Source organism: Pseudomonas orientalis (genome assembly GCF_022807995.1).
In the GTDB taxonomy this organism is placed as follows: domain Bacteria; phylum Pseudomonadota; class Gammaproteobacteria; order Pseudomonadales; family Pseudomonadaceae; genus Aquipseudomonas; species Aquipseudomonas orientalis_B.
Genome location: NZ_CP094351.1, coordinates 5522095 through 5578047, shown reverse-complemented (window position 1 = coordinate 5578047; position 55953 = coordinate 5522095). Strand labels below are relative to the sequence as shown.

The window sequence follows — 55953 nt, the reverse complement described above, 5'->3', positions numbered from 1 at the left end:
CCTAGCGGCGGTAAGAGCAGAGGGCTAGTATGAGCCGCACCCACGTCAGCCAGGAGGTAAACCATGTCGGCCAAACAGAAGCCTGTAAATACCCCGTTGCACTTACTCCAACAATTGTCGGGCAGCCTGCTCGAACATCTGGAAAGCGCTTGTTCCCAGGCCTTGGCCGATGCAGAAAAACTGCTCGCCAAACTGGAAAAACAACGTGGTAAAGCGCAAGAAAAGCTGCACAAATCTCGCACCAAACTGCAAGACGCCGCCACTGCCGGCAAGGCCAAGGCACAAGCCAAGGCCAAAGACGCGGTTAAAGAACTTGAGGACCTGCTGGACGCCCTCAAAGATCGCCAAGCCGAAACCCGCAGCTACATTTCCCAACTCAAAAAAGACGCTCAGGAAAGCCTGAAACTGGCTCAGGGCGTTGGGCGTGTGAAGGAAGCTGTAACCAAGGCGCTCGGTGCTCGTACTCCGGCAAAAGCGGTCGCAGCCAGCGCGGCCAAGAAGCCAGCGAGCAAGGCTGTTGCAGCGAAGGCACCGGCTAAAACTGCTGCTGCAAAACCAGCCGCCAAGCCAGCTGCTAAAACCGCTTCTGCAAAACCAGCCGCGAAGCCAGCTGCTAAAACCGCTGCTGCAAAACCAGCCGCCAAGCCAGCTGCTAAAACCGCTGCTGCAAAACCAGCCGCGAAGCCAGCTGCTAAAACCGCTGCTGCAAAACCAGCCGCCAAGCCAGCCGCTAAAACTGCTGCTGCAAAACCAGCCGCCAAGCCAGCTGCTAAAACCGCTGCTGCAAAACCAGCCGCCAAGCCAGCTGCCAAAACCGCTGCTGCAAAACCAGCCGTGAAGCCAGCTGCTAAAACCGCTGCTGCAAAACCAGCCGCCAAGCCAGCTGCTAAAACCGCTGCTGCAAAACCAGTCGCCAAGCCAGCTGCCAAAACCGCTGCTGCAAAACCAGCCGCCAAGCCAGTTGCCAAAACCGCCGCTGCAAAACCAGCCGTGAAGCCAGCAGCTAAAACCGCTGCTGCAAAACCAGCCGCCAAGCCAGCTGCAAAACCTGCAGCTGCAAAGCCCGCTGCCAAGCCTGCTGCTGCAAAACCAGCCCCTGCAAAGCCAGCAACTCCTGCGACACCGACCGCCACCCCGGCAGCGTCCTCCGCTCCAACCGCATCCGTCAGCAGCACCGCTGCACCGGCAGCGCCAAGCGTCACCCCAACCAGCGCTTCCTAAGCGCGGGTGACCACGACGCGCAGCTGCTGCAGCGCGTTGTGGTCAAGGTTGGCGGCTTCGGTCGCCAGGCCTTCAAGCCATTCATCTCGACCTGTCACCTCGTTGGTCGGCCATGTCTGCGCCAGCGCTTCGAGGCGCGTCAGCAAAGCTCGCTCGGCCTCCAGCTCCAGGCCCTTGACCTGTTCTCGTAACTCGGCCAATTGCGCATCCTGCTGTGCCATCGCCCGCCATTGCATACGCACCTCTCGCAAGGGTTCGATGACGCGCATGCGCCACGGCCGCGCAAGCTGTTGCAGCGCCGCAATACGCTCGGGCATCCGTGCCACACCCCGTTGCTCCAGCCACGCACCACACAGCAGTAGGCATACATCTGCCCCCTGCTCCTGCAATCGCAGGCAAGCAGCCTCCACACCGGGGCGGGCATAAGTCGAAAGGGCAAAGCTCCACAGGTCAGCGCACATACTCACACCCAAGCCAGCGGTCAACGAAGCTGGTAGACTCCGCCGCCATTATGATCCGACTTCAAAGCCTAACATTACAGCGTGGCCCGCAACGTCTTCTTGAAGATGCCGAGCTGACCCTGCACGCCGGTCACAAAGCCGGCCTGATCGGTGCCAATGGCGCCGGCAAATCTACGTTGTTTGCCCTGTTGCTGGGTGAGCTGACCCCGGACTCCGGGGACTGCCTGCTGCCGGCCGACTGGCGCATCGCGCATATGCGCCAGGAGATCGACACCCTGGACCGCATCGCCATCGACTACGTACTCGATGGCGACCTGCGCCTGCGCCAGGTACAACACGACCTCGCCGCGGCAGAAGCAGCCCAGGACGGTGCCGCCCAGGCCCGCCTGCATGCGGAGCTGGACAGCGCCGATGGCTACACCGCCGACGCTCGCGCCCGCAAGATGCTTGCCGGCCTGGGCTTTACCAACGAGCAGATGGATCGCCCGGTCGCCGACTTCTCCGGCGGCTGGCGCATGCGCCTGAACCTGGCCCAGGCGCTGATGTGTCCCTCGGACCTGTTGCTGCTCGACGAACCGACCAACCACTTGGACCTCGATGCGATCCTGTGGCTGGAAGACTTCCTCAAGAACTACCAGGGCACCTTGTTGCTGATTTCCCACGACCGGGATTTTCTCGACGCCGTGGTCGACAATATCGCCCATGTCGAACAGAAGAAAATCACGCTCTATCGGGGCGGCTACACCGCCTTCGAGCGCGCCCGTGCCGAACGTCTGGCCCAGCAGCAGCAGGCTTTCGAGAAGCAGCAGGCGCAACGTGCGCACATGGAAAGCTACATCGCAAGGTTCAAGGCCCAGGCCACCAAGGCCCGCCAGGCCCAGAGCCGGATCAAGGCCCTGGAGCGCATGGAAGAGCTGTCGGCGGCCCACGTCGATTCGCCGTTCGACTTCGTGTTTCGTGAGTCGGTGAAAATCTCCAGTCCGTTGCTCGATCTGTCGGATGCGCGCCTGGGTTATGGCGACAAGACCATCCTGGAGAAGGTCAAGCTGCAGCTCATACCTGGCGCGCGTATCGGTTTGCTGGGGCCTAACGGCGCGGGCAAGTCGACGCTGATCAAGAACTTGTCGGGCGAACTTGAGCCTTTGGCCGGTCACCTGACCCGTGGCGAGAACACGGTGGTGGGCTACTTCGCCCAGCACCAACTGGACTCGCTTGATGCCAAGGCCAGCCCGCTGTTGCACCTGCAGCGCCTGGCACCCACCGAGCGCGAGCAAACCCTGCGCGACTTCCTCGGAGGTTTCGACTTCCGTGGTGCGCGTATCGATGAGCCGGTGCTGAATTTCTCCGGTGGCGAAAAAGCCCGCCTGGCCCTGGCCCTGATCGCCTGGGATCGCCCGAACCTGCTGCTGCTCGACGAACCGACCAACCACCTGGACCTGGAGATGCGCCTGGCGTTGACCATGGCCCTGCAGGAATTCAGCGGTGCGGTACTGGTGGTGTCTCACGACCGTCACCTGCTCAAGAGCACCACCGATAACTTCCTGCTGGTGGCCGACGGCAAGGTCGAAGAGTTCGACGGCGACCTGGACGACTACGCGCGCTGGCTGACCGAATACCGCCTGCGCAATGCGCCGGCCAGCAACACGCCGGTCAACCCGGACAAGACCGACAAGAAAGCCCAGCGCCAGGCCGCCGCCGCATTGCGTCAGCAGTTGGCGCCGCACAAGCGCGAAGCCGACAAGCTGGAGGCCGAACTGGGCAAGGTGCATGAGCGCCTGGCCAGGATCGAAACCAGCCTGGGCGACAGCGCCGTGTATGAGGCTGCGCGCAAGGATGAGCTGCGTGACTTGCTGGCCGAACAGGCCAGGCTCAAGGTGCGCGGAGGGCAATTGGAGGAATCCTGGATGGAAGCCCTCGAACTGCTTGAAACTCTGCAAGCGCAGCTCGAGGCGCTGTCCTGATGGAAGCGTTGCAACTGCCCTTGCCGGCGCAGTGGATCGAACCTGTGTGGATCGGCGTGCAAATCCTGCTGATCCTGCTGGCCGGCTACCTTGCCCAGCGGTTTGTCGCCAAAGGCTTGACCCGCCTGGGTGAGCGCTATCCGTTCCCGCCGCAGTTGCTGATGCCGCTGCGCGGTGGCCTGCGCTGGTTGATCATGGGCAGCGCGCTGATCTTCGTGTTGGGCCGCCTGGGTGTATCGGCCACGGTGCTGTGGACGGCACTGTCAGGGTTTGTGGCGGTGGCGGCGGTGGCGTTCTTCGCCATGTGGTCCGTTCTGTCCAATTTGTTGTGCGCCATTTTGATCTTCACTGTGGGGCCATTCCGCCTCGGCGATATCGTCGAACTGGTGGATACCGTCGACAAACCCGGTGTGAAAGGGCGCGTGGTGGCGATCAATCTGCTCTATACCACGCTGATCGAGGTGCAGGAGGCCGGCACTGACAGCGCGATGGTGCAAGTACCCAACAGTCTGTTCTTCCAGCGCTCGGTGCGGCGTTGGCCCGGTACGCACGTATTCCCTGGCGACCGCTAGAATCACATCCTGTAAAAATTTATAGCCAGCCCTTGGTCGGCGGCGTTAGCTTAAGGCACAACCGCAAACTTCCTTTCGAGGTGTGCTATGGCACTCGACACGTGGCTGGCTTTTTTCCTGGCCAGTTGGATCATCTCCCTTTCTCCCGGCGCGGGCGCCATCGCCTCGATGTCCAGCGGCCTGCAGTACGGTTTTGTACGCGGTTACTGGAATGCCATTGGCCTGCAGCTGGGCCTGGCCATGCAGATTGCCGTGGTGGCGGGCGGCCTGGGTGCGATTCTGGCGGCGTCATCGACCGCGTTCTATGCGATCAAATGGTTTGGGGTGGCGTACCTGGTGTACCTGGCCATCAAGCAATGGCGCGCCTTGCCCATGGACATGACCGATGATGCGGCGGTCCGTCCGATCGGCAAGCCGATGGCGATGATGTTCCGCGGTTTCCTGGTCAACGCCAGCAACCCCAAGGCACTGGTGTTTATGCTCGCGGTATTGCCGCAATTCGTAAATCCACAGGCGCCGTTGGCGATTCAGTACCTGATCATTGGTGCGACGATGATCAGCGTCGACATGATCGTGATGGCCGGTTACACAGGGCTGGCATCGAAGGTCCTGCGCCTGCTGCGCTCGCCCAAACAGCAGAAGCGTGTGAATCGCACGTTCGCCGGGCTGTTCGTCGGCGCCGCCGGTTTCCTCGCCAGCCTGCATCGCGCCACGGCGTAATTGACGAAACCGGATCAAAATGTGGGAGGGGCGGTGCGACGATTCGACTTGCCCCCGATGGCAGGGTATCAGTCAGCTCATCTCTAGCTGAACGACCGCCATCGGGAGCAAGTCGAATCGTCGCACCGCCCCTCCCACGTTGGTTTTGTGGCGTTATGAAATAACACCTTGAGTCAAATCCGTTAAAGCTCAACAATAGTGTTACTTCGTATTTCCACTTGAGATTCATTCATGACTGCCCCCTTCCGTTTTCTCGCCTGGCTGGTGCTGCCGGTGTTGATGTCGTGCAGCTTCAATCTATGGGCCGCGACCGCCGAAGGCGCGCCGCAGGCCTTGCACCTGCTTGACTATATCGGTGCCGACTACCCGCCGACGGTAGAGGCGGGCAAGGTGGTGGACGATTCGGAATACCGCGAGCAGGTGGAGTTTCTAGGCGTGCTGCAGGGGCTGGTGACTGATCTGCCGGATAAGCCCGAACGCGCCGAGTTGATAAAGGGCGTCGATGAGTTGCTGGCGGCAGTCACTGCCCATGCAGACGGCGCAACTGTCGCCCATCAGGCGCGTCAGCTGGGCGCCAAGCTGGCCGTTGCGTATGAGGTCAGCCAGGCGCCGGCGATCACCCCCGACCCCACGCGCGGCGCGCCGCTCTACGCACAGCATTGTTCGGTGTGCCACGGCACGGTGGGCGCCGGCGATGGCCCGGCGGCCATGGGCATGACGCCGCCACCTGCTAACCTGCGCGATGCCACGCGCCTGGATCGCCTGAGCCTGTATGCGATCTACAACACCCTTGGCCTGGGTGTCGAAGGCACCGACATGCCGTCCTTTGCCGATCAGTTGGATGACCGTCAGCGTTGGGACCTCGCCACCTACATCGCAGGTTTCACGGCGGACCCGGCTGCGGCCAAGAGCGAGCAGCCCTTCAACCTCGCCGACCTGGCGCGCCAGACGCCCAATGAAGTGATGGCCGCCGACGGACCAGCGGCCGCGGCGACCTTCCGCGCCCAGCGTGCACAACCTCCGCAGGTCAAGCGTGGCCCGGCGCAGTTGCTCGATTACACCTCCGCCACCCTGGACAAAAGCCTGGCCGCGTTCCGTAACGGCGACCACGAACAAGCCTATGACCTGTCGGTAGCCGCTTATCTGGAAGGCTTCGAGCTGGTGGAAAGCTCACTGGATAACGTCGACGCCAACGTGCGCAAGGACACCGAGAAAGCGCTGATGGCCTATCGGCAGTCATTACAGGACGGTCTGCCGATCGAGCAGGTGCAACAGCGCCTGGACGTGGCCAAGGGCAAGCTCGGCGAGTCGGCCGGCTTGCTCGGCGGCGATGGCTTGAGCTGGTCGTTGAGCTACATCTCCGGCTTGCTGATCCTGCTGCGCGAAGGTTTGGAAGCGATCCTGGTGCTTGCCGCGATCCTGGCTTTCCTGCGTAACACCGGCCAGCAATCGGCGGTGCGCAGCGTCAACGTCGGCTGGGGCCTGGCGCTGTTGGCCGGCTTGGCCACCTGGGCGCTGGCAGCGTATGTAATTGATGTCAGCGGTGCTCAGCGTGAATTGCTGGAAGGCTGCACGGCGCTGTTTGCCAGCGTGATGGTGCTGTGGCTGGGCGTGTGGATGCACGACCGGCGCCATGCCGCAGCCTGGCAGGACTACATCAAGAGCAGCCTGGTGGGCGGTGGCGGGCGCTTTGGTTTTGCGCTGCTGGCATTCTTCTCGGTGTACCGCGAGCTGTTCGAAGTGATCCTGTTCTACGAAACCCTGTGGCTGCAGGCCGGCCCTGCCGGGCACGACGCGGTGCTGGCGGGTGGCGCCACCGCGTTGGTCCTGCTGGTGGGCCTGGCCTGGGTGATTCTGCGCGGTTCGGCGAAGCTGCCGCTGGCGCTGTTCTTCGGCATTAACGCCGCGCTGTTGTGCGCACTGTCGGTGGTGTTCGCCGGGCATGGCGTCAAGGCGCTGCAAGAGGCGGGCATCTTTGGTACGCGGCCGGTGGCGTTTTTTGACTTTGACTGGCTGGGCATTCACGCCGATGCGTATTCGTTGAGTGCGCAGGCGGTGGCGATACTGGCGATCGTGGTGCTGTATGGCCGCAGTCGCCTGGCTGAGAAGCAAAGGGCGGCGAGCTGACTATGCGGGTCTGGATCGACGCCGACGCCTGTCCTCGGGCGGCAAAGGACCAAGTGGTGAAGTTCGCCCTCAAGCGTCAATTCGAGGTGGTGCTGGTGGCGGGGCAGAGCCAGATCAAGCCGAACTTTTCCTGTGTGAAGCTGATCGTGGTGCCCAGCGGCCCTGACGCAGCCGATGATTATCTGGTTGAACACGCAGTGCCTGGCGAACTGGTGATCTGCAGCGATGTGCCGTTGGCTGACCGGCTGGTGAAGAAGGGCGTCACGGCGCTTGACCCAAGGGGCAAAGAGTTCAGCCCGGCGAACATGAGCGAGCGCCTGGCGGTGCGTAACCTGTTCACCGATCTGCGTGAGCAAGGCCAGATGGGCGGCGGGCCGCCGCCCCATGGTGAAAAAGACAAGCAAGCGTTTGCCAATGCGCTGGACCGCCTGCTTACCCGTTTGATGAAGCCTCTGTAGGAGCGAGCTTGCTCGCGAAGAACGTCAACGATACGCGGGCATTCGGGATGGACGCGGCGCTCTCAAATTCTTCGCGAGCAAGCTCGCTCCTACAGGAAGAAGGCGTTAGTCGTTTTCGTGGGTCAGTTCCAGCACCCGGTCCACCAGTTTGTTGATGCCTGACGCCACCTCACTGATGTTCTTGCCCAGCATATACGCCGGCGTGCTCACTAACTTGCGTGCGGTGTCCTCGACGATATCTTCCACCGTGCATTCCTGATGGGTGGCACCCATTTTGTCCAGGGCAGCTGCAGTGTCGGCATCGTTGCCGATGGTGCAAGTCACGCCTGGGCCGTAGATTTTCGCGGCCAGGGCAGGGGAAATGCAGATCAGCCCTACAGGCTTGCCGGCTTCGGCAAAGGCTTCTGCCAATGCCAGGACTTGTGGATTGACGCTGCAGCCGGGGCCTTCCACAGCGAAATTCGACAGATTCTTCGCCGCGCCAAATCCGCCCGGCACGATCAGCGCATCGAAGTCGGCAGCATTGGCCTCTTGGATATCCTTGACCGCGCCCCGGGCGATGCGCGCCGACTCCACCAACACGTTGCGCGATTCGGGCATTTCTTCGCCGGTGAGGTGGTTGATCACATGCAATTGCGCAATATCCGGCGCAAAACATTCAACCTGAGCGCCGCGCTGGTCCAGGCGCAGCAGGGTGATCACGCTTTCATGGATCTCTGCGCCGTCGTACACGCCACAGCCTGAAAGGATCACTGCAATCTTTTTGCTCATGGGCATTTCTCCTGATTCATGGCGTTAAATGTCTACTAATTTGTAACCTGTTGCCAATGGGAACTCACGCCACTGCACCTAATCTTGCTGTAACAAAAAAAGACCGGACTGGCCCATGGACTTCGTGCCTTACGCGGTACCGTTTTTCATTGCGTTGATCGTGGTTGAGCTGCTGGCCGACCGGTGGCGCGGTGCGCGCAACTATCGACTGGCCGACGCTATCAACAGCCTCAGCACCGGCGTGCTGTCTACCACTACCGGGCTATTGACCAAGGGCGTGGGTTTGCTCACCTATGCGTTTGCTCTCAAGCACCTGGCATTGATCGAGTTATCGGCCCAAAGCCCATGGACCTGGGTGTTCGCATTCGTGTTCTACGACTTCTGCTATTACTGGCTGCATCGCATGGGCCATGAGCGCAATATCCTGTGGGCTGCGCACTCCGTGCACCACCAGAGCGAGGACTACAACCTCACCACCGCGCTGCGTCAGACCAGCACCGGCTTCTTGCTGAGCTGGATCTTCTACCTGCCTCTGGCCGTGCTCGGTGTGCCGTTGGTGGTGTTCATCAGCGTGGCGTCGCTCAACCTGCTGTATCAGTTCTGGGTGCATACACGTCACGTTCCCAAGCTCGGCTGGTTCGAATGGTTCTTCGTTACCCCGTCCAATCATCGTGCCCACCACGCACAGAACGCTCTCTACATGGATCGCAACTATGGCGGGGTGTTCATTTTTTGGGATCGGCTGTTCGGCACGTTCCAGGAGGAAGATGACAACGAGCCGGTGATCTTCGGTGTGACCACGCCCCTGGCCAGTTGGAATCCGCTGTGGGCAAACCTGCAGTTTTATGCGCAGTTGTGGAGCGATGCCCGCCGTACTGAAAGCCGCTGGGACAAGCTGCGCATCTGGTTCATGCGCACCGGCTGGCGCCCCGCGGATGTGCAAGCCAAGTATCCGGTGGCCAAGCCGGATTTGGCACGGTTCCGCAAATTCGACGTGCCGCTGGATAGACGCCAGCAGGTCTACGTCGCGCTGCAATTCGCGGTTTATGTGGGGTTTGGCAGCTATCTGATGAATGCCGGCGAACGTCTGCCCACAGAGGCGCTGGTCCTGGGCTGGGCAGCGATGGCGTTGGGGCTGTTCACGTTGGGGGGCGCGCTGGAGAATCGCCCATGGGCGCTGAGGGCCGAGTGGCTGCGCCTGGGGCTGAATGTGCCCTTGGCAGGGCTGGCCCCGTGGGTCGGGCTGTGGCCCGCCGGCAACCTGAGCTGGCTGGGCCTGGCGAGCTACAGCGTGCTCAGCATGATCGGCCTGTACTGCTGCAGAGGTCGGCTTACGCCTCTGGCGTCTTAGGCGTTTCGACCGGGTCGGTTTCGGCAGCGCGCCGAGCCTTGGCCTCGGCGCATGCCTCGCGGGCGATACGGGCATTCTTGAAGCGACGTCGCAGCCATAGGCCAACACCCAGCACCAGCAAGGCGCCCAGCACCCACAGCTCGTATTTCTTGACGCTGCCGAGCATGCCCTCAAGCACTGCGCCGAAATGATAGGCCGCAGCTCCCAGCGCCGCTGCCCATATTGCCGCACCGATGCCGTTGAGGATCAGATAGCGCAGCGGCGGATAGCCGGAGAGGCCAATCGCAACCGGCATAACCGTGCGCAAACCGTAGACGAAGCGAAAACTCAGTACCCAGATATCCGGATGCTTGCGGATATGCTCCAGCGCCTTGTCGCCCATCAATTGCCAGCGCGGTTTGCGCGCCAGCAACTTGCGGCCGTGCTTGCGCCCCATGTAGTACCAAAGCTGGTCGCCGGCGTAGCTGCCGAAGAAGGCAACGACCACCACCAGGTTGATATCCATGTATCCACGAAACGCCAGGAAGCCTGCGAGTACGAGGATGGTCTCGCCTTCGAAGAACGTGCCGAGGAAGAGGGCAAAGTAGCCGAAGTCATGCAGAAATTGTTGAAGCATGGTCTAGGGTGCTGGCGAAATGAACGCGCAGCCTACGCCTTCACGAAGATTCATGAAAGTATCGAGATGTGTCACGAAGTGAACAATTCCCATGTTAATGCCGAATGCGACTACAGGTCGCATCGATAAGCACAACTGTCATTCGTTCGTCATAATGGCCGCTTATAACTGCACCGCTCGCCCGTAAACGCGGGCTCAGGAGTCTGTCGTGAGCTTTACCCCCGCCAACCGGCTATTCCCCGCCACGCGTCTGCGCCGCAACCGCAGTGATAATTTTTCGCGCCGTCTGGTACGTGAAAATGTACTGACAGCGAATGATCTGATCCTGCCGGTATTCGTGCTGGACGGTGAAAATCGCCGGGAAGCGGTGGCATCGATGCCGGGGGTGGAGCGCTTGAGCATCGATCTGCTGCTGGAAGAGGCCGCTCAATGGGTGGAACTGGGCATTCCGGCGCTGGCGCTGTTCCCGGTAACGCCTGCTGAGCTCAAGTCCCTCGATGCTGCCCAAGCCTGGAACCCGCAAGGGATCGCCCAGCGCGCCGCCCGCGCCCTGCGCGAGCGTTTTCCGCAGCTCGGGGTGATCACCGATGTGGCCCTGGATCCTTTCACCACCCATGGGCAGGACGGCATCCTCGACCCGTCAGGCTACGTCGACAACGACATCACCGTTGATGCCCTGGTCAAGCAGGCCTTGTCCCACGCGGCGGCAGGCGCCCAGGTGGTAGCGCCGTCGGACATGATGGACGGCCGCATCCAGGCAATTCGCGAAGCGCTTGAGTTGGCAGGTCACGTCAACGTGCGAATCATGGCCTACTCGGCCAAGTATGCCAGCGCCTATTACGGCCCCTTCCGCGATGCGGTGGGTTCGGCCCTGAACCTGGGCAAGGCCGACAAGGCTTCGTACCAGATGGACCCGGCCAACAGCCACGAAGCCCTGCACGAAGTTGCGGCCGACCTGGCCGAAGGCGCCGACATGGTCATGGTCAAGCCAGGGATGCCTTACCTGGACATCCTGTACCGGGTCAAAGAGGAATTCAAAGTGCCGACCTTTGTCTATCAGGTCAGCGGTGAATACGCCATGCACATGGCCGCAATCCAGAATGGTTGGTTGAGTGAAGGGGTGATCCTCGAATCCCTGACAGCCTTTAAACGTGCCGGCGCTGATGGCATTCTGACCTACTTCGCCGCCCGCGCTGCCCAATTGCTTAGAGAGCAACAATAGCCCTCACAGGAACACTCATGAATACCGAAGGACTTACAGAAGTTGCCGTAAAAGACGCTCATCCGGTGGTTGAACAGGTCGCAGAGACCCCGCCAGAGCTGGAGCCCGCCCCGCCTGCGGTGGTCGCCGAAGCGCCCGCGCCCGCGCCGGTGGCCGTGGTCACCAACCTGGATGACAGCAGCCTGTACATCCACCGCGAGCTGTCACAACTGCAATTCAACATCCGCGTGCTGGAGCAGGCGCTGGATGAGTCCTACCCGTTGCTGGAGCGGTTGAAATTCCTGCTCATCTTCTCGAGCAACCTCGACGAATTCTTCGAGATCCGGGTCGCCGGCCTCAAGAAGCAGATCACCTTCGCCCGTGAACAAGCCGGGGCCGACGGCCTGCAACCGCACCAGGCCCTGGCGCGCATCAGTGAACTGGTGCACGGCCATGTGGACCGCCAGTACGCGATCCTCAACGACATCCTGCTGCCGGAGCTGGAAAAACATCAGGTCCGCTTCATCCGTCGCCGGCACTGGACCACCAAGATCAAGACCTGGGTGCGCCGTTACTTCCGCGACGAGATTTCGCCGATCATCACCCCGATCGGCCTCGACCCGACGCACCCATTCCCGTTGCTGGTGAACAAGAGCCTCAACTTTATCGTCGAGCTGGAGGGCATCGACGCCTTCGGCCGCGACTCGGGCCTTGCGATCATCCCGGCGCCGCGTCTGTTGCCACGCATCATCAAGGTACCCGAGGAAGTAGGGGGCGCTGGCGATAACTATGTATTCCTGTCGTCGATGATCCATGCGCACGCCGATGACCTGTTCCAGGGCATGAAGGTCAAGGGCTGCTACCAGTTCCGCCTGACCCGTAACGCCGACCTGGCGCTGGACTCCGAAGACGTCGAAGACCTGGCCCGTGCCCTGCGCGGCGAGCTGTTTTCGCGGCGCTACGGCGATGCGGTGCGCCTGGAAGTGGCGGATACCTGCCCGAAACACTTGTCGGACTACCTGCTCAAGCAGTTCAACCTGGCCGAATCCGAGCTGTACCAGGTCAACGGCCCGGTCAACCTGACGCGCCTGTTCAGCATCACCGGCCTGGACAGCCACCCGGAGCTGCAATACAAGCCGTTTACGCCGCAAATCCCGAAACTGCTGCAGAACAGCGAGAACATTTTCAGCGTGGTGAGCAAGCAGGACATTCTGCTGCTGCACCCCTTCGAGTCGTTCACCCCGGTGGTCGATCTGTTGCGCCAGGCCGCCAAGGACCCACACGTGCTGGCTGTGCGACAGACTCTGTATCGCTCGGGCGCCAACTCGGAAATCGTCGATGCCTTGGTGGACGCCGCGCGTAACGGCAAGGAAGTCACCGCGGTGATCGAGTTGCGAGCGCGCTTTGATGAGGAGTCCAACCTGCAGTTGGCCAGCCGTCTGCAAGCGGCCGGTGCGGTGGTGATCTACGGCGTGGTCGGCTTCAAGACTCACGCCAAGATGATGCTGATCCTGCGCCGCGAAGCTGGCGAGATCGTGCGCTACGCCCACTTGGGCACCGGCAACTACCACGCCGGCAACGCCAAGCTCTACACCGACTACAGCCTGCTGACTTCCGACGATGCCTTGTGCGAAGACGTCGGCAAGCTGTTCAGCCAGCTCATCGGCATGGGCAAGACCTTGCGCATGAAAAAGCTGCTGCACGCGCCGTTCACCCTGAAGAAGGGCATGCTCGACATGATTGCCCGCGAAACCCAGTTTGCCCTCGACGGCAAGCCGGCGCACATCATCGCCAAATTCAACTCGCTGACCGATCCGAAGATCATCCGCGCGCTGTACAAGGCCAGCCAGTCGGGCGTGCGCATCGACCTGGTGGTACGTGGCATGTGCTGCCTGCGCCCGGGCATTGTCGGCGTCTCGCATAACATCCATGTGCGCTCGATCATCGGTCGCTTCCTGGAGCACACACGGGTGTTCTACTTCCTCAATGGTGGCGAAGAGCAAATGTTCCTCTCCAGCGCCGACTGGATGGAGCGCAACCTCGACAAGCGTGTGGAGACCTGCTTCCCGGTGGAGGGCAAGAAGCTGATCATGCGGGTCAAGAAGGAGCTGGAAAGCTACCTGACCGACAACACCCACAGCTGGAGCCTGCAGTCGGATGGGCGGTATGTACGCAACACACCGACCGGCAACCAGAACCCTCGCAGTGCGCAGGCGACGCTGCTGGAGAAGCTGGGTAGCCCGATCCTGACGGTGAACTGAGACCCGGCGCGGTGTGAAAATGTGGGAGGGGGCTTGCCCCCGATGGCAGTGTGTCAGTCACTTATTTGTAAACTGACCCACTGCTATCGGGGGCAAGCCCCCTCCCACATTTGTATTGCGGTGCTGTTTAGATCGCGTCAGCGCAGGTTCAGGCTGAACCCCACCCGCGTCAGCCACTCCGCCTCCTGGGCGAAGTCGGCCTGGGTCAGCTGGTTTTCATCCAGCCAGCCTTTGGGGAACATGACTTCCAGGCTGTCGCCGTCGGCACGCAGTTTCACCTGGGGCATTTCCTGGGTGCCGCGGATGTGGTGGAACAGGATTGCAAAGCGCAACAGCGCGCACAGCCGAATCAGCTTGATGCCGTCCATGCCGAACTCGGCAAACTTGTCCTTGGGAATATTGCGGCGGTGACCGCGCACCAGCAGCGCGAGCATCTGCTGGTCTTCCCGTGAGAACCCGGCCAGGTCCGAGTGCTCGATCAGGTAGGCGCCATGCTTGTGATAGTGGTAGTGGGCGATGTCCAGGCCCACTTCGTGCACCTTGGCGGCCCAGCCCAGCAGTTCGCGCCATACGCCGTTTTGCAGGTCCCAGTCGTCGGCCACCTGGTCGAAGGCATGCAGGGCTTTGCGCTCGACGCGAGCCGCTTGCTCCAGGTCGACGTGGTAGCGCTCCATCAGCGAACTGAGGGTGCGCTCACGCACATCTTCATGATGATGGCGACCGAGCAGGTCATAGAGCACACCTTCGCGCAGGGCGCCGTCACAGTGGTCCATGCGTTGCAGTTCAAGGGCGTCGAAGATGGCTTCAAGAATCGCCAGGCCGGCTGGGAAGATGGTGCGGCGGTCAGGCTTGATGCCGTCGAAGTCGATCTTCTCGGCATCCCCCAGCTTGAACAGCTTGCGCTTGAGCCACGCCAGGCCTTCGGCATTGACCTCGCCGGTGCCATGGCCGCCGGCCTTGAGCGCCAGGCCGATGGCGCGGATGGTGCCGGACGAGCCGATGGCTTCATCCCAGCTCAGACGGTGCAGGGCGTGTTCGATACTCATAATCTCCAGCCGCGCCGCCGTGTAGGCCTGGGCATAGCGCGCCGGCGTGATCTTGCCGTCCTTGAAATAGCGCTGGGTGTAGCTGACACAGCCCATCTGCAGGCTTTCGCGCAGCAGGGGTTCGAAACGCTGGCCTATGATGAATTCGGTGCTGCCACCGCCAATATCCGCCACCAGGCGTTTGCCCGGTGTGTCGGCCAGCGTATGAGACACGCCGAGGTAGATCAGGCGCGCTTCTTCGCGGCCGGAAATAACCTCTACCGGATGCCCGAGGATTTCCTCGGCGCGATGGATGAATTCGTTGCGGTTACGGGCTTCGCGCAATGCGTTGGTGCCTACTATTCGTACGGCGCCAGGCGGCATGCCGTTGATCAGCTGCGCAAAGCGCTTGAGGCAGTCGAGCCCGCGCTGCATGGATTCTTCATTGAGCTGACGCTCGTCGTTGATCCCGGCAGCCAGTTGCACTTTCTCGCCGAGCCGCTCAAGGATGCGGATCTCACCGTTCTGGGCCTTGGCCACGACCATGTGAAAGCTGTTGGAGCCCAGGTCGATGGCAGCGATCAGGGACAGATTCTTGGCTTGGGATTGCGGCATGGTTTGGGGTCTCGGTCGATAACCTTGCCATCGTGCCACGATCGACCGCTGGAGCCAACGCGTTGTGCTTCGGTAATTTTTCAGAGGCTGTCTGCGGGGAAATCTTGGGGGATGTGTAAGGTGACATCCCATGGTAGTCGCTGATTAGTGATTTAAGTTTGTAGGGGGTTTTAACTTTGCTTGTAGTAAGGCCGAATTTTGAATTTTCCTACAGTGCGTGTTTGGTTGTTGCAGCGATTATCTTGGTTTAGCCTACTTGTAAATCGACTTTAAGTGACCTGTAGTTTTTACAGTTCTCACGTGAACCTTAGTTTTGTCTGATTCTTTAATGAGGCACCAAGGCGACACACTTGCACCCGGCAATTTTGCCTTGGTGTTATTTATGTGTCGTTGTAGACATCCAGGAAGATAAGGCGTTTGGCGATGGAGCCGCCAAGACGAAATAAAGAGCACCTGATAACTTTTCAGTGACAGGTCGAATATGAAAAAAATTGTTGGATTGACCCTGGGTCTCGCTTGCCTGGCCGCAACCATGGGCGCACATGCTGCCACCAGCGCCGAACTGATCGTCAGGGGTGTCATCAAGCCCGCCGCCTGCAACCTCAGCATGAGTGGCGGTGGCATTATCAACTACGGCAATATTCCTTCGGGCCAACTGTCCCAGACAGCGTTCAACGCGCTTGGCGAGAAAACCACGCCTATCACCGTCAGCTGTGGCAACACGCCTGCCCAGTTCGGGCTCAAGTTCGTCGACCTGCAGGCCGGGAGCAAGGTAGCAGGCATACTCAGTGCGCTCGGGGGTGGCTACACCGAGGCGCATAACTTTGGGTTGGGGACTGTGGGCGGCCGCAAGACGGGTGGCTTTGCCGCTACGCTCAGGGACCTGCGCTCGCCGAGCGGAACACTCTCTCCAATCATGCGAATCAGCACCGGTGCCTGGCAGACCAGTGATGGCAAGGTCGCGCAAGCGCCCAGTCAATATTCCTGGCGCAGTGGCGCAGCTGCCACGCCCGCTTCGATCTCTCAGTTGACCGGGACGATCGCCGTGCGCGCTGTTATCAACAAAGCCCAGGATCTGGACCTGAGCCGTGACGTTACCCTGGATGGCCGCGCAACACTTGAATTGACTTATATCTAAGCGATTTAACGACAGCCGATCATGAAGTGCTGTGTTTCTGATCGGCTGTTTTTATAGGCGCGCCCGGCTGTCAATAGTTAACTTCAAGATCGTGGGGAACACAGAGTGCTTAGTCTTACAGTCAAAAGAAATATGCGTTTGTTATATGCGACATTGAGTCTGTGTTTTGCCGGTGTTGCAGTGGCCGACGGTATGTTGCCCGAAACCACGGTCATTGTGCTGAACGAAGAACAGGGTGAGGCGACGATAAATATCAAGAATACCGACGCGGCGCCAGCGCTGCTGCATTCAGTTATAGAAAATGTGCCTGAAGATGTGGAACCGCTCTTGATCGTGACGCCGCCTATTGCGCGGGTGGAAGCGGGAGAAACGCAACTGGTTCGTTTCATCAGCACATTAAAAGCACCGCTAAAGACGCAACGGCTCAAACGCGTGTCGTTTGAGGGTATCCCCCAGGCGCGCGCTGCGGGCGGTGCGACCATCGGTATCACCCTGCGGCAGAATTTGCCGCTGATCCTGCATCCCCAGGGCCTCCCGGTTCATCACACGCCTTGGGAACTGTTGAAATGGCGAAGCACAGGGCAACGGTTGACGGTGCACAACGACAGCGCTTATGTGGTGCGCCTGGCACCCCAGGTCCGGTTATTGCCACAGGGAACCCCGGCTACGTTGCCACGCACCTACATTTTGCCGGGCGAAGCACTGGCGGTGAAGGTTGAGGGGCCCTCGGAGGGGGTGACCGGCATCGAGATTCAGCCGGCCACGATCTACGGCTTTTCGGTAGAAAACTACCGGGCCCCGATCACTGCCGGTGGGGGTTGATCGACCCATGACAAACCTGTCGAGTCACCGAGCTGGACCTTCTTTATGGACCCGTCGACCCACGTTGCTCGTGGGTGTCGCGACACTCTGGAGTTTGCCTGGCGTCGTGCCTGCCTTGGAACTGGGCGAGGGCTTCGACCTGGCGGCGTTGACCACGCATGGCATCGATCCGAAAGTATCGGACTACTTCCGCACGGCGGCGCGCTTTCGCGAGGGCACCCAAGTGGTGGGGTTGCAAGTCAATGGCAACCCGCTTGGGTTGGTGGACGCTCAGTTCGACGCCAATGGACAATTGTGTTTTACCCCGGCACTGCTGGAGAAAGCCGGGTTGGTAAAGCCTGATGGGGTCGTGCGCAAGGGTGCCACCGCCGACCAGGCATGCCATGACTTCCTGGGAGCGTTCCCCACAACCATGGTCCGGCTGCGCCCTGGCAACGATGAGGTGTCGCTGGTGGTGCCCACGTCATCATTGCGTGGACCGCAGTGGGAAGCCGGGGATTTTGCCCGTGGCGGGGCGGCGGCGTTGTTCAACTATGACGTGCAAGGTTTCGACAGCCATTCGCGCAGCGGGAACAACCGGTTTGTATCGGCCTATACCGAGGCAGGTTTCAACCTGGGCGATTGGATCGTTCGCAGTCGCCAAGTCCATGTTTCCGACAACGGAGTGACGCACAACGAGCACCTGTATGCCTATGCGCAGCGGGACATGGCCGCATTGCAGTCGACTTTCCAGGCCGGCCAGATTTCCAGCAACAACCCACTGTTTGGCGGCATCCAACTGTCCGGTGTGCAGTTCTCGCCCGATGGTCAGTCGCGCGTGCCGGCGGGCAGCAATAATGCCGTGGTGGAAGGCCTGGCTCAGAGTCAGTCGCGGATCGAGGTGCGTCAGTCCGGTGTGTTGATCCACAGTACGCTGGTGCCCGAGGGGCCTTTCCGGCTGACTGGATTGCCGTTGCTCAATGGTACGAGCGACCTTGAAGTCAGTGTGATTGATGTGCGCGGGGCCAGACGTAGCTTCGTAGTGCCGGCGGCTTCGTTCGCCGGGGCCGTGCCTGCCGCGCCTGGTTATTATTTTTCCCTGGGCAAGATACGTGAAGAAACCCAGGGTGAGGGCCCCTCGCCCGTTGTCGCCATGGGCAGCGGGACCTGGGGCCTGGGGCGCGATTCATCTGGCGGTTTGGGCTTGTTGAGCACCGACGAGTACTGGTCGGCGGGCGGCACGTTGAGCAGTGTATTTTTCCAGCGAGTGTCGGTGGGCGCGCGCCATAACCTGTCCCGCGACAGCCGTAATGCGGTATCCGGTTCCCGCAGTAGCGTATCCGTAAGCAGCCCGGTCTCCGCCAGCATCGATGTCAACCTCAGCGCCACCAGCCAGACGCGCGGCTATCGCGAGGTGACTGAGGCCGGCCGCCCGATTAAAGCTGACGTGCTGGAGTCGCGCTTCAAGAATCAATATACGGCGGGCGTGACATGGGTCGACCCGACCCTGGGTGCGTTCTCCCTGGGCTATACCCGGGGCGCTCAATTTGATGGGCAGTCGAGTGAACACGTATTTGCGTCATGGAACAAGTCGTTCCGCTATGCCGATGTCGCGTTGATTGCCGATTCGCAGGTAGGCAGCACCCAGGCCCGCCGCGACGCCACGCGGGATAGGAACCGGCGTGACACCGTCCGCGAAGATGACGTGTCGTTGCGGTTGCAAGTCAGCGTGCCCCTGGGCGGTGATCGGCGCGTGAGCAGCTATATCAGCCGCCGTGGCGGGCAATCCCGTACCGGTACGGCGCTCAACCAACGGGTCAATGAATATGTGAATTACGAAGTGGGTGTCGAGCGCGACCTCAGTGCAAAGGAGCAGTCGATGCGCGGTCAGGTGGATCTCACGCCGCGCTACACCCAGGTCGGTCTGGGCGTCAGTCGCGACCCACTGGGCACCAGTTATACCGGGCAATTGCAGGGCGGCGTGGTCGCTCACGAAGGTGGGGTTACCTTCTCGCCTTACACGGTGCAGGACACTTTTGGTATTGCGTCGGTGGGCGACATAGGTGCTGCAAAAATCGACACCCCGCAAGGTCCGGTGTGGACCGACTTCACCGGCCAGGCCGTGCTTCCAAGCTTGCCTGCCTACACCAACAGCCATATCGAAGTGCAAACCCAGTCCTTGCCAAAGCGCGTTGATTTGAAGAACGGCACGCGGGTGCTCGCGGCGGGGCGTGGCTCCGTCAACACCGTGGCGTTCGATGTGGTGAAAGTGCGCCGCATGCTGGTCAACACCACTGATGATCAGGGTCGACCGCTGCCTCAGGGGGCTGCGGTGTTCGGCAAGGGTGATCGTTTTCTGACCAGCGTAGTGGGCGAAGGCATGATCTTTCTCAATGACGTGAACGACTTGCAAGACCTGAAGGTTTTATTGCCGGACTCTGCCAGTTGCCTGCTTAACATTTCACCCGGGGGCCAGCCTGATAATGACAAGTTCTTCGAAACAACCGCGGCGGTGTGTCATGGTCGGTAAGCATAAAGGCATCGGTTTCGCATTGTTCTGTACGGTGCTGCTGGCTCAGGGGGCGCGAGCCGACAACTGCCGATTGTCATTGAGCCAACCGCGTATCGACTACGGAGTCATACGCAGGGAGGCGCTGGCCGAAAGCGCCACGGTGAGGCTCGGCACGCGCACGCTGCAGCTCAACGTTCTGTGTATCGAGCCATCGGCAATGGCGCTGCGGTTCATCGGCACCGCCGATGGGCAAGCGTTCCGCTTTGGCCAGCAGGGGCGACTGCGTTTGAGCCTCAAGCATGCACAGGTGGACGGGCGTGTTGTCGAGTGGGCAATGATGAGCCAGCCAGATGGCGGCACCGGTGGGCAGTTGTTGCCGGGACAGGTCCTGGTGGCCCGTGCCGCAGGAGTACCGGTGACAGGCCAACGCTTGACGGCCCAGGTCGATATCGACACCGACCTGCCCGCCGACGCCCTGCAAGTACGCAGCCAGACGCTGCTGGAAGGGCAGGGTAGTTTTGAACTGGTCAGCCCGGCTGTTCCACCGAACCGATGAAGTTGGCGAGCTCCGGCGTTTGCGGGTTGGCAAACAGCACCTTGGGATCGCCCACTTCATGCACCTTGCCCTGGTGCATGAACACAAGCTTGTCACCGACTTCGCGGGCGAAGCGCATTTCGTGGGTCACCATGATCAGGGTCATGCCGTCCTTGGCCAGTTGACGCACCACGCTGAGCACTTCATTGACCAGTTCCGGGTCCAGGGCCGAGGTGATTTCGTCGCACAGCAGTACCTTGGGCGACATGGCCAGAGCGCGGGCAATGGCGACACGTTGTTGCTGACCACCGGACAGCCGATCCGGGAAAGCGTCGAACTTTTCCCCCAGGCCGACCCGCTCCAGCATCTGCCTGGCCAGTTGCGCAGCCTTGGTCTTGGGCACTTTCTGCACCACTTGCGGGGCGAGCATCACATTCTCGCCGACGGTCAGGTGCGGGAACAGGTTGAACTGCTGGAACACCATTCCGACCTTCTGCCGCAGGCTGCGCAGGTCGGCGCGGGCGGCGTCGAGGTATTCGCCATCGACTTCGATCACGCCATCGTTGATCGACTCCAGGCCATTGAGGGTACGCAGCAACGTGGATTTACCCGAGCCACTGCGGCCGATGATCGCCACGACCTGGCCTTCTTCAACGGTCAGGTCAATGCCCTTGAGCACGTGGTGATCGCCGTAATATTTATGCAGGGCGGAAATTCTAAGCAGAGGCATGCAGTCTCCTTTCCAGGTAGCGCGCACTGAGGGACAAGGGGTAGCAGAGCAGGAAGTAACCGAGGGCCACCAGGCCGTAGACCATGAAGGGTTCGAAAGTGGCGTTGGCGAGCATGCCGCCGGTCTTGGTCAGCTCGGTAAAGCCGATGATCGAGGTCACGGCGGTGCCTTTGACCACCTGCACCGAAAACCCTACGGTTGGCGCCACGGCAATGCGCAGGGCCTGGGGCAGGATTACGTAGCGCAGTTGCTCAAGGGGGTTGAGCGCCAGGCTGGCCGACGCCTCCCACTGCCCGTGGGCAATGGAGTCAACGCAGCCGCGCCAGATCTCGGCGAGGTAGGCGCTGGTAAACAGGGTCAGGGCGATGGCCGCCGCCAACCACGGCGAAATATCCACACCGAGCAGGGCAACGCCGAAGAACACCAGGAACAACTGCATCAGCAGCGGCGTGCCCTGGAACAGTTCGATATAGGTACGTGCGAGATTGCGCGCGAAGGCCTTGTTGCTGATGCGCAGGATCATCACCAGCAAACCGATCAGGCCTCCGCCGACAAACGCCACCAGCGACAGCAACAGCGTCCATTGCAGGCCGGTTAGCAGGTTGCGCACGATGTCCCAGAAGGAAAAATCACTCATCGACTGTTCCTCATCACAAAGCGGCGGCCGATCCAGTTGAGCAACTGACGAATCATCAACGCCATGCACAGGTAAACCAGGGTGGTCAGGGCATAGGTTTCAAAGGCGCGGAAGTTGCGCGACTGAATGAAATTGGCGGCAAAGCTCAGCTCCTCGGTGGCGATCTGCGAGCACACCGCCGAGCCGAGCATCACGATGATGATCTGGCTGCTCAAGGCCGGCCACACCTTGCCCAGTGCCGGCAGCACCACCACGTGACGGAACGCTTCGAAGCGCGTCATCGCCAGCGCGGCGGCGGCTTCCAATTGTCCTTTCGGGATAGCCTGGATGCCGGCACGAATGATCTCGGTGGAATAGGCGCCCAGGTTGATCACCATCGCCAGCACAGCGGCTTGCCACTCCGTGATCTTCAGCCCCAGGGACGGCAGGCCGAAGAAAATGAAGAACAACTGCACCAGGAACGGCGTGTTGCGGATCAGCTCGACATACACCCCGAAAAACCAGGCGAACGGCTGGATCTTCCACGCCCGCACCACGGCCCCAACGGTACCCAGGGCCACGCCGAGAATGGCACCGATGGCCGTCAGCTCAAGGGTGAACAGCGCGCCGCGCAGCAGCAGGTCGGTGTTGGCCAGCACCGGCACAAAGTCAAATTGATACGCCATGGATCAACTCCGGCTTAGAGGTCGGCAGGCAAGGGTTCTTTGAGCCATTGCAGCGCGTTCTTTTCCAGGCTGCCGTCAGCCTTGGCCGCGACCAGAATCTGGTTGACCTTCTCCAGCAACGCCGGCTCGTTCTTGTTCACGCCGACGTACACCGGCGAGTCCTTGAGCTTCACTTTCAGCGCAGGCACGCGCTTGGGGTTGCGTTCGCTGATCGCCACCATCACCACGTTGCCGCTGGCGATCAGGTCGACCTGGCCGGCCAGGTAGGCGGCGATGGTCGAATTGTTGTCTTCAAAGCGCTTGATGGTCGCCTCTTTGGGCGCGACAGCCGTCAGCGCGATGTCCTCAATGGCGCCACGGGTCACGCTGATGGTCTTGCCTTTGAGGTCGTCGGTGCTGCTGACCGCTGCGTCAGGCGGGCCGAATACGGCGAGGTAGAACGGTGCATAGGCCCTGGAGAAGTCAATGACCTTTTCGCGCTCGGGGTTCTTGCCCAGGCTGGAGATCACCAGGTCCACCTTGCCAGTGGTGAGGAACGGGATGCGGTTGGTGCTGTTGACCGGGGTCAATTCCAGCTTGACGTTGAGTTGGTCGGCCAACAGCTTGGCGGTGTCGATGTCCAGGCCGCGGGGCTTCATGTCAGGTCCCACCGACCCGAATGGCGGGAAGTCCTGCGGCACAGCAACCTTGAGGGTGCCACGGGCGACGATATCGTCCAGACCGTTGGCCTGGGCGGGTGCCTGGCTCAGCATCAGGCTGGCAAACAGGGCAGTGAGCAGGGCGCTGTAGCGCTTGGTCATGGCAACTCTCCGAGAAGGGCGAAGGAATTTTCTGGGTTTGCTCAGTGCATAGCCCATGCCAGCCCTCTCGGAATGGTCTGCAAGGCACGCAAGCATTGAGATGGGTTGGTCTTACTGGTCTGAACAGTGCCTGAGCTTTTCGCACCCTTTTCGAGCGCCGTGAAAAACGTGCGAGCCCCTTTGGGGCGTGGCTTGCCGACAGACGTGAATAGCTTTACAACTGGCCACTCCGTTGACTTCAACCGTGAGTTTTGCATGAATTCCATCGCCCAAGCCGTACCGGAGGCGGCCCTGCAGGCCATCCGCAAGCTGATTAAGGAGCAGGGCTTCGGGCCGGGGGATGCATTACCCTCTCAACGCGATTTAGCGGTGCGGCTGGGCGTGAGCCGGGCGTCGTTGCGCGAAGCGTTATCGTCCTTGAGCGCCCTGGGTGTGGTCAGTGTGCAGCCGGGCAAGGGCGTGTTCGTGCAGGCGCCGGACCCTCCGTCCGAACTCGCCTGGCCGTTTGCGGCGCAGGCCACGCCGCTGGACATCTTCCAGCTGCGTTACGCTCTTGAGGGGTTCGCAGCCGGTCTGGCGGCGGTCACATTGACCACCGACGAGCTCGACAGCCTCCAAGACAATGTCGAGGCCATGCGCAAGGTGCTCAAGGCCGGTGACTTTGAAACCGCCGCGCGGCTCGACTTCGAGTTCCACCGGCGCATCCTGCTGGCCAGCGGCAACCAGGCGATGCTGAGTATTCTAAGCGCCAGCGCCGAGGTCTTCCTGGAAAGCCAGAAACTACCGTTCATCCGGCCGGAACGCGCCCTGGAAACCTGGCAGGAACATCGCAAGATCCTGCGCGCCCTGGCCCGGCGCGCCAGTGCGGCAGCGCAGAAAACCATGCAGGAACATGTACGTAATGCGGCGTTGCGCACGGGCATTGCCTTCGTCACACCCGTCTCCCCGTAAGCGGGCGATACCCAAAGTCATGCACGGCCATAGCAACACTCAATCAGAGGCGGCTTCCTGAACGGGGGAAGGGCGGCTATGATGGGCAACGTTTTTTTTGCTTACAATCCGGAGACATCCATGAGCAACGATCTTATCAAGCACGTCACCGACGCGACCTTTGAGGCCGAAGTACTCAAGGCTGCTAGCCCGGTACTGGTTGACTACTGGGCTGAATGGTGCGGCCCTTGCAAAATGATCGCTCCGGTCCTGGACGACATTGCAACCACTTACGAAGGCAAGTTGACCATTGCCAAGCTGAACATCGATGAAAACCAGGAAACCCCGGCCAAGCACGGCGTGCGTGGTATTCCAACGTTGATGCTGTTCAAGAACGGCAACGTCGAAGCCACTAAAGTGGGCGCGCTGTCGAAGTCCCAGCTGCAAGCTTTCCTCGACGCCAACATCTAAGCGTTGTCAAAAAAGCCCCGAAAATCTCGGGGCTTTTTCGTAAAACAGGGCTAGACGCTCCGAAATTCAGGTGGTACATTCGGCCCCGCACTGGTTTCTCCACTGCCCCCTGCAAGCCGTCGCCGACGCATTCCTTTTCGATTAGTACGCGATCCTGTCGCCTTCTCTGCGGCGCGGCCTCATTAAGCCAAAAGCTTAATTTCCCCCCTCCATAAATGATTACGTCATTCCTATATGAATCTGACTGAACTCAAGCAAAAGCCGATTACCGACCTGCTCCAACTGGCCGAAGAAATGGGCATAGAAAATATGGCCCGTTCGCGCAAGCAGGACGTGATTTTCTCCCTGCTCAAGAAGCACGCGAAAAGCGGCGAGGAAATCTCCGGTGATGGCGTGCTGGAGATTCTCCAGGACGGCTTCGGCTTCCTCCGCTCCGCAGACGCTTCCTATCTTGCCGGCCCAGACGATATCTACGTCTCGCCGAGCCAGATCCGTCGCTTCAACTTGCGCACCGGCGACACCATCGTTGGCAAGATCCGACCACCGAAGGAAGGCGAGCGTTATTTCGCCCTGCTCAAGGTCGACACGATCAACTTCGATCGTCCCGAGAACGCGAAAAACAAGATTCTCTTCGAGAACCTGACCCCGCTGTTCCCGACCGTGCGCATGAAGATGGAAGCCGGCAACGGCTCCACCGAAGACTTGACCGGTCGTGTGATCGACCTGTGCGCCCCGATCGGCAAGGGCCAGCGTGGCCTGATCGTCGCACCGCCGAAAGCCGGTAAAACGATCATGCTGCAGAACATTGCAGCCAACATCGCGCGTAACAATCCTGAAGTTCACCTGATCGTGCTGCTGATCGATGAGCGTCCGGAAGAAGTGACCGAAATGCAGCGCACCGTGCGCGGCGAAGTGGTTGCCTCGACGTTCGATGAGCCGCCAACCCGCCACGTGCAGGTTGCCGAAATGGTGATCGAGAAGGCCAAGCGCCTGGTCGAACACAAGAAAGACGTGGTGATCCTGCTCGACTCCATCACCCGTCTGGCCCGTGCCTACAACACCGTGATCCCGAGCTCCGGCAAGGTACTGACCGGTGGTGTCGATGCCCACGCACTGGAGAAGCCAAAGCGTTTCTTCGGCGCCGCGCGCAACATCGAAGAAGGCGGCTCGCTGACCATTATCGCTACCGCGCTGGTTGAAACCGGCTCGAAGATGGACGAAGTGATCTACGAAGAGTTCAAGGGTACCGGCAACATGGAACTGCCCCTGGACCGTCGTATCGCGGAAAAGCGTGTGTTCCCGGCCATCAACATCAACCGTTCCGGTACGCGCCGTGAAGAGTTGCTGACCGCCGACGACGAACTGCAGCGCATGTGGATCCTGCGCAAGCTGCTGCACCCGATGGACGAAGTGGCCGCCATCGAGTTCCTGATCGACAAGCTGAAAACCACCAAGACCAACGACGAGTTCTTCCTGTCGATGAAGCGCAAGTAATACCGCGTTTCAGGTCCGAAAAAATGGCGTCCCGATGGGGCGCCATTTTTTTTGCGTCGAGATTCATCGCGTTTTATGGCATAAGTGTCCGTTAAGTAACAAAAATTGTACGCGCGACTACGCTCACTCCTTTCGTCACAGACTGACCACAATCCTTATGACCACTCTTGCTTACCGCAGGGACATCGACGGCCTGCGTGCCATCGCTGTCCTCGCAGTCGTATTGTTTCACTTCGGCGTTCCTGGTATTACCGGCGGTTTCGTCGGCGTTGATGTGTTCTTCGTCATTTCCGGCTTTCTGATCACTTCCATTATTTGGCGTGAGCGTCAGGCCGGGCGCTTCAGTTTCATCGACTTCTGGGCCCGGCGCGCCCGGCGTATCCTGCCGGCGCTGTTCGTGATGATTGCGGCCACGCTCGTGGTGGGCTGGTTTCTGCTGGCGCCCAAGGACTACGAAGAGTTGGGGCGGTCCGCGCACTATCAGGTGACCTTTACTTCCAATCTATTATTCTCGCGCCAGCATGGCTACTTCGATGCAGCTTCTGACATCAAGCCCTTGCTGCACACGTGGTCGCTGGCGGTAGAAGAGCAGTTCTACATTTTCTTTCCCCTGTTGCTCACGCTGCTTTCAGCTCACCTGAAGCACTGGCGCCTGGCGCTGTTCGCGGTGCTGCTGGGCTCGTTTGGCATGAGCGTCTGGGCGGTTGAGCATGAGCCGCAAAAAGCTTTCTTCCTGCTGCACCTGCGTGCCTGGGAATTGCTGGCCGGTGCGATGCTGGCGGTGCTGCCCAAATATCAATGGCGCGCTTCGCCTGCCCTGGCCCAGGGGGTCAGCCTGGCCTCCATGGCACTGATCCTGATCGCGGTATTCGGTTACGACGCGAAAACCCCGTTCCCCGGCCCGGCCGCGCTATTGCCGGTGCTGGGCGTGGTCGGGTTGATCTGGGCCAACGGGCAGCAATACACCTGGGTCGGGCGCCTGTTGAGCACGCGGGTGATGGTCGGTATCGGGCTGATTTCCTATTCCTGGTACCTGTGGCACTGGCCGGTGTTCGTGTACGCCAACTATGCCGCGGTAGATGGCTTGAGCGCCCCGGAACTGGCCGGGCTGATGCTGCTTTCGCTGGTGCTGGGCTACCTGTCCTGGCGCTTCGTAGAAACGCCGTTTCGGGAAAAACGCTTGCTGGCCTCGCGTAAGGCGATTCTTGCCTCAGCCGTGGTCGGCATTCTGGGGCTTGGCTTCACTGGCTTGGCGATCCGTGAATTCGACGGCGTGCCGTCGCGCTTGTCTGAGCAGGCGTTGATTTTCGCGCAGGCAAAGAAGTGGAGCCCGGAGCTGATGGCGTGCATGGCTGACAAGGACACGCCCGATGAGCGGTTGTTCTGCCATTTCGGTCCGAAAAGTCAGTCGGTCTCCGCACTGGTATGGGGCGACAGTCACGCCACCGCATTGATCCCGGCGCTCAAGGAAGGCGCTGATCGCCATGATATCAGCGTGATCGAGGCCAGCTTTGCGGGCTGTATCCCCTTGGATGGCCTCGAGAACATTTCCCGGTGTGCGCATTTCAACCATCGCGTCGAAAAAGCGATGGCCGAGAAAAAAATCAGCGATGTGGTGTTGGCGGCGCGTTGGAGCCTGTATGTCTACGGGCAAATGTCGGGTGACAAAGAGCATGCGCTCAAAGACCCCAGCACCGGCGAGTACGTGCAGGCTGTGGCTGAACAACGCTTTGCCCAGGGAATGCGCGAGCGTATCCAGGCGCTTCGCGCGGCGGGGCACAAGGTCTGGCTGGTCAAGGAGGTGCCGCTGCAGGAGATCATCGTGCCTTACCGCCTCAGTCGCCTGGCGATGATGCACAGACCGTTTAACGGCGAAGGTCTCGATGTAGCCAAACATATAAAGCGCCAGGCATTTATCAGCCAGTTGTTCGACGAGCTGGCGGCCGCCGACAGCGGCGTCGCGGTGCTGGACCCGGCGCCTTTGCTGTGCGGCGCCGATGGCTTGTGCCGGGTCGAACTCAACGGGCGCGCGCTTTACACCGACGATAACCACTTGTCTGAAGTGGGCGCGCGGCATATCGAGGCGTTTCTGGAACCGCTGTTCAGTTCGTTGCAGTCACGGGGGCTGACGGCCAATTAAGCTGCCAGCCGCCTCGAGAGCAGGTAGGATGTACGCCTATTTTACGGGTGGCATGGTTAATGAAATTCAAGGATCTTCGGGATTTCGTGCAGCAACTTGAGCAGCGCGGAGAGTTGAAACGTATCCAGATGCCGATTTCACCGGTACTGGAAATGACTGAGATTTGCGACCGTACCTTGCGTAACAAGGGCCCGGCGCTGTTGTTCGAGAACCCGACCGGCTACGACATCCCGGTACTCGGCAACCTGTTCGGTACCCCCGAGCGCGTTGCCTTTGGCATGGGCGCCGAGGCGGTCAGCGAGCTGCGCGAGATCGGCAAGCTGCTGGCCTTCCTCAAGGAGCCCGAGCCGCCCAAAGGCTTGAAGGATGCCTGGTCGAAGCTGCCGATCTTCCGCAAGATCATTGCCATGGCACCCAAGGTGGTCAAGGACGCGGTATGCCAGGAAGTGGTCATCGAGGGCGATGATGTCGACCTGGCCATGCTCCCCGTGCAGACCTGCTGGCCCGGCGATGTCGGCCCGCTGATCACCTGGGGCCTGACCGTCACCAAGGGGCCGAACAAGGATCGCCAGAACCTCGGCATCTATCGCCAGCAAGTGATCGGCCGCAACAAGGTGATCATGCGTTGGCTGAGCCACCGTGGCGGCGCCCTGGATTTTCGCGAGTGGTGTGAAAAGCACCCTGGCCAGCCATTCCCGGTCTCCGTGGCACTTGGCGCCGACCCGGCCACCATCCTCGGCGCTGTCACGCCAGTGCCGGACAGCCTGTCTGAGTACGCCTTCGCTGGTCTGCTGCGCGGTAACCGAACCGAACTGGTGAAGTGCCGCGGCAACGACCTGCAAGTGCCGGCCACTGCCGAAATCATCCTGGAAGGTGTGATTCATCCCGGTGAAATGGCCGATGAAGGGCCTTACGGCGACCACACCGGTTACTACAACGAAGTCGACAGTTTCCCGGTGTTCACCGTCGAGCGCATCACCCATCGGATCAAACCGATCTACCACAGCACCTACACCGGTCGCCCACCGGACGAGCCGGCTATCCTTGGCGTGGCGCTGAACGAAGTGTTCGTGCCGATCCTGCAAAAGCAGTTCCCGGAAATCACCGACTTCTACCTGCCGCCGGAAGGCTGCTCGTACCGCATGGCCATCGTCACCATGAAGAAGTCGTACCCAGGCCATGCCAAGCGGGTAATGCTGGGTGTGTGGTCGTTTTTACGACAGTTCATGTACACCAAGTTCGTTATCGTCACCGACGACGATATCAATGCCCGCGACTGGAACGACGTGATCTGGGCCATTACCACGCGCATGGACCCCAAGCGCGACACGGTAATGATCGACAACACGCCGATCGACTACCTCGACTTCGCTTCGCCGGTGTCGGGCCTGGGTTCGAAAATGGGCCTGGATGCCACCCACAAATGGCCGGGTGAAACCACCCGCGAGTGGGGCCGGGTAATCATCAAGGATGACGCCGTGACTGCTCGCGTCGATGCCATCTGGAAAGACTTGGGAATAGATTGATGCGTGTAACCCTGCAACCTTCCGGCGCGGTACTGGAACTGAACCCTGGCGAACGCATCCTCGACGGCGCACGCCGCCTGGGCTACGAATGCCCCCAGGCCTGCCGCAACGGCGTGTGCCACGTGTGTGCGGCGCTGCTGGTGGAGGGCCGGGTGCAGCAGGGCGGTGAGGTGCGTGATCATGGTGAGTTCTACACCTGCATCGCGGAGCCGTTGGAAGATTGCATCGTGTTGTGGGATGGCGTGCTGGCGCCGGGAGAATTGCCGTTGCGCAAATTGTCATGCCAATTGAGCGAATGCGTGGAAGTCGGCGGCGATGTGTGGCGCGTGCGCCTGCTCGCCCCGGCAGGCAAGGCGGTGCGTTACCACGCCGGGCAATACCTGATGATCGAGCGTGAGAACGGCGAGAAGTCGGCGTTTTCCCTGGCGTCGGCGCCTCACGCCGGGCGCGAGCTGGAACTGCACGTACTGGCCCGTGAAGACAGCGCACGCAACCTGTTGGACCAGCTCCAGCGCAACCGGATGGCGCGTATTGAATTGCCGTTCGGTGACACCCACCTGGCTCAGTTGCCTGATGGGCCGCTGGTGCTGATCGCCGCCGGCACCGGCATGGCCCAGATGCACAGCCTGATCGAGCATTGCCGGGCTTCCGGCTTCAAGCACCCTGTGCACCTGTATTGGGGCGTGCGTCGCCCGGAAGACTTCTACGAGATTGAGCACTGGGATCAGTGGCGGCAACTGCCCAACCTGTTCCTGCACAAAGTCGTCAGTGACCTGTGCGGTTGGGAAGGGCGCTGCGGGTTGCTGCATGAAGCGGTGTGCGAAGACATTACCGACCTCAAGGCCGTGCATGTGTACGCCAGCGGGTCGCCGGCGATGATCTACGGCACGCTCGATGCGTTGGTCGACGCCGGCATGGATGCGCACCAGATGCGCGCCGACGTATTTGCCTACGCCCCCCGGCCCTGAAGTGATCGAAATGTGGGAGGGGGCTTGCCCCCGATAGCAGAGCGTCAGTCAATTCGTCGGTGACTGATCCGCCGCTATCGGGGGCAAGCCCCCTCCCACATGGATTTGTGCCCGCTCAGAATCGTAGACCAGTCGTTACCGTCGCAGCGTTGAACACCAACAATACCCCGAGAAAGTCAATGCCCACGCCGGCAGCGGCGGCAACCTTGCCTACAGCATTTTTCGCCGTACGGTTACAGCGGCGCGTTTTATTACGGTAAAGTCGCTTACAACGGGTAGCACACAGGAGGCGCAACGCTTTTCGCCATGACCGCCATTGAAACCGATCTTTTGCAGTTGGCTTACCCTCCGCGGCTCGATCTTGGGCCGCAACTCACTCACGAACAATTAATGAGCTCCATGCAGGCCACCATGGCCAGGCATAAGGGTGGGCCGGTCTGGCTGTTTGCCTATGGTTCGCTGATCTGGCGTCCTGAATGTTCGTCGAGCGAGCGGGTGCGCGCGCGGGTTCACGGTTATCACCGGGGCCTGTACCTGTGGTCCCACGAGCATCGGGGTACGCCGGAGTTGCCGGGCCTTGTATTCGGGCTGGATCGGGGCGGTTCGTGCAGCGGGTTTGCTTATCGCTTGCCGGAAGATCAGTTGGAGGCTTCGCTGTATGCATTATGGCAACGCGAAATGCCTTACCCCTCCTACAAGCCGCACTGGCTCAGTTGCCGCCTGGAAGATGGCAGTCAGGTGCAGGCGTTGGGATTTGTGCTGGAGCGACACTTGCCCAGCTATGCTGGCAACTTGCCCGATATCGTGCTGAACCACGTGCTGCAAAGCGCTTGCGGACGTTACGGCACCACTCGCGATTATGTCGAGCAGACCGTCAACGCCCTGCGTAGCCACGCCATGCCAGATAAGAACCTGGAGGCGCGGCTCAAGCGTTGTGCAAAGGATTGCTCAGGTAGCTAACGCGCCGAGCTGACGCTGTTGGTGTGCCACAGCGTCGGGATCAGGAAGGCGATCGCCAATACGCACGCGCCAATCAGCAGCACGAAACCACCGTCCCAGCCGAAGTGGTCCACGGTGTAGCCCATCGCCGCGCTCGCCGCTACCGAACCGCCCAGGTAGCCGAACAGGCCGGTGAAGCCCGCGGCGGTACCGGCGGCTTTCTTCGGTGCCAATTCCAGTGCCTGCAGGCCGATCAACATCACCGGGCCGTAGATCAAGAAGCCGATGGAGACCAGCGCGATCATGTCGACCATCGGGTTGCCCGGCGGGTTGAGCCAGTAAACCAGGGTCGCCACGGTCACCAGCGCCATGAACACGATGCCGGTCAGGCCGCGATTGCCACGGAAGATCTTGTCCGACATCCAGCCGCACAGCAGCGTGCCCGGGATACCTGCCCACTCGTAGAAGAAATATGCCCAGGACGACTTGTCGACGGTGAAGTGCTTGGCTTCCTTGAGGTAGGTCGGTGCCCAGTCCAGTACACCGTAGCGCAGCAGGTAGACGAACACGTTGGCAAACGCGATGTACCACAGCATTTTGTTACGCAGCACGTACTTGACGAAGATTTCCTTGGCGCTGAATTCGTCTTCGTGGCTGGCGTCGTAGCCTTCCGGATAGTCGTTCTTGTACTTCTCGATCGGCGGCAGGCCAACCGATTGCGGGGTGTCGCGCATGGTCATGAAGGCAAACGCCGCCACGGCCAGCGCCACCGTGGCCGGTACGTAGAAGGCTGCATGCCAGTCATTGAACCAGGCCATGCCCAGCAGGAACAGCGGACCGATCAGGCCGCCGCCGACGTTGTGCGCCACGTTCCACACCGAGACCACGCCGCCGCGTTCCTTCTGCGACCACCAGTGCACCATGGTCCGCCCACTTGGCGGCCACCCCATGCCCTGGGCCCAGCCGTTGATGAACAGCAAAATGAACATCATGGTCACGCTGGACGTCGCCCAGGGCGCGAAACCGAAAATGAACATCACCCCCGCTGACACCAGCAGGCCGAAGGGCAGGAAGTAGCGCGGGTTGGAGCGGTCGGACACCAGGCCCATGAGGAACTTGGACAGGCCGTAGGCAATCGCGATGGCCGACATTGCCAGGCCCAGTTCACCACGGGTGTAGCCCTCGTCGATCAGGTAGGGCATGGCCAGGGAGAAGTTTTTGCGCAGCAGGTAATAGCCGGCATAACCGAAGAAAATACCGGCGAAGATCTGCCAGCGCAGGCGTCGGTAGGTGCTGTCTATTTTTTCTTCAGGCAGGGGCGCCTGGTGTGCGGCAGGGCGAAAGAAAGCAAACATTCAAGAGCTCCAAATTTCTTGTTTTGACTGCGGATGCGAATGTTACAGTTTCGTTACCGAAAATAGCATCGCCTCTTATCCGCACACACAGGAAATGGGAGCAATTGCATGTTCTCTTATGAACATGTCGCAAATAAGTAAGTGGGGGTCGTTGAGGATCAAATGTGGGAGGGGGCTTGCCCCCGATGGCGGTGTATCAGGTTAGTCATTCCTGGCTGACCCACTGCTATCGGGGGCAAGCCCCCTCCCACATTTGGGCTGCATTCCACTTCGGTCAGCGGATTTGCACCACAACCTTACCCACCGCCTTGCGCTGCCCCAGATCATTGATCGCCTGGGCCGCCTGCTCCAGCGGATACACCTGCGATACCAACGGCTTCAACTTGCCCTCGCCGTACCAGGTGAACAACTGCTGAAAGTTCGCCGCATTGTCCTGCGGCTGACGCTGGGCAAACGAACCCCAGAATACGCCCACCACCGCCGCGCCCTTGAGCAGTGCCAGGTTCACCGGCAATTCAGGAATGCGTCCGCTGGCAAACCCCACCACCAACAGACGGCCGTTCCAGGCGATCGAGCGGATCGCCTGGTCAAACAGGTCGCCACCGACCGGGTCGTAGATCACGTCGGCGCCATTGCCGTCGGTGAGGCGCTTGACCTCATCCTTGAAGTTGGCTTCGCTGTAATTGATCAACTCATCGGCGCCGGCGGCCTTGGCCACCGCGAGTTTGTCGGCGCTGCTGGCGGCGGCGATCACCCGGGCGCCCATGGCCTTGCCGATTTCAACGGCGGCCAGGCCCACGCCACCGGAAGCGCCGAGCACCAGCAGGGTTTCGCCGGGTTGCAGGTTGGCCCGCTGTTTCAGCGCGTGCATCGAGGTGCCGTAGGTCATGCTGAAGGCGGCGGCGGTGGTGAAGTCCATGCTTGGCGGGATCGGCAGCACGTTATAGCCCGGCACCGCTACCTGCTCGGCAAAGCTGCCCCAGCCGGTCAGGGCCATCACGCGATCACCGACCTTCAAGTGGCTGACCTTTTCCCCGACCTCACTCACCACGCCCGCCGCTTCGCCACCCGGCGAAAACGGGAAGGGCGGTTTGAACTGGTATTTGCCCTCGATGATCAGGGTGTCGGGGAAATTCACCCCGGCTGCGTGCACGTCCAGCAGGATTTCGTTCTTCTTGATCGCGGGGCCGGCGATCTCTTCCAGCACCAGGGTTTCGGCGGGGCCGAAGGCTTTGCACAGCACAGCTTTCATCGGACTATTCCTTTTGGCATCGTGGCCGATAAGTGTAGGAGGGTACGCCCGTGGGTCAACGAGCATGCCCGCGCCTGATAAGCCCCCATAAGCTTGTGCTCAGCCTTGCTAGCGTTATGCTACTGGGCAACCGAATTCGAGGAATGAACTGTGAAAGCGTGGATCCTGTTGATGCTGGCCCTGACCTTGCCGATGGCCGCCCAGGCCGAAGAGGCCAAAGAGGGCGAGGCGCCGAAGGTCAGCTATATCAGCCTGACGCCGCCGTTTGTGGGTAACTATGGCCTGGATGGCACGGCAAAACTCAAGGTATTCAAGGCCGACATCGCTCTGCGCGTGACCGGCGAAGAAGCGGCAAAGTTGGTCAAGGCCAACGATCCGTTGATCCGCAACCAACTGGTGGCACTGTTTACCCAGCAGACCAACGAGACCATGAGCAGTGTTGAAGGCAAGGAAAAGCTGCGTCAGGAAGCGTTGAAGCAGACGCAGCAAGTGATGAGCGATGAGACCGGCAAGCCGGTGGTAGAAGACCTGTTGTTCAACAACCTGATCATTCAGTAACGCCCCTCAACGCAAACCCATGACCGCCGTCCACTGTTCGGCAGTGACCGGCATCACCGAAAGCCGGCTGCCTTTTTGCACCAACGGCAGTTCGGCCAGCGCGGCCTGCTGTTTCAGATAACCCAGGCCCAGTACCCTGGGAAATGTCTGCACGTGCGCGACGTCGATTGCGCTCCACGGGTTTTTCTCCGGCGTGGCTTTGGCATCGAAATAGTGGCTTTCTGGCGCCAGCGCGGTCGGGTCAGGATAGGCGGCCTCGACGATTTTGCCGATGCCGGCAATGCCCGGCTCGGGACAGCTGGAATGGTAGAAGAAGAATTCGTCGCCCCCCGCCATGGCCCGCAAAAAGTTGCGCGCCTGGTAATTGCGCACCCCATCCCAGCGGGCTTCACCGAGCTTCTCCAGGCCTTTGATCGAGAGTTCGTCGGGCTCGGATTTCATCAGCCAGTAGGCCATTTTTGCGCTCCTGAAAAAGGCATTGGGCAAGTTGTCGGGCAATCCCGTGACAAACCGACAGTCGGTTGGCGTCAAGGTTTGCGTGTTGGTTCACGTTACCGCAGAATGCCGGGCTTCAAGCTTGGCGCAGTTGCAACGGACTACTTTGGAACGTTGTTGTCATCGTGTACGAGATGCCTGAAGGGGGGCAATCGATGCAACGTAAACCGGATTTACTATGGATATTGGTTATTTTGTTTGGTCTGGGTGTTGTGACCACCGGTTATGCCCAGAGCCTGTGGTCGAACAAGACCGATGCACCGGTTGAACTCTCGCCTGTGCAGCAGCAATTCAAGCGTTGACACGACTTTAAAGCGTCGCTGGTCCCAGCGACGTTTCTGCCACATACCATTGCTTATCGGTGACAGTGCCCGCCAGCGGCACGTCCCAACTCGCCTGCGCCAAGCGATCAACCTGCTGACATGCATGGGCCAGCCCCAGCAGCGTAGGCTTGCGCCAACTTTTACGCCGGGCGAGATAGGCCAGGCTGCGGTCATAGAATCCGCCACCCATGCCCAATCGCCCACCTTCATTATCGAACCCCACCAGCGGCAGCAGCACCAGGTCCAGCGCCCACACTTTGCGTTGGCGGTGGGCATCGGCCCGAGGTTCGAGAATGCGAAAGCGGTTGGGCAACAACTTATCCCCAGGTCGCACGCGCTGGAACACCATCTTGGTACGCGGCCACGCACTCAGTACTGGCAGGTAGGTGGCCTTGCCGCGGCGCTGGGCAGCGCGCAGCAGCAGGCGCGGATCGATTTCACCGTCCGTCGGCAGGTATAAGGAAATATGTCTGGCCCGGCGAAACAGCGGGTGCTGTGCCAGTTGCCGATACAGGCCAATGGCGGCCTGGCGCTGCTCGCGGGGCGTCAGGGCGCGGCGGGCGTTGCGCAACATGCGTCGAAGTTGCGGACGGGAAAGCGGCGCAGGTTCGGTCATGGCTTTTCGGCTCATAAAACAATGCCAGTCCTGGGACTGGCATTGAGTTTGGGAATTCAGGCTCCCCGGCAGAGCCGCTGTCGACTAAGCCCTTGAACCCGAAAGTTCAAGGTGGAAGAAGCAGTAGGCTTTAAGGCTTTCCGTCTAGCGGACATGCACACCAGCCCAACGTGCAACTTCCAGGGTAGTGCGAATCGGCTCCGGGACATCGCCGACTGGCAAACACGCCAGGGAGTGAGGCGAGTATACCTTAAACAGACTCGGCAATCAGCCCTTGGGTGCGTCCGAATCGGTGGAAAGCGCCAGGTCAACGCGTTCAAGCAGGTCACGCACCTGCTCGCGGGTCGAGCCGCTGGCCTGCACGTCAGGGCGCTCCTGCTTGTGCAGCAGGTCGTGGGTAATGTTCAGTGCGGCCATCACGGCGATGCGGTCGGCACCGATCACTTTGCCGCTGCTGCGGATTTCACGCATCTTGCCGTCCAGGTAGCGGGCAGCGCTCACCAGGTTGCTGCGCTCTTCCTGGGGGCAGATGATCGAATACTCTTTGTCGAGGATCTGCACGGTAACGCTATTGCTTGAACTCATGAGTCTTGCTCCAGGGCCTTCAGGCGCGAAATCATCGATTCGACCTTACGCCGGGCGATTTCGTTTTTTTCAATGAGGTGAGCGCGTTCCTCGCGCCAGGTCTTTTCCTGAGCTAATAGGAGTCCGTTTTGACTCTTAAGTTGCTCGACCCGATCAATTAGCAGTTCGAGTCTGGCCATCAGCGCTTGCAGGTCGGTGTCTTCCATTGGGTTCCACTGGATTTTGTCTGATGAATGGCAACTTCAGGATAAACGATCTGACGCCCTCGATAGTCTTGGTACGTCTGCCGGTGCTAGGATACAGCGCTCCATTCTAGACATTGCGCCGTCTGGCGCCTAGCTCACCATGCCCATTCAGAACTCTCCGTACGACGCTTTTTCCAAACTGCTGAGCACCAGCGGTCATCCTTGCTCGCCTGCCGAACTGCACGGCGTGCTGTTGGGCCGCAGTTGCACCGGCGTGGGCTTTGATGCAGACAACTGGCTGGCCGATGTGGCCGAGCTGCTGGAAACCGAACCGACCGACAACGTGCGTAACGCGCTGATCGGCCTGCAAGAGATGGTCAAGGGCGAGCTGACCGGTGATGACGTCACCGTGGTCCTGCTGCTGCCCACCGACGATGCGCCGCTTGCCGAGCGCGCCGCTGCGCTGGGCCAATGGTGCCAGGGTTTCCTCCACGGTTTCGGCGTGAACGCCGGCGGCCTGGAACTGAGCACCGACGCCAAGGAAGTGTTGCAGGACCTGGCAGCCATCTCCCAGGTGCAAGACGCCCTGGAAGAATCTGAAGACGGCGAAGGCGATTACATGGAAGTCATGGAATACCTGCGCGTCGCGCCACTACTGTTGTTCACCGAGACCAGGAAGTCCGCTGAACCTGCGGCGCCCAAGCCGTCGCTGCACTGAAAAAGGAAGCCCGTCTGCCCATGATCCATATCCCCAAAGCGGAATACACCCGTCGCCGCAAGGCGCTCATGGCGCAGATGGAACCCAACAGCATCGCGATCCTGCCGGCCGCCGCCGTGGCGATCCGCAACCGTGATGTGGAACATGTCTACCGCCAGGACAGCGATTTCCAGTACCTGAGCGGCTTCCCTGAACCGCAGGCGGTGATCGTGCTGATGCCCGGTCGCCAGCATGGCGAGTACGTGCTGTTCTGTCGCGAACGCAACGCCGAGCGTGAGTTGTGGGACGGCCTGCGCGCCGGCACCGAAGGCGCGATCCGCGATTTTGGCGCTGACGACGCGTTTCCCATTACCGATATCGATGACATCCTGCCCGGCCTGATTGAAGGCCGCGACCGGGTGTATTCGGCCATGGGCAGCAACGCCGAATTCGACCGGCATGTGATGGAGTGGATCAATGTGATCCGCTCCAAAGCGCACCTGGGCGCCCAGCCGCCGAACGAATTCGTTGCCCTGGATCACCTGCTGCATGATATGCGCCTGTATAAATCGGCAGCGGAAGTCAAGGTGATGCGCGAAGCCGCGCGGATTTCCTGCGCTGCCCATGTGCGCGCGATGCAGGCCAGCCGTGCCGGTCTGCATGAGTTCAGCCTGGAGGCCGAGCTGGATTACGAGTTCCGCAAGGGCGGCGCGAAAATGCCGGCTTATGGCTCCATTGTGGCGGCCGGGCGCAATAGCTGCATCCTGCATTACCAGCAGAATGACGCGCTGCTCAAGGACGGTGACCTGGTATTGATCGACGCCGGTTGCGAGATCGACTGCTACGCCAGTGACATCACCCGCACCTGGCCGGTCAACGGCAAGTTCTCGCCCGAACAAAAAGCGATCTACGAGATTGTGCTGGCTTCCCAGGAAGCCGCCTTCGCGCAGATCGCGCCGAACAAGCACTGGAACCAGGCGCATGAGGCAACCGTGCAGGTCATCACCGCCGGGCTGGTCAAGCTGGGGTTGCTGCAAGGCGACGTTGACGAACTGATCGCCAGCGAAGCCTACCGCGCCTTTTACATGCACCGCGCCGGCCACTGGCTGGGCATGGATGTGCATGATGTGGGCGAATACAAAGTCGGCGGTGAATGGCGCGTGCTGGAAGTCGGCATGGCCTTGACCGTGGAGCCGGGGATCTATATTTCACCGGATAACCAGAACGTAGCGAAGAAGTGGCGTGGCATTGGCGTACGCATCGAGGACGACGTGATAGTGACCAAGCAAGGCTGTGAGATTCTGACCGGTGCGGTGCCCAAGACGGTGGCCGAGATCGAAGCGCTGATGGCGGCTGCCCGATGAGCCGGGTCAACCTGGCGATCATCGGCGGTGGCCTGGTGGGCGCCAGCCTGGCACTGGCGTTGCAGGCCGGGGCCAAGGCGCGAGGCTGGAAAATCGCACTGATCGAACCCTTCGCGCCCGGTGACAGTTATCAGCCGAGCTACGACGCACGTTCTTCGGCGCTGTCGTTTGGTGCCCGGCAGATCTATCAGCGCCTGGGCCTGTGGCAGGACATTTCCCGTCGCGCCGAGCCGATCAAGCAAATCCATGTGTCCGACCGTGGACGTTTCTCCACCGCGCGTCTGTCGGCCATGGAAGAGGGCGTGCCGGCCCTGGGTTACGTGGTGGAAAACGCCTGGCTGGGCCAATGCCTTTGGCAGGGCCTGGATAAAGACGTGGTCAGTTGGCGCTGTCCTGCGGAAGTCATGCGCATGGAGCCGCTGCCTGATGGCTACCGCCTGACCCTCAACGACGAAACGGTGCTGGAGTGCGACCTCGCGGTACTGGCCGACGGCGGCCGCTCGGCCCTGCGCGAACAACTGGGCATCGGCGTCAAGACGCGCCCGTATAACCAGAGCGCGCTGATCGCCAATATCACCCCGAGCGAAGCCCATAACGGCGAAGCGTTCGAGCGCTTCACCGATGAAGGCCCGATGGCCTTGCTGCCGCTGCCCGACAACCGCTGCGCGTTGGTCTGGACCCGCATGGGCATGGACGCTCAGCGTCTGGCCAATCTTGACGAGCGCAGTTTCCTCAGCGAATTGCAGAGCGTGTTCGGCTACCGACTGGGCACCCTGAAGCAAGTAGGCGCGCGGCATCTCTATCCGCTGACCCTGGTGGAAGCGGAAGAACAAGTACGCTCGCACCTGGTGGTCCTCGGCAATGCGGCGCACAGCCTGCACCCGATCGCCGGGCAGGGCTTCAACCTGTCGTTGCGCGATGCCAATGCCCTGGCCGAAGCCTTGCTGGCCGGGCCTGCCGTGCCGGGCGACCTGGCGACACTGCAGCGCTACCGCGAGCGCCAGCGCCTGGACCAGCAACTGACCGTGGGTTTCTCCGACCAGGTCACGCGCCTGTTCGGCAGCGGGCAACCGTTGGTTGCGCTGGGGCGCAACCTGGGCCTGCTCGGCCTGGACCTGCTGCCGCCGGCCAAGCGCTGGTTCGCCCGTCAGGCCATGGGCCTGGGTACACGCTCCGATGCGTAAGTGGCTGATCCAGCGCCTGGGCAAGGCGCGGCTGCTGCGCTGGGTGATGACGCTCTATCCTCCGTACCTGGGCGCCGGGGTCAGCGTGCAACAGATGAGCGCCGACTTTCGTCACGTCAAGGTGCGCATGGGCCTGGGCTGGTATAACCGCAACTATGTGGGCACCCAGTTCGGCGGCAGTCTTTATTCGATGGTCGACCCGTTCTACATGCTGATGCTGATGGAGAACCTGGGCCGCGATTACATTGTGTGGGACAAGGCCGCCAGCATCGACTTCATCTCGCCGGGCAAAGGCCCGGTGTATGCCGAGTTTTCCATCGACGACGCCTTGCTCGATGAGGTGCGTCGACAGACCGCCGATGGCGAGAAATATTTGCCTCGCCTCAAGGTCCAGATTCACGACGGCTCCGGCACCCTGGTGGCGCGGGTCGACAAAACCCTTTACGTGCGGCGCAAGCCGCCAGCGAGACAGGCTTGACTATGGACATGCACGCAGATGTGCTGATTGTCGGGGCCGGAATGGTCGGAAGCGCCCTGGCGCTGGCGTTGCAGGGCAGTGGCCTGCAGGTGTTGCTGCTTGACGGCAGCCCGCTGAGCGTCAAGCCGTTCGAGCCGGCAGCGGCGTTTGAACCGCGAGTGAGTGCGCTGTCCGCCGCCAGCCAGCGCATTCTGGAGCGCCTCGGCGTGTGGGATGGCATCGTCGAGCGCCGCGCCAGCCCCTATGGCCAGATGCAAGTGTGGGACGGCAGCGGCACCGGGCAGATCCACTTCTCGGCGGCCAGCGTGCATGCCGACGTGCTGGGGCATATCGTCGAAAACCGCGTGGTCCAGGACGCCTTGCTGGAGCGCCTGCATGATTGCGACCTGGGGCTGCTGGCCAATGCGCGCCTGGAGCAGATGCGCCGTTCCGGCGATGACTGGCTGCTGACCCTGGCCGATGGGCGCAAGCTGCGCGCGCCGCTGGTGGTCGCCGCCGACGGCGCCAACTCCGCAGTACGCCGCCTGACCGGCACCCCCACCCGTGAATGGGATTACCTGCACAACGCCATCGTGACCAGCGTGCGCAGCAGCCAGCCGCACCAGCGCACGGCGTGGCAACGCTTCACCGACACGGGCCCGCTGGCATTCTTGCCGCTGGTGCGTGATGGGCAGGAGGATTGGTGCTCGATTGTATGGTCGACCACGCCGGCGGAGTCCGAGCGCCTGATGGCCCTGGATGATGAGCGCTTCTGCCGTGAGCTGGAGCGTGCCTTTGAAGGACGCCTCGGCAGCGTGATCAGCGCCGATCCGCGCGTCTGCGTGCCGTTGCGTCAGCGCCACGCCAAGCGCTACGTGGCCGAGGGCCTGGTGTTGATTGGCGATGCGGCCCACGTCATCCATCCCTTGGCGGGACAGGGCGTAAACCTGGGTTTTCTGGACGCTGCGGTGCTGGCCGAAGTGCTGCTGGCGGCCAGCGAACGTGGCGAACGCCTGGCGGATGTGAAGGTGCTGAGCCGCTACGAACGCCGGCGCATGCCGCATAACCTGGCGCTGATGGCGGCCATGGAAGGCTTCGAGCGCCTGTTTCAGGCCGATCAACTGCCGCTGCGCTGGTTGCGCAATGCCGGGCTGAAGATCGTCGACCAGATGCCCGAAGCCAAGGCAGTGTTTATACGCCAGGCCTTGGGCCTGACCGGCGACCTCCCGGACCTCGCCAAACTGTAACCGAGGTGCAACCCCCTGTGGGAGGGGGCTTGCCCCCGATGGCGGCCTCTTGGCTGGCCAGTATCTTGGATCAGACCGAGTACATATCCATTATTTAGGTAACGGCCACTTGGGGTTCCGCCCTGACGGCGGGTCACTTTGGAAAAAGCCCCAAAGTAACCAAAGGGCTCTTGCCCCACCACTCGGCACCTCGCTCAGGCTCGGTGTGCCCGAACGCAGGCTTGAATCCGTGGGCCGCCGCAATGGGCCATCCCTGGCCCAGTGCTGCTAACCCTGCGTCCTGCCGGGTTACCCACGGATTCAAGCCTGCGTTCGGCCAGCGTGGTTTAACGGGGCGCCTAAGATCAAGATCAAGAGCTACTCGCTGCGCATCGTGGTTAGCGTTGGGTGCTACAGCGTTGTGTAGAGATCTATGCCCGGAGGCCATCAGTCCTCACGCCTCTCTCCAACCGTGCAACATCTGGTAACGCCTCCACCAAGCGTTACCAAATGTGAGTCCTTATCATTTGCGCTCTTTTTGCAAATGAGAGACCGCACCCATGTTGGCACCCAAGCGCCTCCTGACTGCCCTGGCACTCACCCTGATCGGCAGCGCCACCGTGCAGGCCGCCGACGAAGTGGTGGTCTACTCCTCGCGCATCGACGAGCTGATCAAGCCCGTGTTCGACGCCTACACCCGCAAGACCGGCGTACAGGTCAAGTTCATCACCGACAAGGAAGCCCCGTTGATGCAGCGCATCAAGGCCGAGGGTGAAAACGCCACCGCCGACCTGCTGCTCACCGTCGACGCCGGCAACCTCTGGCAGGCCGAACAGATGGGCATCCTGCAGCCGTTCACCTCCGAGGTGATCGACAAGAACATTCCGCTGCAATACCGTTCCTCGGCCCACGCCTGGACCGGTTTGAGCCTGCGCGCGCGCACCATCGCCTATTCCACCGACCGGGTAAAACCGGGCGACCTGACCACCTACGAAGCCCTGGCCGACAAACAGTGGGAAGGCCGCCTGTGCCTGCGCACGGCGAAAAAGGTCTACAACCAGTCCCTGACCGCCACGCTGATCGAGACCCACGGCGCGGCCAAGACCGAAGAAATCGTCAAAGGCTGGGTGAATAACCTCTCCACCGATGTGTTCTCCGACGATATCGCGGTGCTGGAGGCGATCAATGCCGGGCAATGCGATGTCGGCATCGTCAACACTTACTACTATGGCCGGCTGCACAAACAGAAGCCGGACCTGGCGGTGAAGCTGTTCTGGCCCAACCAGGGCGACCGTGGCGTGCATGTGAACCTGTCGGGCATCGGCTTGACCAAACACGCGCCACACCCCGCGGCGGCCAAGGCATTGGTGGAATGGATGACTACGCCCGAGGCGCAGAAAATTTTCGCCGACGTGAACCAGGAGTTCCCAGCCAACCCGGCGGTGCCGCCGTCGGCCGAAGTGGCGACCTGGGGCAAGTTCGTCGCCGATACCTTGCCGGTGGAAGTGGCGGGTAAACGTCAGGCCGAAGCGATCCGCTTGATGGATCGCGCCGGCTGGAACTGAGTTTCTAAATCGCCGCCAATCAAAAGGTGGGAGGGGGCTTGCCCCCGATGACGGCGTGTCAGTCTAATCACCGGTGACTGACACTCCCTCATCGGGGGCAAGCCCCCTCCCACACTGTTTTGTGTCTGCCTTCAGATAGTCCACTCCCAGGGAATTTGCTTTTGGCCCACCCCGCCCAACGCCGCTGGTACCTGCCGGTTTTTACCGTCGCCGCCCTGGTGCTGCTGCCGCTGAGCGTGCTGCTGCTGTCCTGGCAAAGCATCGACCAGCAGATCTGGTCGCACCTGTGGGACACCCAGATGCCGCGTTTGCTGGGCAACACCTTGACCCTCGTGCTCGGCGTCGGTATTGGCGTGACGTTGCTGGGGGTGAGCCTGGCCTGGCTGACCAGCCTCTGCGAGTTCCCGGGGCGTCGCTGGCTGGATTGGGCATTGATGCTGCCCTTTGCGATTCCGGCCTATGTGCTGGCCTTCGTGTTTGTAGGCTTGCTGGACTTTGCCGGCCCGGTGCAGACCCTGCTGCGTGAAGGGTTCGGTGCGGGGCTGCGCCTGCCGCGTGTGCGTTCCACCAGCGGTGTGATCATCGTCTTGGTGCTGGTGTTCTACCCCTATGTCTATCTGCTGGCGCGTTCTGCATTCCTGGCCCAGGGCAAGGGCTTGATGGAGGCGGCACGGGTGCTGGGCCAGTCGCCGTGGCAGGCGTTCTGGCGCGTGGCGCTGCCCATGGCGCGGCCGGCGATCGGTGCCGGTGTCGCCTTGGCTTTGATGGAAACCCTGGCGGATTTTGGCGCGGTCTCGGTGTTCAATTTCGATACGTTCACCACCGCCATCTATAAAACCTGGTACGGCTTTTTCAGCCTGTCCAGCGCCGCCCAACTGGCCAGCCTGTTGCTGCTGGTGGTGATGCTGGTGCTGTATGGCGAGCGGCGCGCGCGGGGAGCGAGCCGGCCCGGCAACGAGCGTCCGCGTGGCACGGCGTTGTATCACCTGCATGGGTTCAAGGCGGCCGCGGCCAGTGGCTGGTGTGGCCTGGTGTTCGCCTGCGCCTTTGTTATCCCGATGCTGCAACTGGTGGCCTGGTTCTGGCAGCGCGGCCGGTTCGATCTGGATGAGCGCTACACCGGCCTGATCCTGCACACTCTGTATCTGGGCTGCATCGCGGCGCTGGTGACGGTCAGCGTGGCGCTGATACTGGCGTTCGCCAACCGCCTGGCGCCGACGCGGGCGATTCGTTCCGGCATCAGCCTGGCCAATGTCGGTTATGCCTTGCCCGGCTCGGTGCTGGCGGTGTCGATCATGCTGGCCTTCAGCTATCTTGACCGCGAACTGGTGGTGCCACTGTCGGGCTGGCTGGGCGGCGCGGGCAAGCCGTTGCTGCTGGGCAGTCTGTCGGCGTTGGTGCTGGCGTACCTGGTGCGATTCCTGGCGGTCGCCTACGGGCCTCTGGAAAACAGCCTGGCGCGTATCCGCCCGTCGTTGCCCGAGGCCGCGCGAAGCCTGGGAGTGAGTGGGCCACAACTGTTTTGCAAGGTGTATCTGCCGCTGTTGCTGCCCGGCACCCTGAGCGCGGCGTTGCTGGTGTTTGTCGACGTGCTCAAGGAAATGCCCGCCACCTTGCTGATGCGCCCGTTTGGCTGGGACACCCTGGCGGTGCGCATCTTTGAGATGACCAGTGAAGGGGAATGGGCGCGGGCCTCGCTGCCGGCGCTGACCCTGGTGCTGGTCGGGTTGTTGCCGGTCATCGGCTTGATCCGACGTTCGGCACGCCAAATCGGCTAGGTGCCAGTCCTACAGCTTGCGGCTACAATGCGCGGCATTCGGTGTGCTCCGTCTTTCGGATCGACCTGCTGTATGTGGCTGCGGGCCTTGTCGTTCAAGGCGTTCGGCGCAAGTGGCAGCTCTGCGCACCTTCGCCAAGCCCGGAAGGAGAAACCCATGGGACAGCGTACGCCTCTGTATGACCTGCATCTCGCCCTCGGCGCGAAAATGGTCGATTTTGGCGGTTGGGATATGCCGTTGCATTACGGCTCGCAAGTCGAGGAGCACCATCAGGTGCGGCGCGACTGCGGGGTGTTCGATGTATCGCATATGACCGTAATCGATGTCAGCGGCCCCCAGGCCAAGGAATGGCTCCAGCACCTGCTGGCCAATGATGTCGATCGATTGCACGGCTGCGGCCGCGCGTTGTACAGCGCCATGCTCAACGAGCAGGGCGGGGTGGTGGACGACATGATCGTCTACTGTACCGAAACCGGTTACCGACTGGTGGTCAACGCCGCCACCCGTGACCAGGACATGGCCTGGATGCAGGCGCAACTGGGCAGCTATCAGGTGCAACTGCAGGAGCGCTCCGAGCTGGCCATGCTTGCCATTCAAGGTCCCCATGCACGGCAGAAGATCGCCGAACTGGTGACCCAGTCCCGTGGCACCCTGATCCATCAGCTCAAACCTTTCGAAGGCCAGGCCGACGGCGACTGGTTTATCGCTCGCACCGGCTACACCGGCGAAGACGGCCTGGAGATTGTCCTGCCTGCCGACCAGGCGCCGGGTTTTTTCAACGACCTGGTGGGCGCCGGTATTTCCCCCATCGGCCTCGGTGCCCGCGATACCTTGCGCCTGGAAGCCGGCATGAACCTGTATGGCCAGGATATCCACCAGCAGGTTTCGCCCCTGGCCGCCAACATGGCCTGGAGCATCGCCTGGGAGCCGGCAGGGCGCAACTTCATCGGTCGTGCTGCGCTGGAAGCGGAAAAAGCAGCCGGTGTGCAGTTCAAATTGGTCGGGCTGGTCCTGGAAGAACGTGGGGTTCTACGTGCTCACCAGGTGGTTCGTATCGCCAATGTTGGCGAAGGGGAGATCACCAGTGGTAGTTTCTCACCTACGCTTAGCAAATCCATTGCGCTGGCGCGTGTACCGACGGCGACCGCCGACCGGGCCGAAGTGGAAATCCGCGGCAAGTGGTACCCGGTTCGAGTGGTCAAGCCGACCTTCGTACGCCATGGCAAGACCTTGATCTAACTATTTTCCGGCAGGCCACTGGCCGCTGACATTTCTTCTTGAGGACACAGACTATGAGCAATATCCCTGCCGACCTGCGCTTTGCCGACAGTCATGAGTGGGCCCGTCTGGAAGCTGACGGCACCGTGACCGTCGGGATCTCCGACCATGCACAGGAAGCGTTGGGTGATGTGGTGTTTGTTGAGTTGGCTGAGGTGGGCGCCACGTTTGAAGCCCAGGGCCAGGCGGGTGTGGTGGAGTCGGTGAAGGCGGCTTCGGACATCTATGCCCCGGTTGCAGGGGAAGTGATTGCGGTCAACGAAGAGCTGAGCGGGAGTCCTGAGCTGCTGAACTCTGACCCTTATGGCGCCTGGATTTTCAAGCTCAAGCCAAGCAACGCGGCTGATCTGGACAAGCTGCTCGATGCTGCAGGCTACAAAGCGGCCATCGGCGAGTAAACGCGGAACCCAATGTGGGAGGGGGCTTGCCCCCGATGGCGGAGTGTCAGCCGATTCATCAATGGCTGACCCGGCGCAATCGGGGGCAAGCCCTCTCCCACATTGGATAATCAGCCTGCTTTCAATACCGCCTTGACCGCCCCCACGGCGCGCTCCACATCTGCCTCCGTCATCGCCGTGAACATCGGCAACGACACGATCAATCGCCCCACACGCTCCGCTACCGGGAACATCCCTTCCTTGAATCCCTGTGCCCGATACAGGCTCAGCAGGTGGATGGGCGGGTAGTGATAGCCAATGCCGACGCCCTGGGCCTGCATCTGCTCCATAAAGGTGGCACGGGCGGGCAAGCCATCCTGACGCTCCGGCAATACCAGTTGGAACAGGTGCCAGTTGCTGTTTTCGAAGTCCGCCGGCGGCAGTTGTGCGCCGTACTGTTGTTCAAAATCACTGCCGAAGCATTCGAAGTAGTGCCGCGCCAGGTTCTGACGGTGGGCAGTGATCTTCTCGATATGAGCAAATTGCCCCAGGCCGATGGCGGCGGCGATATCGGTCATGTTGAACTTGCCACCCAGCACGTCCACATCCAGGCCGTCGAAACCATTGCGGGTCACGCCTTGCAGGCGGTATTTCTCGGCCAGGCGGGCTTCTTCTGCGTTGTTCAGCACCAGGCACCCACCCTCGGACGAGGTGATGTTCTTGTTCGCCTGAAAGCTGAACGACACGAAGTCGCCGGTAGCGCCGATGCGTTCCCCGTCCCAACTGGACCCCAGGGCCTGGGCGGCATCCTCGACGATGCGCAGGTTGTACTTGTTGGCCAGCGCGTAAAGCATCGGCATATCCAGGGGCAAACCTGCCAGGTAGACCGGGATGATCGCTTTGGTGCGCGGGGTGATCGCCGCTTCAACCTGGGCCAGATCAATGTTGCGGGTCACCGGGTCGATATCGGCAAAGACCGGGGTGGCGCCCACCTCCAGGATGACGTTGGCCGTGGCGACCCAGGAAATTGGCGTAGTGATCACTTCATCCCCAGGCCCGATGCCGGCGATGCGCAAAGCGATCTCCATGGTGCAGGTGCCGGAGTTGAAGGTTCGCACCGGGCGGCCGCCAAAGTACTCCGACAACTGCGCTTCGAACGCCTGCACCTTCGGCCCACTGGTGATCCAGCCGGAACGCAGAACATCGCCGACCGCCGAGATCGTGGCTTCGTCAATGGTAGGTTTGGAGAACGGCAGGAAAGGCTGTTGGCTCATGACGAAGAAGGCATCCGATAGGCGATGAGTGATGGACGTGCGAGTCCTGCATGGTTGCACGGTGCGACTGAATATAGCCTGTCGCCCGTGAACGATTCGTCATGTTGCAGGCAAAAAAATGCCGCCTCGACGACGGCATTTTTTGCAGGGCGTCAAAAGCCGAAGCGGGCTTCAAGAAACAGATTCTGTTCCTTGAGCTTACCTTTGAGCTGTTCATCACGGGCATTGGCCCTGTTGGCAAACGTGTTGTAGCCAGTTTCAACATCGCCCATGGCGGTATAACGATAGCCGGTGCCCAAGGTGAGTCGCTCACTGAGCCTGGCTTCCAACCCAATGCCCAAGCTGTAGGCAAAGTTGTGCTGCCGGTTGCCGGCAAAACGGCGGGTATCGTTGGTTTGGTAGCCTGCGGCGTCGACTCGCGCGACGCCCATGCCGGCCATCCCGTAAAACGACAGCCAGTCATTGATAGTTATGTCCTTGTAACCATTGAGCATCAGGCGCTGGCTCTGAGTGTGCAGGCTATTGACGTTGGCATTGAAGGGCGCCCAGTAGGACTTGAATGTCGAGGTATTGGGCATGGTGTACTCGCCCTCCAGGCGCCATCCGTTGGCAAAGGCATAACCCACTGCAAAGGAGCCAACCACCGATTTGCTGCTGTCCGGTGCAGCCACACGTTCTGTCACGCGGGGGCTGGTCAGCAGAGCGCTGGAGAGGTTCTGGCGGGTACTGTTGAGCTTCGTCGAACCATACCAGCTTTCTGCCAGGGCACAGGGAGCTGCAGCTGCCGACAGAAGGCAGGCGAATACAAGCTTTTGCATGGAGACTGATTCACTTTGTCGAAAAAGGAATCGGTAGCTTGTTGTCTGCTATCCACGGGCTCGACAGGACTGATCCGACGGTTGCTCAGAAAGCTCAAATCTTGACGTAATCAATCGCGAGTTCTGTTGTAGGGCAAATGCAAAAATGCCGCTTGAAAAAGCGGCATTTTTTTAACGCTGTAGTCGTTACTCGTTACTCGGTAACAGCGTTCTTCGCGAGGATGGCGTTGGCCAGCTCCATGTCCGTGGCCTTCAGGCCAGGGTTATCGGCGCGGACTTTCTGCATGGCCGCTTCCAGGTACGGGCCGCGGATGCCGCCGTCGCTGGCGACAAAGCTGCCGGCGTCGTCCTGGGCAGCGACGACCATCTTGTGGTCCTTGAAGGTCAGGTAGGTCGAGCCGGTGGTGGCACCCGACGAGATGACATTACGCCAGAAGCTGTCGGCCATGGCTGAGCCGACAGGGAGGGAGAGCACAGCGAGGGTTGCGACAGCATATTTAAGACGCATGATGGGTGACTCCGGTGGGTTATCTGTACGTTTTGATTGTAGTTAACCTGATCCAGTTCCATCACTGACTAAACAGTTTCAACCTTTAAAACCACCCCATCCTGCCCAATCACGCGGACTTGAGCGCCTACAGGCGCATCGGCACCGGTGACCATCCATACGCCATCGCCGACCTTGACCTTGCCCCTGCCGTCCACTATCGCCTGATGCACCACAAACGTGCGCCCGACCAGCTCTGAACCGCGCTCGTTCAAGCCGGGCTGATCGCTGGCCTTGGCGCTGCTGCGTTGGCGTTTCCACCAGTACACGGCCGTCAATATCGACAACAGGGCAAACAGCAACAGTTGCCACTCCAGTCCGAGGGACGGGACGATAAACTTGATCACGCCCACGGCCGCTGCGGCAATACCCATCCACAGCAGGTAGCCGCCGGTACCGAACACCTCAAGAATCAACAGCACGGTGCCCAGCGCCAACCAGTCCCAGAACGAAAGATGCTGCAGGAAATCCCACATGGTGGCGACCTCAGCCTTTCTTGTTGTCGAAGGTGGCTTTGACGATCTCGCCGATACCGCCCACGGCACCAATCACCTGGCTGGCTTCCAGCGGCATCAGGATAACCTTGCTGTTGTTGGCCGAGGCCAGCTTGCCCAGGGCATCAATGTATTTCTGCGCGACGAAGTAGTTCACCGCCTGCACGTTGCCGGAGGCGATCGCTTCCGATACCACCTGGGTCGCGCGGGCTTCAGCCTCGGCCTGACGTTCACGCGCTTCGGATTCGAGGAAAGCGGCCTGGCGGCTACCCTCGGCTTCGAGGATCTGCGCCTGCTTCTTGCCCTCGGCCGTGAGGATCGCCGAGGCGCGCAGGCCTTCGGCTTCGAGGATCTGCGCACGCTTGATCCGCTCGGCTTTCATCTGCCCGGACATGGCCGCCATCAGGTCGGCGGGCGGGCTGATGTCCTTGATTTCGATACGGGTGATCTTGATGCCCCACGGCGCCGTGGCTTCGTCGACGGTGCGCAGCAGTTTTTCGTTGATACCGTCGCGCTGGCTCAGCATGGCATCCAGCTCCATGGAGCCGAGCACCGTACGAATATTGGTTTGCAGCAGGTTGCGGATGGCATGTTCGAGGTTGTTCACCTCGTACGCGGCCTGGGCAGTGTTGACCACCTGGAAGAAGCACACGGCGTCAATCTGCACGGTGGCGTTGTCGGCGGTGATCACTTCCTGGGGCGGGATATCCAGCACGCTTTCCATCACGTTGATCTTGCGGCCGATGCGGTCCATGACCGGGATGATGATGTTCAGGCCGGGCTTGAGGGTGTTGGTATAGCGGCCGAAACGTTCAACGGTCCACTGGTAGCCCTGGGGCACCACTTTGAAACCCATGAACAGGATGGCAATGGCCAAACCCACGAAAAGAAGCAGTACGGTTCCGATCTGCATAACGATTCCCTATCTGATGATGTCAGTGACACGACGTTGTGCCGATTGTAACGGTGTCGTCACGGATAAGGACGGTTTCATTGCCCTGCGAACAAAGGATTTGTTTCTGAATCCCCAGGGGTAACCCTGAGGACTTCCGCCAGCGTCGTCAGCCCGGCCTTCACCTTTTGCATGCCGGCCATCCGCAGGCTGTGCATGCCTTGCCCGAGTGCGGCATGGCGCAAGGCCTGAACGTCGGCGCCGGGGGTGATCAGCGCTTTGAGGGTTTCATCCAGGACCATGATCTCGTAAAGCCCGGCCCTGCCCCGATAGCCGCTGTCGCGGCACTCCGCGCAGCCGACGGCCTCGTAGACTTCGGCGACGGCACGCTTGCAATGGGGGCACAGCACGCGCACCAGACGCTGTGCCATCACGCCTATCAGCGTCGCCTTGATCAAATAATGAGCGATGCCCAGTTCCTGCAAACGGCTGATGGCGCTCGGCGCATCGTTGGTGTGCAGCGTCGACAGCACCAGGTGCCCGGTCAGTGCGGCCTGTATCGCCATTTCGGCGGTCTCCTGGTCGCGAATCTCGCCGATCATGATGATGTCCGGGTCCTGGCGCAGCAACGCGCGGATACCGCTGGCGAAGGTCAGGTCGATGTTGTGCTGCACCTGCATCTGGTTGAACGCCGGCTCGACCATTTCGATGGGGTCCTCCACCGTGCACAGGTTGACCTCCCGGGTCGCCAGCTGTTTGAGGGTGGTGTAGAGCGTACTGGTCTTGCCCGAGCCGGTGGGGCCGGTGACCAGAATGATGCCGTTGGCCTGTCGGGTCATGACCTGCCAGCGCTGCTGATCATCGGCGGACAGTCCCAGTTGGTCGAAGTCCTTGAGCAGCACCTGGGGATCAAAAATGCGCATCACCAGCTTCTCGCCGAAGGCGGTGGGCAAGGTCGACAGGCGCAGTTCCACCTCAACGCCTGCCGGCGTTTTCGTTTTGATGCGCCCATCCTGGGCCTTGCGCTTCTCTGCCACATTCATGCGCCCAAGGCTTTTCAGTCGGCTGACCACAGCGGTGGCGACCTGGGGCGGAAATTGGTAGACGTCATGCAACAGCCCGTCAATGCGAAAGCGTACACGCCCCTGTTCGCGGCAGGGCTCGATGTGGATATCGCTGGCCCGTTGGTCAAAGGCGTACTGCAACAGCCAGTCGACGATATTGACGATATGCACGTCATCGGCATGCGGCTCGCTGTCGCTGGCGCCCAGGCTGAGCCGTTCCACAGTACCGGGGGGCGCCATTTGCTGGTCGGCACCGCTGACCGATTTGGCCAGACGGTAAAATTCCTTGATACAGCGCTGGAGGGTTTGAGGGTTGGCCACCACGCGCTTGATCGAGCGCTTGAGTACCTGGGAAAGCCCGGCCTCCCAGCCGCTGACATGGGGCTGAGCGCTGGCAATCGTCACGCTGTGCGCATCCACGGCCACTGCAAGGATGGCGTGGCGCTGAGCGAAGGCGTGGGACATCAGCGGCACCACCGTCGCCACGTCGATCTTCAGCGGGTCGATGCGTAGATAAGGCTGATCGACGTGCCGGGCCAGCCACTGCGTCAAGGTTTCCAGGCATGGACCTTGTGCGGCGATAACTTCCAGGGGGTGTTGGGCGCTGGTGGGCACGGACGACAATTGCCGCGCCGTCTCTGGGGTAATCAGTTGCTGCTCGATCAAGACAGGCAGCAACTGATGCAGTTCCAGAGGGTGATCTTGCAGGACGGCGGACATGAGGGTTTCCTGGTTGGCGTCGGGTTTAATTCCAGGCTAGCCAGTTTTCGAGAATCCTCCTTGGTCGTGTATTGCAGGCTTTGTCCGAAATCAAGCCCACCACTAGCCTGCCAGTATTGCGCTGACAGGGAGGCCTCATCGGGGCAAGCCCCCTCCCACAAGTCAAATGTGGGAGGGGGCTTGCCCCCGATGGCGGTATTACAGACGCAGCAAGGTCTTCCAAGCCCGATGCTGATACACCGCAATCGCCTGATGCATCCGCGCATCCAGCGATTCATCGGTAATCGGCTGGTTGGCCAGGTGCGCCAGCTTGTTCAGCTCGCCGTACAAGCGGTCCAGTTCAGGAATGTCCACCACCTGACGCGCATGGTGCAGCCAGGCCTGGATGCGTTCGATGCGTGGCAGTTGCTCGGCCAGGTCTTCCGGCTGTTGCTGGTAACGCTGCAGTTGCAGGGCAACGGCGTCATCGGCCAGCAGGCGCGGCAGCCAGTTGGTGATCTGCGCGGCGCCCTGACGGTTGCCACGCACGTTGCGCGCTTCGGTCCAGGTGCGGGCCAGCAGCCAGCGCGAGGTGTTCAGGGAGAACAGGCCCCAGCGCACATCCTGCAGCTCTTCGACGAACTGCTCCGGCGCGGCTTTGCGAATGTCTTCATCATCGTCACCGGCCTGGACCAGCGGGCGCCAGTCTTCCAGCAACGCATCCAGGGCACTGCGCAGCTCGCTGGTGGATTGACGCGGCGCGGCCTGGCCGAGGCTGCCGATCAGGGCACGCAATTCGCCAAGGTTCTCGACCCAATCCTGCAGCAGACGCCAGTGGCCATTGAAGCGGTATTGCTCGGCCAGGCGCTGGCTGCTGCCCAGCAGGTGCCACATGATTGCGGCGAAGGCATCGTCCAACGGCATTTCGGCGTGAATCTGCGGTGCCGGCAGGCTCAGGGAATAACTGCTGGCGTCGTACAGGCGATAGCCACGTTCGGCCTTGCTGATGTCACAGGGCATCAGCGCCAGGGTCGCCGCCAGTTCGGCGGCCAGCTCCAGCAGGGCTGCCGGCTCGCCCTCGCGCAGTTCCAGTTCAAGCTCGCAGATTTCTTCCTTCTGCTTGCCGACCACCACATGTCCCAAGTCCAGGGCGGCTTCGATCACCACCTTGGCCTTGCCGCGACCCCAGGCGATTTCGGCACGTTCACGCACGAAGTCGGTGGTGAAGATCGGCTTGAGGGTCTTTTTGTCCAACTCGGCCAGTTGCTCGGGCCAGCACTCGCCGTCGAGCTTCTTCACGTCGAGCTTGGCTTTGGGCAGGTCCCAGTTGTATTCGTTGCGTTCCGACAAGCCTGCAACGCTCTGGCCGCGGGTCTTGAGAGTCTGGATGATGTCGTCACCATCCTTGCGCAGGCGCAGGGCCACCTTGGCCTGGGCCAGGTCGCGCTCGGGGGTGTCGAAGTACTGGTTCATCAACTCACGGCGTTCCCAGCCACTTTTGTTGCGTTTTTTCAGTAGCGGGTGCTCACGCAGCGCTGCGAGTGTCTCGCGGCTGACGCGCAGCTTTATTTCGGTTTCTTTATGCATGGCCGGAAAATCCAGGATCGGGAGCGCAGCCGGGGAAAAGTGTGGCTGCCAAGGTCGTGCAGTGTACAGGACTGAGCCCGGCAACGTGCCGCAACGGTTTATTGTGTCGTGCAGATGGCTCTATAGTGGGGCTCATCCGGGAAGTGGGAGACCGCGCATGCCGTTACCGTCCATGAAAGAGCAGTTCGCCGCGTTGATTGCCGCGCCGTCGGTCAGTTGCACTCAAGCATCCCTGGACCAGACCAACCGCCCGGTGATCGACCTGCTCGCCACCTGGCTGGGCGATTTGGGATTCTCCATCGATATCCAGCAGGTCAGCCCCGGCAAGTACAACCTGCTGGCCAGTTTTGGCACTGGCCCCGGTGGCCTGGTGCTGGCCGGGCACAGCGACACGGTGCCCTACGACGCGGCTTTGTGGAAAACTGATCCGCTCAAACTGACGGAAGTCGACGGCCGCTGGGTAGGATTGGGCAGTTGCGACATGAAGGGCTTCTTTGCCCTGGCCATCGAAGCCGTGTTGCCGCTGCTGGATCAACCGTTCAAGCAACCGCTGCTGATTCTCGCCACGTGCGATGAGGAAAGTTCCATGTCCGGCGCCCGTGCGCTGGCTGAGGCGGGGCGCCCGCTGGGCCGCGCGGCGGTGATCGGCGAACCGACCGGCCTCAAGCCGATCCGCCTGCACAAAGGCGTGATGATGGAACGCATCGACATCCTTGGCCAAAGCGGCCATTCGTCGGACCCGAGCCTGGGCCACAGCGCCCTCGAAGCCATGCACGACGCCATCGGCGAACTGCGCGGCCTGCGTCTGGCCTGGCAACGTGAGTACCGCAACCCGCAATTCAGCGTGCCACAGCCGACCATGAACTTCGGCTGCATTCACGGCGGCGACAACCCCAACCGTATCTGCGGGCAGTGTTCTCTGGAGTTCGACCTGCGACCGTTGCCAGGCATGGACCCGGAGGTCCTGCGCGCCGCGATCCGGCAGAAGCTGCAACCTTTGGCCGAGCGCCATCAGGTCAAGATCGACTACGCGCCGCTGTTCCCCGAAGTGCCGCCGTTCGAACAGCCGGAAGACGCCGAACTGGTGCGGGTCGCAGAGCGTTTGACCGGCCATCGCGCCGAAGCGGTGGCGTTCGGCACCGAAGCGCCTTATCTTCAGCGCCTGGGTTGCGAAACCCTGGTGCTCGGCCCTGGCGATATCGCCTGTGCGCACCAGCCGGGCGAATACCTCGAAATGTCACGCTTGACGCCTACAGTGCGTCTATTGCGGGAACTGATCGAACATTACTGCCTGAAACCTGCATAAATTAACCCCCGCCTGTTCGTACATAGAAAGGAGAGTGAGCGTGTCGCCAAGCCTGTTCCGACGATAACCATCAGCCGCTGTGCGCTTTCACGATTGATCCCTTTTTGGCTGCTTTTTATTACAGGCCCAGGTGTTATGCCCGACTACGTTAATTGGCTTCGTCACGCTTCGCCCTACATCAACGCTCACCGCGACTGCACCTTTGTGGTCATGCTGCCCGGCGATGGTGTGGAACACCCCAACTTCGGCAATATCGTCCACGACCTGGTGCTGCTGCACAGCCTGGGTGTGCGACTGGTGCTGGTGCACGGCTCGCGCCCACAGATCGAAG

Annotated in this window: 54 protein-coding genes and 1 other RNA gene (1 of these 55 only partly in view); 33 read left to right on the top strand and 22 right to left on the bottom strand. The window is 61.0% G+C overall.

Translation table 11 applies throughout. From position 1 onward, the window contains the following. Window positions 1-63 precede the first annotated feature (63 nt). Window positions 64-1221 carry an AlgP family protein gene (locus tag MRY17_RS25105; protein WP_243353029.1) on the top strand — a complete coding sequence of 386 codons (1158 nt, stop codon included), beginning with the start codon at window positions 64-66 and terminating at the stop codon, window positions 1219-1221. On the opposite strand, the gene MRY17_RS25100 is transcribed toward MRY17_RS25105, so the two are convergent. After that, window positions 1218-1682, bottom strand: coding sequence for a TIGR02444 family protein (locus MRY17_RS25100; RefSeq protein ID WP_243353028.1), 465 nt, complete (start codon window positions 1680-1682; stop codon window positions 1218-1220). The two genes, MRY17_RS25105 and MRY17_RS25100, sit on opposite strands and share 4 nt — an antisense overlap. Before the next feature lie 50 nt (window positions 1683-1732). Between MRY17_RS25100 and MRY17_RS25095 the strand changes: the two genes are divergently transcribed. The 5 genes from MRY17_RS25095 to MRY17_RS25075 all read left to right on the top strand — a co-directional run bounded on the left by MRY17_RS25095 (window position 1733) and on the right by MRY17_RS25075 (window position 7520). Then, entirely contained in the window at window positions 1733-3643 is a 1911-nt protein-coding gene (locus MRY17_RS25095) for an ATP-binding cassette domain-containing protein (RefSeq protein WP_243353027.1), read from the top strand. Further along, window positions 3643-4215: a mechanosensitive ion channel family protein gene (locus MRY17_RS25090; RefSeq protein ID WP_057723361.1), complete on the top strand. Its 573-nt coding sequence runs from the start codon at window positions 3643-3645 to the stop codon at window positions 4213-4215. Before MRY17_RS25095 ends, MRY17_RS25090 begins: the two co-directional genes overlap by 1 nt. An 87-nt stretch (window positions 4216-4302) precedes the next feature. Then, window positions 4303-4935, top strand: a complete 633-nt coding sequence (locus MRY17_RS25085; protein ID WP_243353026.1) for a LysE family transporter — start codon at window positions 4303-4305, stop codon at window positions 4933-4935. Window positions 4936-5166: 231 nt separating this feature from the next. Continuing rightward, window positions 5167-7062, top strand: coding sequence for an FTR1 family protein (locus tag MRY17_RS25080; protein WP_191956197.1), 1896 nt, complete (start codon window positions 5167-5169; stop codon window positions 7060-7062). Window positions 7063-7064: 2 nt separating this feature from the next. Further along, complete coding sequence (locus MRY17_RS25075) at window positions 7065-7520, top strand: YaiI/YqxD family protein (protein WP_243353025.1); 456 nt, start codon at window positions 7065-7067, stop codon at window positions 7518-7520. A gap of 105 nt (window positions 7521-7625) precedes the next feature. Here MRY17_RS25075 and elbB read toward each other — a convergent pair whose 3' ends face one another. Beyond that, on the bottom strand, window positions 7626-8291 hold the full coding sequence (gene elbB, locus MRY17_RS25070) for an isoprenoid biosynthesis glyoxalase ElbB (RefSeq protein ID WP_191952532.1): 666 nt from the start codon (window positions 8289-8291) through the stop codon (window positions 7626-7628). A 115-nt stretch (window positions 8292-8406) separates the two neighbouring features. On the opposite strand from elbB, the gene MRY17_RS25065 reads away from it, so the two are divergent. Next, window positions 8407-9642, top strand: a complete 1236-nt coding sequence (locus MRY17_RS25065; RefSeq protein WP_181283501.1) for a sterol desaturase family protein — start codon at window positions 8407-8409, stop codon at window positions 9640-9642. On the opposite strand, the gene MRY17_RS25060 is transcribed toward MRY17_RS25065, so the two are convergent. Next, entirely contained in the window at window positions 9623-10258 is a 636-nt protein-coding gene (locus tag MRY17_RS25060; RefSeq protein ID WP_181283502.1) for a DedA family protein, read from the bottom strand. The two genes, MRY17_RS25065 and MRY17_RS25060, sit on opposite strands and share 20 nt — an antisense overlap. 208 nt (window positions 10259-10466) lie before the next feature. On the opposite strand from MRY17_RS25060, the gene hemB reads away from it, so the two are divergent. Both hemB and ppk1 read left to right on the top strand, forming a co-directional pair. After that, window positions 10467-11480 (top strand): porphobilinogen synthase, encoded by a 1014-nt coding sequence (hemB, locus tag MRY17_RS25055; protein WP_243353024.1) that lies wholly within the window; start codon window positions 10467-10469, stop codon window positions 11478-11480. A 17-nt stretch (window positions 11481-11497) separates the two neighbouring features. Continuing rightward, window positions 11498-13720 carry a polyphosphate kinase 1 gene (gene ppk1 / locus MRY17_RS25050; RefSeq protein WP_124360287.1) on the top strand — a complete coding sequence of 741 codons (2223 nt, stop codon included), beginning with the start codon at window positions 11498-11500 and terminating at the stop codon, window positions 13718-13720. Window positions 13721-13857: 137 nt separating this feature from the next. On the opposite strand, the gene ppx is transcribed toward ppk1, so the two are convergent. Further along, a complete protein-coding gene (gene ppx, locus MRY17_RS25045; RefSeq protein WP_065893911.1) occupies window positions 13858-15360 on the bottom strand; it encodes an exopolyphosphatase in 1503 nt (500 codons plus the stop codon). 481 nt (window positions 15361-15841) lie between these two features. Here ppx and MRY17_RS25040 point away from each other — a divergent pair, with 481 nt between their 5' ends. The 4 genes from MRY17_RS25040 to MRY17_RS25025 all read left to right on the top strand — a co-directional run bounded on the left by MRY17_RS25040 (window position 15842) and on the right by MRY17_RS25025 (window position 20367). Further along, entirely contained in the window at window positions 15842-16498 is a 657-nt protein-coding gene (locus tag MRY17_RS25040; RefSeq protein WP_181283505.1) for a DUF1120 domain-containing protein, read from the top strand. Window positions 16499-16630: 132 nt separating this feature from the next. After that, a complete protein-coding gene (locus MRY17_RS25035) occupies window positions 16631-17320 on the top strand; it encodes a fimbria/pilus chaperone family protein (RefSeq protein ID WP_181283517.1) in 690 nt (229 codons plus the stop codon). A 7-nt stretch (window positions 17321-17327) separates the two neighbouring features. After that, a complete protein-coding gene (locus MRY17_RS25030; protein WP_181283506.1) occupies window positions 17328-19829 on the top strand; it encodes a fimbria/pilus outer membrane usher protein in 2502 nt (833 codons plus the stop codon). Continuing rightward, entirely contained in the window at window positions 19819-20367 is a 549-nt protein-coding gene (locus tag MRY17_RS25025) for a hypothetical protein (RefSeq protein WP_181283507.1), read from the top strand. The genes MRY17_RS25030 and MRY17_RS25025 overlap by 11 nt, the downstream gene beginning before the upstream one ends. Here MRY17_RS25025 and MRY17_RS25020 read toward each other — a convergent pair. The 4 genes from MRY17_RS25020 to MRY17_RS25005 are packed head-to-tail and all read right to left on the bottom strand — an operon-like array spanning window position 20339 to window position 23178. Continuing rightward, window positions 20339-21076: an amino acid ABC transporter ATP-binding protein gene (locus tag MRY17_RS25020; protein ID WP_181283508.1), complete on the bottom strand. Its 738-nt coding sequence runs from the start codon at window positions 21074-21076 to the stop codon at window positions 20339-20341. The genes MRY17_RS25025 and MRY17_RS25020 overlap by 29 nt on opposite strands. Next, window positions 21063-21713: an amino acid ABC transporter permease gene (locus MRY17_RS25015; protein ID WP_181283509.1), complete on the bottom strand. Its 651-nt coding sequence runs from the start codon at window positions 21711-21713 to the stop codon at window positions 21063-21065. The genes MRY17_RS25020 and MRY17_RS25015 overlap by 14 nt, the downstream gene beginning before the upstream one ends. Continuing rightward, entirely contained in the window at window positions 21710-22378 is a 669-nt protein-coding gene (locus MRY17_RS25010; protein ID WP_181283510.1) for an amino acid ABC transporter permease, read from the bottom strand. The genes MRY17_RS25015 and MRY17_RS25010 overlap by 4 nt, the downstream gene beginning before the upstream one ends. Window positions 22379-22392: 14 nt before the next feature. Further along, window positions 22393-23178 (bottom strand): transporter substrate-binding domain-containing protein, encoded by a 786-nt coding sequence (locus MRY17_RS25005; RefSeq protein WP_181283511.1) that lies wholly within the window; start codon window positions 23176-23178, stop codon window positions 22393-22395. 255 nt (window positions 23179-23433) lie between these two features. On the opposite strand from MRY17_RS25005, the gene MRY17_RS25000 reads away from it, so the two are divergent. From MRY17_RS25000 to MRY17_RS24970, 7 genes are all read left to right on the top strand, one after another. Beyond that, window positions 23434-24129 carry a FadR/GntR family transcriptional regulator gene (locus MRY17_RS25000; RefSeq protein ID WP_181283512.1) on the top strand — a complete coding sequence of 232 codons (696 nt, stop codon included), beginning with the start codon at window positions 23434-23436 and terminating at the stop codon, window positions 24127-24129. A gap of 120 nt (window positions 24130-24249) precedes the next feature. After that, entirely contained in the window at window positions 24250-24579 is a 330-nt protein-coding gene (gene trxA / locus MRY17_RS24995; RefSeq protein ID WP_181283513.1) for a thioredoxin TrxA, read from the top strand. 234 nt (window positions 24580-24813) lie between these two features. Further along, window positions 24814-26073 carry a transcription termination factor Rho gene (rho, locus tag MRY17_RS24990; RefSeq protein WP_003176825.1) on the top strand — a complete coding sequence of 420 codons (1260 nt, stop codon included), beginning with the start codon at window positions 24814-24816 and terminating at the stop codon, window positions 26071-26073. 157 nt (window positions 26074-26230) lie between these two features. Then, window positions 26231-28213, top strand: a complete 1983-nt coding sequence (locus MRY17_RS24985; protein WP_191956203.1) for an acyltransferase family protein — start codon at window positions 26231-26233, stop codon at window positions 28211-28213. A gap of 59 nt (window positions 28214-28272) precedes the next feature. Beyond that, window positions 28273-29739 (top strand): 4-hydroxy-3-polyprenylbenzoate decarboxylase, encoded by a 1467-nt coding sequence (ubiD, locus tag MRY17_RS24980; RefSeq protein WP_191956204.1) that lies wholly within the window; start codon window positions 28273-28275, stop codon window positions 29737-29739. Further along, window positions 29739-30707: a CDP-6-deoxy-delta-3,4-glucoseen reductase gene (locus tag MRY17_RS24975; protein WP_243353023.1), complete on the top strand. Its 969-nt coding sequence runs from the start codon at window positions 29739-29741 to the stop codon at window positions 30705-30707. The genes ubiD and MRY17_RS24975 overlap by 1 nt, the downstream gene beginning before the upstream one ends. Before the next feature lie 306 nt (window positions 30708-31013). Next, window positions 31014-31667 (top strand): gamma-glutamylcyclotransferase, encoded by a 654-nt coding sequence (locus tag MRY17_RS24970; RefSeq protein WP_057723381.1) that lies wholly within the window; start codon window positions 31014-31016, stop codon window positions 31665-31667. Here the strand turns inward: MRY17_RS24970 and glpT are convergent. After that, a complete protein-coding gene (gene glpT, locus MRY17_RS24965; protein ID WP_122485128.1) occupies window positions 31664-33001 on the bottom strand; it encodes a glycerol-3-phosphate transporter in 1338 nt (445 codons plus the stop codon). The genes MRY17_RS24970 and glpT overlap by 4 nt on opposite strands. A 274-nt stretch (window positions 33002-33275) precedes the next feature. Beyond that, the gene (locus tag MRY17_RS24960; protein WP_191956206.1) at window positions 33276-34253 is read right to left on the bottom strand and encodes an NADPH:quinone oxidoreductase family protein; all 978 of its coding nucleotides are present in this window, start codon (window positions 34251-34253) and stop codon (window positions 33276-33278) included. A 150-nt stretch (window positions 34254-34403) separates the two neighbouring features. Here MRY17_RS24960 and MRY17_RS24955 point away from each other — a divergent pair, with 150 nt between their 5' ends. Continuing rightward, window positions 34404-34811: a flagellar basal body-associated protein FliL gene (locus tag MRY17_RS24955; protein ID WP_191952540.1), complete on the top strand. Its 408-nt coding sequence runs from the start codon at window positions 34404-34406 to the stop codon at window positions 34809-34811. 6 nt (window positions 34812-34817) lie between these two features. On the opposite strand, the gene MRY17_RS24950 is transcribed toward MRY17_RS24955, so the two are convergent. Beyond that, on the bottom strand, window positions 34818-35267 hold the full coding sequence (locus MRY17_RS24950) for an EVE domain-containing protein (RefSeq protein WP_191956207.1): 450 nt from the start codon (window positions 35265-35267) through the stop codon (window positions 34818-34820). Window positions 35268-35461: 194 nt separating this feature from the next. On the opposite strand from MRY17_RS24950, the gene MRY17_RS24945 reads away from it, so the two are divergent. Beyond that, entirely contained in the window at window positions 35462-35608 is a 147-nt protein-coding gene (locus tag MRY17_RS24945) for a hypothetical protein (RefSeq protein ID WP_015886446.1), read from the top strand. 7 nt (window positions 35609-35615) lie between these two features. On the opposite strand, the gene MRY17_RS24940 is transcribed toward MRY17_RS24945, so the two are convergent. The 4 genes from MRY17_RS24940 to MRY17_RS24925 all read right to left on the bottom strand — a co-directional run bounded on the left by MRY17_RS24940 (window position 35616) and on the right by MRY17_RS24925 (window position 37036). Continuing rightward, window positions 35616-36245 (bottom strand): 5-formyltetrahydrofolate cyclo-ligase, encoded by a 630-nt coding sequence (locus tag MRY17_RS24940; RefSeq protein WP_181284252.1) that lies wholly within the window; start codon window positions 36243-36245, stop codon window positions 35616-35618. Between the two features lie 58 nt (window positions 36246-36303). Continuing rightward, window positions 36304-36482: non-coding RNA, 6S RNA (ssrS, locus tag MRY17_RS24935), on the bottom strand. Between the two features lie 30 nt (window positions 36483-36512). Continuing rightward, window positions 36513-36830 carry a cell division protein ZapA gene (locus tag MRY17_RS24930; RefSeq protein WP_057723387.1) on the bottom strand — a complete coding sequence of 106 codons (318 nt, stop codon included), beginning with the start codon at window positions 36828-36830 and terminating at the stop codon, window positions 36513-36515. Beyond that, complete coding sequence (locus tag MRY17_RS24925; protein WP_003177365.1) at window positions 36827-37036, bottom strand: TIGR02449 family protein; 210 nt, start codon at window positions 37034-37036, stop codon at window positions 36827-36829. Before MRY17_RS24925 ends, MRY17_RS24930 begins: the two co-directional genes overlap by 4 nt. Window positions 37037-37175: 139 nt before the next feature. On the opposite strand from MRY17_RS24925, the gene MRY17_RS24920 reads away from it, so the two are divergent. The 9 genes from MRY17_RS24920 to gcvH all read left to right on the top strand — a co-directional run bounded on the left by MRY17_RS24920 (window position 37176) and on the right by gcvH (window position 46962). Further along, complete coding sequence (locus MRY17_RS24920; RefSeq protein ID WP_181284247.1) at window positions 37176-37733, top strand: YecA family protein; 558 nt, start codon at window positions 37176-37178, stop codon at window positions 37731-37733. Window positions 37734-37753: 20 nt separating this feature from the next. Next, on the top strand, window positions 37754-39076 hold the full coding sequence (pepP, locus tag MRY17_RS24915; RefSeq protein WP_181284246.1) for a Xaa-Pro aminopeptidase: 1323 nt from the start codon (window positions 37754-37756) through the stop codon (window positions 39074-39076). Then, window positions 39073-40260: a 2-octaprenyl-6-methoxyphenyl hydroxylase gene (gene ubiH / locus MRY17_RS24910; RefSeq protein WP_243353022.1), complete on the top strand. Its 1188-nt coding sequence runs from the start codon at window positions 39073-39075 to the stop codon at window positions 40258-40260. The genes pepP and ubiH overlap by 4 nt, the downstream gene beginning before the upstream one ends. Continuing rightward, window positions 40253-40738: a DUF4442 domain-containing protein gene (locus tag MRY17_RS24905; RefSeq protein WP_065887025.1), complete on the top strand. Its 486-nt coding sequence runs from the start codon at window positions 40253-40255 to the stop codon at window positions 40736-40738. The genes ubiH and MRY17_RS24905 overlap by 8 nt, the downstream gene beginning before the upstream one ends. Before the next feature lie 8 nt (window positions 40739-40746). Next, window positions 40747-41964: a 2-octaprenyl-3-methyl-6-methoxy-1,4-benzoquinol hydroxylase gene (locus tag MRY17_RS24900; RefSeq protein ID WP_191956247.1), complete on the top strand. Its 1218-nt coding sequence runs from the start codon at window positions 40747-40749 to the stop codon at window positions 41962-41964. A gap of 539 nt (window positions 41965-42503) precedes the next feature. Then, a complete protein-coding gene (locus MRY17_RS24895) occupies window positions 42504-43508 on the top strand; it encodes an extracellular solute-binding protein (RefSeq protein WP_057723393.1) in 1005 nt (334 codons plus the stop codon). 161 nt (window positions 43509-43669) lie between these two features. Then, complete coding sequence (locus MRY17_RS24890; protein ID WP_191956208.1) at window positions 43670-45286, top strand: ABC transporter permease; 1617 nt, start codon at window positions 43670-43672, stop codon at window positions 45284-45286. A 156-nt stretch (window positions 45287-45442) separates the two neighbouring features. Next, window positions 45443-46525 carry a glycine cleavage system aminomethyltransferase GcvT gene (gcvT, locus tag MRY17_RS24885; protein ID WP_191956209.1) on the top strand — a complete coding sequence of 361 codons (1083 nt, stop codon included), beginning with the start codon at window positions 45443-45445 and terminating at the stop codon, window positions 46523-46525. 53 nt (window positions 46526-46578) lie between these two features. Continuing rightward, complete coding sequence (gcvH, locus tag MRY17_RS24880) at window positions 46579-46962, top strand: glycine cleavage system protein GcvH (RefSeq protein ID WP_191956210.1); 384 nt, start codon at window positions 46579-46581, stop codon at window positions 46960-46962. Between the two features lie 110 nt (window positions 46963-47072). Here gcvH and MRY17_RS24875 read toward each other — a convergent pair whose 3' ends face one another. The 7 genes from MRY17_RS24875 to MRY17_RS24845 form a co-directional block, all read right to left on the bottom strand. Next, on the bottom strand, window positions 47073-48215 hold the full coding sequence (locus tag MRY17_RS24875; protein WP_181282573.1) for a DegT/DnrJ/EryC1/StrS family aminotransferase: 1143 nt from the start codon (window positions 48213-48215) through the stop codon (window positions 47073-47075). A gap of 152 nt (window positions 48216-48367) precedes the next feature. Further along, on the bottom strand, window positions 48368-49033 hold the full coding sequence (locus MRY17_RS24870) for an outer membrane protein (RefSeq protein ID WP_191956211.1): 666 nt from the start codon (window positions 49031-49033) through the stop codon (window positions 48368-48370). A 193-nt stretch (window positions 49034-49226) separates the two neighbouring features. After that, a complete protein-coding gene (locus tag MRY17_RS24865) occupies window positions 49227-49541 on the bottom strand; it encodes a DUF2388 domain-containing protein (RefSeq protein WP_060753557.1) in 315 nt (104 codons plus the stop codon). Window positions 49542-49609: 68 nt separating this feature from the next. Continuing rightward, a complete protein-coding gene (locus MRY17_RS24860) occupies window positions 49610-50056 on the bottom strand; it encodes an NfeD family protein (protein ID WP_124425388.1) in 447 nt (148 codons plus the stop codon). 10 nt (window positions 50057-50066) lie between these two features. Next, window positions 50067-50987 (bottom strand): SPFH domain-containing protein, encoded by a 921-nt coding sequence (locus MRY17_RS24855; RefSeq protein ID WP_003176797.1) that lies wholly within the window; start codon window positions 50985-50987, stop codon window positions 50067-50069. Between the two features lie 77 nt (window positions 50988-51064). After that, entirely contained in the window at window positions 51065-52750 is a 1686-nt protein-coding gene (locus MRY17_RS24850) for a GspE/PulE family protein (protein ID WP_243353021.1), read from the bottom strand. Between the two features lie 198 nt (window positions 52751-52948). Then, window positions 52949-54316, bottom strand: a complete 1368-nt coding sequence (locus MRY17_RS24845) for an inorganic triphosphatase (protein ID WP_191956213.1) — start codon at window positions 54314-54316, stop codon at window positions 52949-52951. 157 nt (window positions 54317-54473) lie between these two features. Here MRY17_RS24845 and argE point away from each other — a divergent pair, with 157 nt between their 5' ends. Next, window positions 54474-55622: an acetylornithine deacetylase gene (argE, locus tag MRY17_RS24840; RefSeq protein ID WP_181282569.1), complete on the top strand. Its 1149-nt coding sequence runs from the start codon at window positions 54474-54476 to the stop codon at window positions 55620-55622. 135 nt (window positions 55623-55757) lie between these two features. Further along, window positions 55758-55953: the 5' portion of an amino-acid N-acetyltransferase gene (gene argA / locus MRY17_RS24835; RefSeq protein ID WP_057723403.1), read on the top strand. 1103 nt of this gene lie beyond the right edge of the window; 196 of the gene's 1299 nt are visible here — the first part of the coding sequence; the start codon lies at window positions 55758-55760; its stop codon lies beyond the right edge, outside the window.

What these genes read in the sequence shown, in the direction of transcription:
- MRY17_RS25105 (WP_243353029.1), top strand. Translation starts at nt 64, where the DNA reads ATGTCGGCCAAACAGAAGCCTGTAAATACCCCGTTGCACTTACTCCAA.
- MRY17_RS25100 (WP_243353028.1), bottom strand. Translation starts at nt 1,682, where the DNA reads ATGTGCGCTGACCTGTGGAGCTTTGCCCTTTCGACTTATGCCCGCCCC.
- MRY17_RS25095 (WP_243353027.1), top strand. Translation starts at nt 1,733, where the DNA reads ATGATCCGACTTCAAAGCCTAACATTACAGCGTGGCCCGCAACGTCTT.
- MRY17_RS25090 (WP_057723361.1), top strand. Translation starts at nt 3,643, where the DNA reads ATGGAAGCGTTGCAACTGCCCTTGCCGGCGCAGTGGATCGAACCTGTG.
- MRY17_RS25085 (WP_243353026.1), top strand. Translation starts at nt 4,303, where the DNA reads ATGGCACTCGACACGTGGCTGGCTTTTTTCCTGGCCAGTTGGATCATC.
- MRY17_RS25080 (WP_191956197.1), top strand. Translation starts at nt 5,167, where the DNA reads ATGACTGCCCCCTTCCGTTTTCTCGCCTGGCTGGTGCTGCCGGTGTTG.
- MRY17_RS25075 (WP_243353025.1), top strand. Translation starts at nt 7,065, where the DNA reads ATGCGGGTCTGGATCGACGCCGACGCCTGTCCTCGGGCGGCAAAGGAC.
- elbB (WP_191952532.1), bottom strand. Translation starts at nt 8,291, where the DNA reads ATGAGCAAAAAGATTGCAGTGATCCTTTCAGGCTGTGGCGTGTACGAC.
- MRY17_RS25065 (WP_181283501.1), top strand. Translation starts at nt 8,407, where the DNA reads ATGGACTTCGTGCCTTACGCGGTACCGTTTTTCATTGCGTTGATCGTG.
- MRY17_RS25060 (WP_181283502.1), bottom strand. Translation starts at nt 10,258, where the DNA reads ATGCTTCAACAATTTCTGCATGACTTCGGCTACTTTGCCCTCTTCCTC.
- ppk1 (WP_124360287.1), top strand. Translation starts at nt 11,498, where the DNA reads ATGAATACCGAAGGACTTACAGAAGTTGCCGTAAAAGACGCTCATCCG.
- ppx (WP_065893911.1), bottom strand. Translation starts at nt 15,360, where the DNA reads ATGCCGCAATCCCAAGCCAAGAATCTGTCCCTGATCGCTGCCATCGAC.
- MRY17_RS25040 (WP_181283505.1), top strand. Translation starts at nt 15,842, where the DNA reads ATGAAAAAAATTGTTGGATTGACCCTGGGTCTCGCTTGCCTGGCCGCA.
- MRY17_RS25035 (WP_181283517.1), top strand. Translation starts at nt 16,631, where the DNA reads ATGCGTTTGTTATATGCGACATTGAGTCTGTGTTTTGCCGGTGTTGCA.
- MRY17_RS25030 (WP_181283506.1), top strand. Translation starts at nt 17,328, where the DNA reads ATGACAAACCTGTCGAGTCACCGAGCTGGACCTTCTTTATGGACCCGT.
- MRY17_RS25025 (WP_181283507.1), top strand. Translation starts at nt 19,819, where the DNA reads ATGGTCGGTAAGCATAAAGGCATCGGTTTCGCATTGTTCTGTACGGTG.
- MRY17_RS25020 (WP_181283508.1), bottom strand. Translation starts at nt 21,076, where the DNA reads ATGCCTCTGCTTAGAATTTCCGCCCTGCATAAATATTACGGCGATCAC.
- MRY17_RS25015 (WP_181283509.1), bottom strand. Translation starts at nt 21,713, where the DNA reads ATGAGTGATTTTTCCTTCTGGGACATCGTGCGCAACCTGCTAACCGGC.
- MRY17_RS25010 (WP_181283510.1), bottom strand. Translation starts at nt 22,378, where the DNA reads ATGGCGTATCAATTTGACTTTGTGCCGGTGCTGGCCAACACCGACCTG.
- MRY17_RS25005 (WP_181283511.1), bottom strand. Translation starts at nt 23,178, where the DNA reads ATGACCAAGCGCTACAGCGCCCTGCTCACTGCCCTGTTTGCCAGCCTG.
- MRY17_RS25000 (WP_181283512.1), top strand. Translation starts at nt 23,434, where the DNA reads ATGAATTCCATCGCCCAAGCCGTACCGGAGGCGGCCCTGCAGGCCATC.
- trxA (WP_181283513.1), top strand. Translation starts at nt 24,250, where the DNA reads ATGAGCAACGATCTTATCAAGCACGTCACCGACGCGACCTTTGAGGCC.
- rho (WP_003176825.1), top strand. Translation starts at nt 24,814, where the DNA reads ATGAATCTGACTGAACTCAAGCAAAAGCCGATTACCGACCTGCTCCAA.
- MRY17_RS24985 (WP_191956203.1), top strand. Translation starts at nt 26,231, where the DNA reads ATGACCACTCTTGCTTACCGCAGGGACATCGACGGCCTGCGTGCCATC.
- ubiD (WP_191956204.1), top strand. Translation starts at nt 28,273, where the DNA reads ATGAAATTCAAGGATCTTCGGGATTTCGTGCAGCAACTTGAGCAGCGC.
- MRY17_RS24975 (WP_243353023.1), top strand. Translation starts at nt 29,739, where the DNA reads ATGCGTGTAACCCTGCAACCTTCCGGCGCGGTACTGGAACTGAACCCT.
- MRY17_RS24970 (WP_057723381.1), top strand. Translation starts at nt 31,014, where the DNA reads ATGACCGCCATTGAAACCGATCTTTTGCAGTTGGCTTACCCTCCGCGG.
- glpT (WP_122485128.1), bottom strand. Translation starts at nt 33,001, where the DNA reads ATGTTTGCTTTCTTTCGCCCTGCCGCACACCAGGCGCCCCTGCCTGAA.
- MRY17_RS24960 (WP_191956206.1), bottom strand. Translation starts at nt 34,253, where the DNA reads ATGAAAGCTGTGCTGTGCAAAGCCTTCGGCCCCGCCGAAACCCTGGTG.
- MRY17_RS24950 (WP_191956207.1), bottom strand. Translation starts at nt 35,267, where the DNA reads ATGGCCTACTGGCTGATGAAATCCGAGCCCGACGAACTCTCGATCAAA.
- MRY17_RS24945 (WP_015886446.1), top strand. Translation starts at nt 35,462, where the DNA reads ATGCAACGTAAACCGGATTTACTATGGATATTGGTTATTTTGTTTGGT.
- MRY17_RS24940 (WP_181284252.1), bottom strand. Translation starts at nt 36,245, where the DNA reads ATGACCGAACCTGCGCCGCTTTCCCGTCCGCAACTTCGACGCATGTTG.
- MRY17_RS24930 (WP_057723387.1), bottom strand. Translation starts at nt 36,830, where the DNA reads ATGAGTTCAAGCAATAGCGTTACCGTGCAGATCCTCGACAAAGAGTAT.
- MRY17_RS24925 (WP_003177365.1), bottom strand. Translation starts at nt 37,036, where the DNA reads ATGGAAGACACCGACCTGCAAGCGCTGATGGCCAGACTCGAACTGCTA.
- MRY17_RS24920 (WP_181284247.1), top strand. Translation starts at nt 37,176, where the DNA reads ATGCCCATTCAGAACTCTCCGTACGACGCTTTTTCCAAACTGCTGAGC.
- pepP (WP_181284246.1), top strand. Translation starts at nt 37,754, where the DNA reads ATGATCCATATCCCCAAAGCGGAATACACCCGTCGCCGCAAGGCGCTC.
- ubiH (WP_243353022.1), top strand. Translation starts at nt 39,073, where the DNA reads ATGAGCCGGGTCAACCTGGCGATCATCGGCGGTGGCCTGGTGGGCGCC.
- MRY17_RS24905 (WP_065887025.1), top strand. Translation starts at nt 40,253, where the DNA reads ATGCGTAAGTGGCTGATCCAGCGCCTGGGCAAGGCGCGGCTGCTGCGC.
- MRY17_RS24900 (WP_191956247.1), top strand. Translation starts at nt 40,747, where the DNA reads ATGCACGCAGATGTGCTGATTGTCGGGGCCGGAATGGTCGGAAGCGCC.
- MRY17_RS24895 (WP_057723393.1), top strand. Translation starts at nt 42,504, where the DNA reads ATGTTGGCACCCAAGCGCCTCCTGACTGCCCTGGCACTCACCCTGATC.
- gcvT (WP_191956209.1), top strand. Translation starts at nt 45,443, where the DNA reads ATGGGACAGCGTACGCCTCTGTATGACCTGCATCTCGCCCTCGGCGCG.
- gcvH (WP_191956210.1), top strand. Translation starts at nt 46,579, where the DNA reads ATGAGCAATATCCCTGCCGACCTGCGCTTTGCCGACAGTCATGAGTGG.
- MRY17_RS24875 (WP_181282573.1), bottom strand. Translation starts at nt 48,215, where the DNA reads ATGAGCCAACAGCCTTTCCTGCCGTTCTCCAAACCTACCATTGACGAA.
- MRY17_RS24870 (WP_191956211.1), bottom strand. Translation starts at nt 49,033, where the DNA reads ATGCAAAAGCTTGTATTCGCCTGCCTTCTGTCGGCAGCTGCAGCTCCC.
- MRY17_RS24865 (WP_060753557.1), bottom strand. Translation starts at nt 49,541, where the DNA reads ATGCGTCTTAAATATGCTGTCGCAACCCTCGCTGTGCTCTCCCTCCCT.
- MRY17_RS24860 (WP_124425388.1), bottom strand. Translation starts at nt 50,056, where the DNA reads ATGTGGGATTTCCTGCAGCATCTTTCGTTCTGGGACTGGTTGGCGCTG.
- MRY17_RS24855 (WP_003176797.1), bottom strand. Translation starts at nt 50,987, where the DNA reads ATGCAGATCGGAACCGTACTGCTTCTTTTCGTGGGTTTGGCCATTGCC.
- MRY17_RS24850 (WP_243353021.1), bottom strand. Translation starts at nt 52,750, where the DNA reads ATGTCCGCCGTCCTGCAAGATCACCCTCTGGAACTGCATCAGTTGCTG.
- MRY17_RS24845 (WP_191956213.1), bottom strand. Translation starts at nt 54,316, where the DNA reads ATGCATAAAGAAACCGAAATAAAGCTGCGCGTCAGCCGCGAGACACTC.
- argE (WP_181282569.1), top strand. Translation starts at nt 54,474, where the DNA reads ATGCCGTTACCGTCCATGAAAGAGCAGTTCGCCGCGTTGATTGCCGCG.